A 54416-nucleotide genomic window follows, 5' to 3' on the forward strand; every position below is an offset into this window, starting at 1 on the left:
TCAGGAGAGTGTTGAGTTCGGGGTTCACATACCGGGTTTAACACTCTCCGCCTCACTTTAAAAGCGTCCCCACCGTCCCAACCAATAGGAATTACTCATCTAGAGTTAAAGCCATGTCGATGATCAAGAGTCCCGCCGAAATTGCCCTGATGCGTGAAGCCGGCCGGGTGGTGGCCAACACGCTGGAACGCGTCCGGGCGGCTGCCGACGTCGGCGTGTCCCTGAAGGAACTTGACGGGCTGGCCGCAGCGACGATAGCCGACGCCGGGGCGACGCCGGCCTTCCTGAACTACAAACCGCGGTGGGCATCGGTGCCGTTCCCCGGGGTCATCTGCACCTCCGTGAACGACGCCGTCGTGCACGGCATCCCCAACGACTACCGGCTTCAGGACGGCGACCTGCTCAGCGTGGACTGCGGCGCGTTCCTCCAAGGCTGGTGCGGCGACGCGGCGATCAGCTTCATCGTGGGCACGGCCGACCCGGTGGACCAGGCCCTGATCGACGCCACCGACGCTGCCCTGGCCCGCGGCATCGAGGCTGCCCGGACCGGCAACAAGATGGGGGACCTGGGCTACGCGATCGGCGGGGCATCACGCCGCGCAGGCTACGGGTTGCTGGCGGACCACGGCGGCCACGGGATCGGCAAGACCATGCATGCCGACCCGTCCGTTCCCAATGACGGCCGGCCCGGCCGCGGCATCAAGCTCACCGAGGGACTGGTCATCGCGATCGAGCCGATGCTCATCCTGGGCGGCAAGGACGACTACTTCCACGACGACGACGAATGGACCCTCCGCTCCAGCAACGGCCGCCGGGCGGCCCACAGCGAGCACACCGTGGCCATCACCAAGGACGGTCCGGTCATCCTGACGCTGCCCTGACGCTGCCCTGACGCCCGCGGCCGGCCCCGGCGGCAAGTCGCGGGACAGGCGGCGTGCCCGCCGGGAATGCCTCAGACGTGTGACTGGGGGGAATGCCTCAGACGGACGGTGGCGATGCGCCCGGCCCGGGTGCCGTCAGGCGGACGACGGCGCGTCCCGGGACCGCGTCGCTGACCACGCTGAAGCCGGCCCGCAGAAAGAGGCCGAGGGTGCCGTGGTAGAGGTCGGCGGGCCCGGCCTTGGGCCGTTGCGCGGGATCGACCGGATAACCCTCCAGCACCGTTGCGCCATGGGCGGCGGCGTGCCCGACGGCTGCCGCCAGCAGCGCCCGTGCGACGCCGGTCCGGCGCTCGCCGGGGGCGACGACAAAACAGCTCACGGACCAGATCTGGTCCCCGCCGGGATCCCGGGCCACCTCAGGTCCTGCCGCTGACAAAATCCTCGACCGCAGGATCCTGGGATAGCACGTGAGTGGTTCGACGGCGCACCAGCCCACGGGATTCCCACCGCGGAAGGCCATCACCCCGGGAGCGGGGCCGCCGCCGTCGAACTTGTCCCGTAACTGGTTTTTCCGCTGCTCCGGGGTCGTAGCGGACCACTGGGGTCCGGTCAGGGCGAAGAACCGGCACCAGCAGCTTGAGGGCTCGCCGCGGACGCCGAAGAGACGCTCGACGTCGGTCCAGTCCGCTGCGGCCGTGGTGACGGCTGCCTGCCCCCGGGGTTCTTCCTTGACCATGGGAAGAGGATATCGCCGGCCGGCGTCAGCGTCTGCGGGCATCAGCCCCGGCGGGGACCCTGGGTGGCCTTGCGGCCGACGCGCCGGCGATGGGCGGCGAGCCGCAGCTGGATGATGCGGGCGGCACCGGCGACGGCGACCAGCACCCCGCCTCCGACTGCCGCGATAAACAGAGCAACGCCGAGCGGCACCGACCCTGCAAGGCCGAAGAACTTTACCTGCACATATTCCTGGTTCTGCAGGATGAAGGCAATCAGCAGGCTCAGGACCACCAGCGCGCTGGCGACGGCGGCCCAAACCATTCCCGCCCGTGTGACCCGGGGAGTTTCCGGGGCCGGAACTTGCGGCGCCGCTGCCGGCAGCGTGTCCCCAACCGGCGCTGGCGCTGCGGTAGCCGGAGGCCCGGCCACCAGGTCGGTGCCTCCCGAGGGGGTCCCGGGGGAGTAGCCGTCACCGGCGGACCCGGACCCGGACGGGGCAGGCTCGCTCGGGTAATCGGTGGGCGATGCATTGCTGGGATCGCGGGGATCCTGGGAATCGAATCCGCGGGGTGTCTGGGTCATGGCGGGCGTACCTTTCGGTTGCGGGCAGGGCGCGCAGGCGTTCCCTGCCGTGCCATGCCTGTCCTCTCAATACTAAGAGTGCTGGTGGCCGACGGGGCCTAGGCTCGGGCTGCGGCACGGCGCGGGTTCCGGCAATGCCGTGGGTGCCGCCGGGGAGGCGCCCGCTGTTGGCCTAGTGCTGTTGGCCCAGTGCTGTTGGCACCGCGCGGGCGACGGTATAGCGTCGCAGCCAAGGGATGCCTGGTGGAGGAGGCGCTGCGGTGACCATCGTCGACAACGCGGTGTATGTGAACGGTTACCGAACCGCGGACCCGGAGAGCCTGGACGAGACCTACTTCATCCTGCGGCAGCGTCAGGGCATGGCCTGGATCGGGCTGTACCGGCCGGATGGGGACGAGCTGCGCTCCGTGGCCGAAGAATTCGATCTGAACCACCTGGCCGTGGAGGATGCGCTGGCCGGGCACCAGCGGGCCAAACTGGAACACTACGGCGAAACGCTCTTTATGGTCCTGCGTCCGGCCCGGTACCTCGACGATCAGGAAAAGGTTGAATTCGGCGAGATCCATGTCTTTGCCGGCGAGGATTTTGTGGTCACGGTCCGCCGGGCCGAGTCGCCGGATCTAGCCCGGGTCCGGCACCGGATGGAATCCCAGCCTGATTTCCTGGCCCTCGGTCCGGACGCCGTGCTCTACGCGATCCTGGACCAGGTTGTGGACGAGTATGAGCCGGTGGCCGCCGGCCTGGAAAACGACATCGACGAAATTGAGGACGAACTCTTCGCCGCGGACCCGGGCGTGTCCCGCCGGATCTATGAGCTCTCCCGGCAGGTCATTATGTTCCAACGGGCGACGGCGCCCCTGATCGTGATCCTGCAGACCTTGATGGCCGAGGCGCCGGACCGTCGGCCCCGACCCGAGCTGCAGGACCACTACCGGGACATCCTGGACCACGTACTCCGGCTCAGCGAACGGATCACGGCGTTCCGCGCGCTTCTGCAGAATGCGCTCGCAGTCAATACGGCGCTCGTGGCCCAGCGGCAGAACGACGAAATGCGCCTGCTGACGGAGTCGAGCTACGCCCAGAACGAACAGGTCAAGCGGATCTCCTCGTGGGCGGCCATCCTGTTTGCGCCGACGCTGATCGGCACGATCTATGGAATGAATTTCCGCAGCATGCCGGAACTGGACTGGGTCTTGGGCTACCCGATGGCGCTGGGCCTGATGGTGGCCATGGGACTGGCGCTGTATGCGACGTTCAAGCACAACAAGTGGATCTAGCAGCTGTTGCCCGACTGCCGGTTCTTCACGCCGCGGCCGGGATGGATCCGGCCCAGGGTCGCGCCATCTGCGGATACTTCCAATGCCGGACCTGGCGCTCTACGGTTGCCTCATGGCTCGAATGACACCGAAAGAAGCGGCGGCTGTGAACATATTGCTGGGCTACTTTGCGGGTATGCCCGAGCCGCCCCCTGAGGAAATTGTGCGATCTCTCGAAGTGCTCGCAAGTCGAGCGCACAATCGCCTGCAAGCCGGCTGGGACGAGTCGGCCGTTCGCCGGCAGTGGCCGTCCGCCTATGAAGGTGATTCGCATATAGGACCGGGCACAGCGCAGGCTCCGAAAACCGGTCTGAAGTCGTCAAGATCGGGGGCGACGAACGCCTGAGTCCTTCGGTGGAAGGACCCCCGCCTGAAGTTCTGAACGCCGAGGCCCCAAAGCATCCGAGTCCTCCATCCGCATGGGCTTGCTATGGACAACCAGGATCGCAAGGAAGTCTTGAGCAAGTAAGCGAGCACCTGTTGAGTAGCCCGAATGAGAAGCGGCCCTCACCCGCATATTCGCAGGTCAGAGCCGCTTCTTTGGTGCCCCAGGAGGGAATCGAACCCCCGACCGGCGGATTACAAGGTTGCAGGTTCACCCACTGATTCGAACGTCCTACCGCTGCGCCCGCTGCGGCGCATCGAAGGCCTCCCGCTGTGGATCGCCGCGTGAACGCCGCAAAGACGCGGCCGGCTGTCGGCAGCGTCCTGACCACCGTGGCGGAGATCGACGCACTCCCGCCCTATGCCGTCATCCTGGCCGACCCTGAAGGCCGCAGCCCATTCGAGAGAGACCGCTGCCTGGCCACGCAGAAGCGCCCCGGCGACGCCGGCTACACCGACTTCTGGTTCCCGGCATGGGACTCCGACATCTTCAACGCACTGGCATCGGAGGAGGTCGTACTCCGGTTCCACCTAGGCCCATTCCAAGTCGTTTGGCTTCCCCCGGTTGAGCCCGCCCTAGAAGAGCGCGGCCACCATCCCGTGACTTAAAAGTGAGTGCCGGCCCGGATGTATCAGCATCCGGCCGGCTCGGCAACCAGCTCCCGGCTACGGAACTCTGGTTACGGCATAAGTCTAACTTCTGCTGTCCAGAATCTCCATACCCCCAGCTGTGCTGCCCCCTTCATACCGAGGCGGTACGGCTACCCCGCCTGGCAGCAGCCACACAACACGCTAAGCCCGCGAATCCATGGGCTGCTTACTGGGTCAGAGCCAGTTCCAATGTCGCGTGTGCAGGCAGGGTGTTCACCCATGACGAGCAATCGCAGCAGGAGGAGCAATCCTCCCGGGAATCGAAGAAGTGCCAGCACCTACAGTGGGCCCAGCCGGGCCGCCAGATCTGCACACATACCGCCCGGCAGCCCTGCGCTGCCGGATGCCGCCACTGCCCAGGAGTAACGCCCTGAGCCTGATGACGATACGACCGACGACCGACGTGACCGACGCGGTGTCCTAAGTTCTGATTTCTGTCTGATAGTCCGCCCCACCCAGCACCACCGTGTGCTTGTGGGGCGGACCTTCAGGCAGAAGTCTCTCCTCTCCCAACTCCCTCTGCTCTCTCTGCGGTATCAGCAAAACCAAAGACAGGGCCTGCACAGCAGGCCCAAAAGCTCGAAAACATTCCAGCCTATCCACCGGCAGGAACCGCCGAACCCGTGTAAAAACAGAGCGACAAAGACGCCGAATCAGTGGGGGAGACAATGAAAACCGAGGACACACTCGAATACTGGACAGCCTGCATGAAAGCAGCCGATCTGACACCCAAGACCATCCGCGAGCGCCTGATCTTCATCCGGCAGCTGGCCCGCGGCGTCGGGGACCTGGGGGCGGTGACCAGGAAGGAGCTGATCGTGTGGACGGCTGAGCAGAACTGGTCGAATTCCACGCGGGTGCATCGACGGTCGGGGCTGCATACGTTCTTCGCCTGGTTGCAGGACGAGCAGCTGCGCTTGGACAACCCGGCGCACCGGCTGCCGAGAGTTGCCACCCGGAAGCGGGAGCCGAATCCGTTCACGATTGCGGAGATCAACACGCTGGTGGCCGGCGGGATCTACCGGAAGACCCGGGCCATGGTTGCGCTGCACTACTACCTCGGGTTGCGGGTCTCGGAGATCGCGGCCGTGAATGGCGCTGACGTGGACTGGGATGCCCGGATGCTATCCACGGTGGGGAAGGGCCGTAAGGACGCGACGTTGCCCGTCCCGGCGGCCGTGTGGCCGTTGTTCCTGGAGATGCCCCGGACCGGGTACTGGTTCCCCAACCGGACCGCCAACCGGATGTTCGCTGCGGGGGAGGGCCACATCATGGGCAACTCCGTCTCCGGGCTGATCGGGGAGGCGATCAAGCGCGCCGGACTCAAGCACCGCCCCCACGACCTCCGCGCTTCCCTGGCCACCGAGATGCACGAGGCCGGCGTCAGTGACTTCGTCGTCCAGCGCAGCATGCGGCACTCGAACATGGACACGACCACGGTCTACCTCAAGCTCCGGCCCGAGGGCATCCGGCACGGATTCGACCTGCTGCCGGCCATCACCCTGCCCGAACGCTCCGGCCGCCGCCGTCTGCCCGCGGCGGCATGACACCCTGCACCCGTCATATTCAACAAAGCGACGTCATGTGCTAGGTCTACCAGCCCTGTCAATACCTATACTTCCAACCAGCACAAACCAGCCAGCGCGACGCCGCCAGCCAAGTGCGCCGTGGCGGGCATCCCCTGGCCAACGACAAAGGGCCGGCCACCCGAAGGTGACCGGCCCCGCTCGTGCCCCAGGAGGGAATCGAACCCCCGACCGGAGGATTAGAAAGCCTCTGCTCTATCCCCTGAGCTACTGGGGCCGGGCGGAACCCAGTGTATCGCCGAGCCCCGCCCACCCAAAATATAAGGAATCCCGTATACCGGCATATAACTTGTTATAACCACACACCCGTGGCCTGAAACGGCGGGTAACATCGTGAGCTTGCCTGCTGGCCGTGTTGGGCAGGGCACTGCGCTAATAGGCTCACGAGGCCATGACGAAAGGCCCCGGTCCCCTGGGTGGGGACCGGGGCCTTTCGCGCGCTGGGATCTAGCCGCAGACGCCAGCTGACTTCACTGCATCCACCAAGGCCTGGCCCTTGGCAGCATCGGTTCCAAACCTGGTCGCCACACCCCTGAGGAACCCTTCCCCATGGGCGCCGTCTGCGATCTGCAGGCATACTGCCTGGGCCTTATCAAACGAGCCCTCGGTGGCCGACGGGTCCACGGCCCGGAGGTTGCTTTGCAGCGTGCTGATCTGACCACTTGTCAGGGTGGGCAGCGACGGCTTGGCCGCAGGCGCAGTGGTAGTCGGAGCAGCAGTTGGAGTAGGTGAAGCACACCCTGCAAGGAGCAGGCCGGATGCGAGCAAGAGACCGAGTTTCTTCATGTCACAAACTTATGCCATCCGTTGGGGAACTTAACCGGTCTTATTTAGCCCTTGGCTACCGGGCGCCGACGTAGTTCTCTGCGGCTTGCGTGAGGACGTTTTCGAAGGCTTCGGCGGCGTCCTTCGCCGTGTAGGAGGACAACCGGGCGCAGCCTGCCTCTGCCAGCGCCGAACATCCGGCTTCTTCGGTGAGCAGTCGGGCGACGTGCGCCGTGAGCGCCGCGGCATCACCAGACGGGGCGAATGCTGCCACGCCTTCCGCATAGGCTTTCACACCGCCGATGTCCGTGGATACGACGGCGGCGCCGCTCATCATGGCCTCGGCAGGTGGAAGGTGCCACCCTTCGGCATCACTGGCGCAGAGGTAGACGCGGGCCTGCTGGTAGAGGCCTGACAGTTGTTCCGGGCTGGGCTGCTGCACGTGCGTAACCCATGCAGGGAGGGCCTCGGGGCGGGGGCCCACGCCGAACGTGGTCGCTTCCATGTTAGGAACCTGCGTTTTTGCCTGCGCCAGGACTTCGCAGATAAGGTCTGCCCGCTTCCATTCATGGTCTGACACCATCGCCGTAACGTTGAAGGGCCGTGCGGCAATCGGTGGGCCGGGCTGGAATCGGGTTGCGTCGATGGCGTTGGGCAACAGCACGGTCTGCGTGCCGAGCTTGACCCCAATTTCCTGCAGCCACGGGGCGATGACGATCTTGCGTAGGGGCAGCTTCCATGTGCGGTCCACGAAGCTCGCGTCCTTAGACCAGTCCTCGTAGTGCTGGATGAAGTACACGCCGCCGGCCTTGCCGCTCAGCGTGTACCGGTTGGCGAGGGGTGCGCTTTGGCAGGCGGTCGCCACGACCACGTCCGCGCCGCGCAGATCGGCGGCAGTGGCGCGGAATTTGTTGACCACCCTTACTCCTTGATGAAGGTCGAACCAGTTGGGCTTCTGGTTTTTCAGCACCTCTGGCGTGTACCGGACCCGCTTTGCCAGGGCGAGCGGCTGATCAATGCCAGCCTCATCGCCGCTGAACCGCCACGCCTGCACGAGCTTCACGACGTGGCCCTGCGCCGCGAGGTAGTTGGCGTATTCGTAGACGACCTTGTAGCCACCGATGGGGTTCGGTGCGTAGCCGGGCAGCAGGAACGTGATCTTCAAGGGGCGCTCATCTCAAGGTGGCGGACATGACGGGTGAGGTCATGTGCCCCCACCCGCCACAGTTTAGCCGCCTACGCGCTCTTGGGTACGACCGTGACCCGGCTGATGGTCGCGGCCTGGTTGCCGGAGCCGCGCAGTGTCAGCTTGGTCCCGGTGATTGCCGAAACGGTGAAGGCGTTTGTGACGACGCCGTTCGTCTCGATGGTCAGCCTTCCGTCGCGGCGCCGGAGCATGACCACGCCAGCCGTGAACGGTGACTTGCACAGCCGCGTCGCGAGAATTGACCCGCCGTTTCGGGTGTTGAGCACCCAGTTGGCACCGTCTTTGTAGACGGTAATGTTCAGTCCTGTAGCGTCCCCTACGGTGAAGCCGAACGGGTACGTCCCGCCCGATACTGCGTCGAAGACGATTTCTGCGTCGAACTCTGTGAGTCCGGTGTCGATGGTGCAGAACCCATCGGCGGTCCCGGACCACACGAGCTTGTTTGACGCGATAGCCCATCCGGCGTCGGCGGTCCATGCCTGCCCGGTGTTGGCGGTGCCGACTGCCCCGTTGGCGCGGGTGAAGGTGTCCAGCACGGTCGGCGTGGTGGCGTCCAGTCCCGCCCCGGAGCGGATCAGGGCGCGGGCGATACTGTTCGTTGCCCCGGTCGTGCCGGTGGTGTCGATCAGGACAGGTTCCCGCTGCCCCGATGAGGCAAGGGCGATGCGCCGGTAGCCACCTGACACGGCAGTGTAGTAGTGGTATTCCTCGCCGTTCAGTTCGATGATCCACGGTTTGTGGGCGTAGAGGTCATCGTAGGAGTTGGGCGTCGGCTTCAGGGTAGGACCCCGGTCGATCCATCCGCCGGGGAACTTCTCGGCAGTGGTGGTCGCATAAGCGTCGTATCCGGTGCCGCCGCCTGCCTTGAAGTAGTCCATGCGCCAGGAGCCATCCTTCTGCTGGCGGACAAACGGATCACCTGCGTAAATTTGCCAGGTGGATTCCGTGCCAGTGGGATCGAGTAGGAGCGAGCCAAGGTCATCGCGGAACGTCCAAGGACCGTAGAGGGACTTGGACTCCGCCACGCCGACACGCTCTTTACCGTTCGTGCCGGTGGCGTTGATAAAGCAATACCAAGTGTCTCCGGACTTCACGAAGTTGGGGTGCCACATGTGCACGGAACGCCAGGGCACAGCGGGGTTGTAGGTCATGACTACGCCGTGGCGGGTCCACGCTCCGGTCCCAATGGGGCGGGAGGCGTGGCACACTGTCTTATCGCCGCCCTCGTAGCCAACGGCTGAGAGCCCGATGTAGAAGAGATGCTGGGTGCCGTTCTCAAACAGCGTTACGGGGCCGGTGACTCCCGCCACGTCCGGGGTGCCCGCGACGCCAGAGCCGGTGAAGTACTGTGCGTTCCCGGTCCAGCGGATTCCATCGTCCGAATAGGCGATTCCGTGGGAGGCGACGGCAGTAGCGTCCCCGGCAGTGTAGGCGGTGTAGATCATGGCGAGCTTGCTGGTCACCGGGTCGCGGAACACGCACGGAGATTCAGTCATTTCCCTATCCCAAGCGCCGCCCGTCCGGGACTCATACACGACGATGCCGCGCTTATTCAGGGGCTTGTTCCCGCCCGCGACGAGCTGGGAGCGGTCGTCGGTGGCAAAGGTGGCATTAAGTGCCTCGGGTGCGAGCCGGCCCGGCAGGTCCGATTCCTGCAGCGTGACGAAGCCCGTCCGGCCGCCGAAGCCCAGCACCGCGGCCGACGGCGCGGTGACCGGGATGGAGACCGGGCCGTCCGGGACCAGGTCAAGATCGATTGGGTCCGTCTGTGCCATCAATGGCTTGAGGTTCTTGTTCCAGGTGATCGGGCGTTCGTTGGCGAACTCCCAGGAGGCGCTGATCTGGTATGCCCAGTCCGTCACTTCGTTGCCGGCCGAGTCGATGAACCCGGGCTGGTTGATGGACGGCAGCTGGAACTGGCCGAGCTGGCCGGCGTCGGCGGTGAAGGAGTCCGAGAACTCCGGCAGTGGCTGGCCGGTCGCTGCCCAGATCACGCGCGAGGTCGGCTTGACCGACACCTTCGTGACGACGTCCTTGCCGGTGACCGTGAACGGGATGCCAAACGCGATGGTGTTCAGCACCATGCCTGGGGGAAAGCCCATGGAAAGCTCCTACTCTGCCCGGTGCTCGGGCGCGTTGTACGTGGGGGTCCTTGCTGAGCCGAGGACGGCGCGGGTCAGCCAGTCCGGCAAACGGGGTTCAAGCCAGCGCCAGAACGCATACCACGCGGCGGCGATGACCGCGGTGAGCAGCGGCACTGCGATGTCGGCCAGGCCCATGAGTTGGTCCTGCAGAGGCGCCAGTACCGGGACCAGGCCGATCAGCCACAGCACGACCGCGCCCCAGAGCGCCGGAACCAGGGTGCGCAGGATGCTGGTCAGGAGCTGCATCTACTTGCCCTCCTTCTCAGCGGAAAGATTGACGACGGCGGACGCAATCGACGCGGCGAGCGCGGCCAGGTCCACGGCACCGCCCTCGCGCTTGAAGTTCTCCGGCAGCCAGGACAGCTCGGTGGCAAGGTTGGTAGTCCCGCCGGTGGCGACGTCAGGGACGGCGGCGGTCAGGACGCCGAGGACGGTTTCCTTGATCGCGTCGATCGTGAGCTTGCGGCCGTGGTAAAAGTTCGCCTCCTGCCACGCCACAGACTCAGCCAGGGTGGTGGTCCCAACCTCGTTACCGTGGATGTCGTACTTCGGGATGGGCGCGTAAAGCAGATCGTTGACGCTGGGCATGTCATCCTCCTCGGATGCTGGTGTGATGGTGCCTTGGGAGGCGATGTCCCCGCCGATGGCGTTGGCGTAGGTGGTGAGGAACAGGTTCCAGTCGAAGTTCTGGCCCGGGTCGTACCGGCGTCCGGGGTTCGTTTCGCCGTGGCCGTAGAAGCCTGCCCGGGAACCGGCGATCGCTTCGGCCGGGGTGATCCGGCGGGCCGGGGTGGGGGAGGCCAGCAGGCCCGCGGCGAGGGCGTCCCGGACCAGTTCGGCGGCGGCGTGGGCCATGTTCCGGGTGATCGCTGCGGCCCGTTCGGGGGTGAGTTCGCGCCAGCGGGCGGCCTGCATGGCGCCGGAGACACTCATGGCGTGGGTGTTGTTCTCCGTGTCCGCCCATGCCGCGTAGGACGGGTGCACGAGTTTGATCCGGGAATCCGCGTCGGCGAGGGCGTGGTAGCTGCCGTAGTCGGTGCGCCGGCCGATGAACCGGGCGACGTCTTCCGCGCCCGGGTCGGGCCCGTCGAAGTCGGTGTTGTTCTCCGCCGTGTGCACGCCGATCACGCCGGACACTTTGATCCGGCGCCAGCCGAACTGCGGGGTGTTCGGGTTCGGGTTGTCCTGCAGGTAGTAGCTCACTTGATCGGCCCCTCACTGGCGCACGTGTAGGTGGCGGACCCGGGCGGGTCCGGGGTGCAGGCGTAGGTCGTCCCGGTCTTGTCGGTGAAGGTGATCGAGGACGGGCTGGTCCCGTCCGCCCCGTCGGCGCCTGCGGGGCCCGTTTCGCCTCGCGGTCCTGCGGGTCCGGGGACGGTCGAGTCGGCGCCTGGTGCCCCGGGGGGGCCTTGTGGTCCGGGGATGAGGGAGTCGGCCCCGTTCGCGCCGTCAATTCCTGCGGGTCCGGGAGGGCCCGGGACGGTCGAGTCCTTGCGCGGGAGGCCTTCCTTACCGGGGATGCCCTGGATGCCCTGGACCCCTTGCGGCCCGGCCATCGGTGCGGACGGTTCCGCGGCGGCTGTGGCGAGGCTCTGGCAGAAGTTCGCCTCCGCCGGGGTCTTCGGATCGGCGGCCGGGGAACAAACCGCGTCGATCCCCTCGGTGGCGAGGTTCTGCTTCTGCTGCTGCTGCTCGACGCCGTAGGCCCGGTTCGCTTCGGCGAGGCGGGCGTTATCGTTCGCCAGCCACACCGCGACCCAAACCGCCCCGATCAGGATCAGGGACAGGAGCGCGAGGCCCAGCATCGTCCACTTCGCCGACCTTCGGGAACGGGCGGCTTCCTCCTGTGCTGCTTGAAGCTCAAGATCAAAGTCACTCATGTAGTTCCTCCGGCCATTCGGCGGGTAGTGGGTCGATGTCATGGGCAATGAGCTGTTCCCGCCATTTCGTGGCGGTCGCGTGCAGGCGGGCGTAGCGGCGTTCAGCCTTCGCGGCCTGGGCTTTCAGGAGCTCTTCCACTGCTGTCTCCCTTTTTTCGCGCTTTCGGTCCATCCGGTCGATGAGGTACTTCGTGCCCGTGCCGAGGACCGCGAGGGCGCCGACAATCGCGGTGATGAGTGCGGCGTCCACACGTTAGTCCTCCCTCGGTTATCCGGCCGCGCTGGTCGCGGTCATCTGCTCGGCGGTCCACCGAAGCTCACCGTTGCCCGTCGCCGAGGTTGTGACATTCTGCAGGTACAGGTTGAACCCGGCCGCAGTGACATCTGCGGCCACTGCTATGAGGCGGGTCTGGTCGCTGGTCACCGTGACAATAGGGGCCACACTGAAGCGGCCCGCCGGGAAAGTTTGCCCGAACGGTCCGGCGAGCGCTCCGGCCCCGACGATGCCGATTGCGGCTTTACCCATAGCCTTCGCGTAAACCGGGTGGGTCCTGACATAGGTGCTCCCGTCCCAGACTTCCAGTGGTGTGCCGGGGATATCCAGGCGTCGCACTGCGGAGCCTTTGGGCGGGTCGGTTATCTCTGCCCGTTCGGTGGTGTTCCGGACAGGGATGGGGGCCCCTCGTGCTGCGGTGTGGCGCCAGGCCTGGGCGATGGTGTTGGACCCGCCGGAGGTGCCGGTGGTGCCGGCGAAGATACGGGCCTCAGCCAGGACGTAGGCGCCGGCTGGAAGCGATCCCGTGGGCTTGGTCGGGGAGGCGGCCGCTGCGCCCTGCTGCACACCGATGACGGCCTGGTTGTCGGAGTCGCCCTTGGCCTGGTCGTTCTGCTTGATGTAGATCAGGTCCCACCGGGAGTTCGTCGCGGGTGCCGCGCCGGTGGGGACGTTCGTGGTCCCGGTCAGGGTCGGCGTGTAAACGCCTTCGCCTGCCGTCCGGCTGATTACCAGGGGGGCCGGGCCGACGTCATAGGACATGTCCGCGCGTCCGAGGACCAGCAGGTCGGTGGCCTGCGCCAGAACACCCGACCGGGGCACGCCGGGCGCGTTCTCCGCGTACAGCCCGGCGAGCTGGAGCCGGTGCTCCAGCGTGGTGGTGCCGACCCCGGCAATGGGTGTTACGCCTGGTCCTCGGTTAACTGTCATAGTGTTCCTCCCATAGCTTCGACCGCGGCCTGCAGCGCGGCGATGTCCTGTGCGTGTTGTTTGAGTTGGCGATCCTGGTCCTTGGCCACATCGAGCAGGGCCAGCGCCAGCAGGTCATACCGGATGCCGTCAATCTCGCCGTCGTACCAGACCACAATTTCGGGCACGAGCTCGTGGACTTCCTCAGCGATCAGCCCGTATTCGTCGGTTGCCCCGGTGACCATCTGGTCCGGGCCTTCCTGCCCCTCGGGGGTCGGGATGCGGACGGGCTTGCGGTCGAAGATTTTCGGCCCCAACTGCAGGACCTTGGCCGGGTCCACCGCATACGGTCTGACATTCTGCTTGTACCGCATCGAAGAGGTGTTCTTGCCCAGATGGTTACCGCCGTCATTGCCGACCCACACGGCGTAGAACGTCGTGCCTGCCACGTTGTTATTGAAGGCGTAGGACGAACCATCGGCGAGCGCCACGGGGCTGGTGACGTCGGACCCTGCGTGGGTGTGGGCTGCGGGGGTGAAGGTGGATGGTTTGCCGGTGACGGCTGCCCAGGACGTGGAGGCGCCGGTGACGAGCTTGACCCAGACGCTGTTCACGCCGTCCCAGATTTCGCCGCCGAAGTTGCCCGGGTCAGAGAGCAGTTCGCCGAAGCGGGCCATCGGGGTGCCGGCGGCGTCCTTGATGACGAATGTTCCGTCGGAGGTCTGGAAGATCCCGACGGTGTCACCGGCGGCGTTGACGGTCCGGAACCCGGTTTCGTCCACGCGGATGCCGCGGCCGGTGGTGTCTGAGATCGACATCGACCGTTGCGGGGCGCCGCGTTCCATCTCGGCGGTGCGGCGCCGGTGGTCCTTGTCGTTGTCGCTGATCCTCTTGCGGGGGTCCGGGTCGGGGACCGAGCGGGGCGCGTCGGTGGTCATTACACTCCTGCCGGCATGGGCGCTGGTGTCAGCGCCACAGTGTGGGTGTTGTCCCCGTCGATGGCCATGACCCGGACCCGGCGGACACCGGCCTCGATCATCGGGTTGCCCTGCGGGACGGTGATCTTCGCGAAGTCGCCGGGCGAGTACTGCCCCAGCATCGGGCTGGTGTCGGCCCGGACGGTGAGGTCCCACGTTTCAATGGGGCGGCGGGCCACGGCCATGGCATAGTCGGCGTGATCCTGGAGGATGCCCTGGTCTTCGACGTCCTTGGACGCGGCGTCCGCTTCGGTCCAGGGGTACTCCGCATACTGGATCAGGTCCAGGTCCTGGGAGGTCGCGAGTTTCATCTCCAGTTCGGAACCGGCGCCCGGCTGCCAGACCCTGTCGGCCATCCCGGAACCGTCTTCCTTTACACCGATGTCCGAGACGCCGGAGTCCTCCACGGTCCCATCCCAGATCCAGTCATCCCCGCCCTGGTACAGCAGCGGGGCGGACGGGGAACCATGAGTCATGACCCATTCAATGCGGGTCGGGTCCGCGGCGTTGTACCGGGGGCGGAACGCAATGTCCGGGCCGTTCTGCACTTCGGTGAGTTTCCGCAGGAGGTCCCCGACGTAGGGGAGCTCGTAGCCTTTGTAGTGGCGTTCGTTCCCTGCCTCTTCCAGGATGTCCGGGAGGACGATGGGCAGGCCCGGGTTGTAGGGGTTCCCGAAGATGGAGAGCCTGACGATTTCGCGGGCGATGCTGCCGAGGGAGATCCCGGACAGGTCCAGGCTGGACCGGGTGACGGGTGTGCCCGCGATGATCTGTGCCCAGTTCAACGCTTTGGTTCGGTCCAGGATGGACCAGAGTCCTTCCGCGCCGAGCTTCAGGACACCGGTCCGGGCGGAGTAGTCCCTTTTCCAGATCGGGCCCGCCTCCAGGATGGTGTTCCCGTAAGCCACCGCGAGGTAGTTCTTCTTCGATGCGGTGATGTTTCGCAGGTCCTTGGTCCGGAGTTCTTCGGACAGGGCCTTGGTGGTCAGATCGATGGGGCCGGCGCCATTGAGACGCTGGCCCCAGGACTGTGACGCTGCGGGAAGATCAGCGGTGATCCGGCCCGTGACCATGTTCCCGATGAACACCCGGAACTCGGGGGCTACCACCATGCCGGCCTCACTTCCGCTATCAGTTGCGCGCCGGTGGACCCTGCTGCCTCGAACAGCCACGTGCCGGCCGTGTTGCGGGCCAGCCGCGTCCACTCCCGGACGGTGAGCTTGGCCGAACGGTCCGCGTATCCCTCGAGCAGGACCGACCCGTCGGATGCATCCAGGCGGACGGTCTGCCCGGCGGGGACCTCGTCGCTGTAGACCAGCCGGTTGCCGGACTGCACATGGGTGATGGTGAAACCGTTCGGCGTCGGGCCGGTCACCGTGAAGGTCGGGGCGGTGTCAGCCGTCCCCGTGTTCGCCAGTGTCACCGTGCCCACGTCACCCGCAGCGCCGTAATCCAGGGGATCACCCAGCGGGTACTCCAGCCCGCCACCGGGAGTGGCCACGCCCGTCACTGCGTTGACCGCTGCGCCGTACTTGCGGGGCTTGGGACAGATGAACTGCAGCTGGAAGGTCAGCGTGGTGTCGTTCTTGTATTCGATCTTCGGTTCAGAGAACAGGTACGTCCCGCAGGACATCGGAACCGTTGCCGTGTCCGTGACCTCCAGAACGCCCGCCAGCCCGTCAGCGAGGACCGCCGCCAGCTGCTGTTCGGCGAGCGCCGTCACCTCCTCGGAAGGGCAGGTGGCGTCGCCCACGATGGTGACCAGGCGGGCGTCGCGCCAGCCGCGTTCGGAGAACTCGCCGTGTGCGTTCATGCGCGCGGCGCGTTCCCTGCGGACGCCCGGCCCGTCCTTCCAACCCGGGATGTCGTCCAGCCAGAGGGTGTACCCGTCCGGGCTGGTCCAGCCGTCCTCGCTGAAGGTCAGCCCGTCGACGGATACCGTGCGTGTTCTTGGCATGTCACCCTCTCCACAAGATCTGTTCGGCGGTGGCCCGGCCGACGAGCTCCTCGTCCATGCCGGGTGCCGCGTGGACGGCGATGGGGCGCTGGGTGCGGATCGCCTGGATCAGGTCCTCGATCGTGGACCCGCTGCCGGCCCGGGAGCCGCCAGCGGAGGAGGAGCGGCCGAACATGGGCACGTCCGGGACCGTGACGAGCCGGGACATGCGACTGTCGATTGAGCCCTGCATGTCTCCGACGCCGAGCAGGAGGCCTTGGCCGATGTTCTGGCCGAAGCCCTGGAAGACCCGTGATGGCGAATGGATATTGAGTGCGACCTTGAAGGGCTCCACGATCCATCCGGGCAGGAGGGACAGGAAGAAGTTTCCGATGGTCCCGGCCAGCGACTTGATCCCGTTGAATAGGCCCTCGACGATGTTCTTGCCGGCGCTGAAGAGCCACTGGCCTGCTCCGGCGAGCGCGCCGGTGATGGTACCCCAGAGTCCGGAGAAGAATCCGCCGACCTGGCCGATCATGCCGGAGACACCGTTGACGATGTTGCCCCAGATTCCGCCGAGGAACCCTGCGACCATGCCGAAGACGCTGGTGATCACTCCCCAGATCATGGAGACTGCGCCGGAGATGGCACCGAAGATGCCGTTCCAGACGCCTGCGATGAACCCTCCGACGGTGGTGAAGACGCCGACGATGAAGCCCCACACGGCGGTGAAGACGGTGGAGATCACCGCCCAGATCGCCATGAGGACGGTCGTGATGATCGAGACGTACCAGTTCCAGATCCCGGCGAAGAATGCTCCGATGGCTGTGAAGACCGCGACGATGTTGTTCCAGATGGCCATGATCTGCTCGCCGTGGGTCTGGACGAAGGCGATCAGGATGTTCCGGACGAGGTCAGCTACCCATGTCCAGGCGCCGCCGATGAAGTTCCCGATCGCGGTGAAGATGCCCGCGATGAAGTTCCAGATCCCGGTGATCTGTTCGACGATGGGGGCGACGAAGGCGGTCACTCCGGCGACCACGGCGCCGACGACGGCGGTCCAGATGCCGGAGATGAAGCCGACGAAGCCGCCCCAGACACCGTTCCACCAGCCGAAGAATCCATCCATCACGCCTTGGAGCCAGCCCATGAAGCCGCCCCACACCTGCGTGATGAATGACACGACGGCGTCCCAGTTGGCCACCAGGAGAACGATGATCGCGATCAGGGCCGCGACCGCCAGGACGATCCCGCCGATCATTGCGATCTGGGGAATCATGGCGATGTTCATGATGGTGATGGCGGCAGACAGCAGCCCAATCACGCCGGCCAGGATGCCGATGCCGATCGCGAGGCCGCTCACCAGCCCGGAGTTCTGACTGACCCACGTCGCCATGCCGGTGGCAATGGTGGACAGCTGCGTCATGGCCGGCAGCAGCACCTCGCCGAGCTTCGCGCCGGCGTCTGCCCAGGCCGCGGTCTGGCGTTCCTGTGCGCCGGCTGCGGTGTCCGCTTCCTTCGCGAAGTTCCCGGCCGACCCTGCGGACTGCTGCATGATCAGGTCCATGGTGGCCTGCTTCTTCGCAGCTTCCAGCGCGGCGCCGGTGAGCTTGTCCTGCCCGCGGGCCGCCAGCTCGGTGCTGACTGCGCTGGCGGTGAGGGTGAGCCCGTAGCGTTCGAGGCTGTCGAACTCGCCACGGAAGGCCGCGCCCATGGCGCCGACGGCCTCGGAGGTCGTGCCGCCAAACACCGAGGCGAGGTCCGCGCCGCGGGTGATCAGCTCGTCGTTCTTCTTCGCCAGCTGGTCGAAGGGAACGCCGGCGGACTTCAGCGCGGTGCCGGTGACAGCGGACAGCTCGTTGTAAGAGCTGGCCGACAGGCCGACGGCGTTGGCCGCGCGGGAGGCGAAGTCTTCGACGCCGCTGGCCGCGCTGCCGAAGACGGTCTCGACGGCGCCGCCGTTCTGCTCGGCGGCGGCCGCCATCTGCCCGAACTGGCTGCCCATGCCCACGACTGCGGCGCCGATCCCGGCAGCCGCGCCCAGGAGGATCGGGGAGGACAGGGCCTTCGCAGCCCGCTGGCCGGTCGGACCCAGCTTCGACTCCATCGAATCGGCACTGGAGACGATGGAATCGAACGTCTTCTCGACGCCCTGAGACCGGGCAAAGATGTCAAACAGCAGCTGCTGTGTAGCCACGGTTACCGCCCTTCAGCGCTAGTTGGTTTTCTGCCTCTCGGCTTCCCAGGCTTTGGCGTTGGCCACGAAGTGCAGCCACATGTCGTAGCGCATGTCCCAGACGTTCAGCGGGGTGATGCCGGGCCAGACGTGGGCGATGATCGGGATCCACCGGAACACCGACGCCTCGACGTCCTCGATGTGCTCTACTGCTGCGCCGGAGCTTCTACGCCCGGATCGGAATCCGTCCGGGCTACCGTAGGGTCAGCCGGCGCGGGCACCTCGTCGTCGGCCTCGAAGCCGATCTCATTGATCGGGCACGAGTTCGCTTCCTCGATCGAGAGGTTCTCGCCGCTGTGCCGGCGGCACAGCCAGATCATCGCCTGCAGGGCCATGATGTTGTCGGCGTCGTCGAGGAACTCCAGCGGGTCCGCGTAGGACTGCATGCGTTCCAGGTTGTCCTTCAGGGACTTGATGCCCATGCCGGAGCGGACCTTCAGGACATAGAGGTCATTCAGAGACGCCTTCTGCAAGGACTCTTCGAGCTCGTACTTCTTACCGCCTACGACCAGCTTCATTGGCTGCCTAGCCCTTTCCGTTGAGTGCGTCATCGATCGCGTCGAGCGCCTTCTGGCGCGCGCCGACCTGGCCGCGTTTGATGGGTTCCCACCAGTACGGTTGACCGAACTGCGAGACGAACTGTTCTTTGTTTCCGAACACGGGGTGCCGGAGTACTTTCTTGTTCCAGCCCTTGACCATCACACCGCCGACGGACTTGTCCGCCCGGATGCTGATCCCGGATCTGGTAGTGCCAGAGACGACGCGGGTCTTCAGCGAGGCCTTCACCCTATTGCGCATGCCGGTGGTCCGGGCCCGCGAGGCGGACTCGGCCTTGTAGACGTTGACCGCGCGCAGGTAGGACTTGCCCTTTTTGGTCTTGATCATCCGGATCCGCTGCCCGGTCTTCACCGCGTTGCCAGGCAGCGGACCCGAGAGGATGCTGCGCTGGTCCTTGATAATGTCGTCGCCGACCCCGCGCAGGTTCCGCCGCAGGTTGGTCGCCAGCTTCGGCGATATCTGCTTGACCTCCGCGAGAACCTGGCGCAGGTTCGGCGACGTGATGGTGATCTCCGGAAGATCCGGGCCACCACCACGCTGATGCGCTGGCCGGGCCACTAGATCGTGGCGTCGGTGGTGACCAGGGCGACGTAGATCGGGGACCCGGCCGCGAGCCCGTCCAGGACCGTGAAGTCGATGGACTGCTTGACCGGGGCCCCGGCCGCCGACTTCGGCAGTTCGCCCTCGAGGCGGATGTCCGGGAAGTGGAACTGCAGCGCGTACTTCGCCGAGGTCCCGATGACCGTCTGTGACTGGAAGGTCAGGGTCAGGCCCAGCGGCGTCTGGTTCAGGTAGGCATCGCGGAGGACGGTGTCGGCGTACTCTGCCGTGACCTTGCCCTTCACATCCGCGAGCCCGACGACGGGCTTACGGTTGCGTTTGCCCGAGCCGCCGAACGTGAAGCCGCCCTCATCGATCTTGTTGTCGAACGTGACCGAGAAATCCTCGATCGTCGCGGCTACGGTCCCGCCGGTCGCGAGCGCCGTCGATGTCGGCGGGGTCTGCGATCCGCCAATGGTGATGGCGCCGAGCGCGAAGTGGAACAGCTCGCCGCCGACGACGTAGGACGGGGCGGCGTAGGCGACGTCGGTCTTGACTTCCTTCGCGTCCCACGTGGTCTTCAGCTTCACGATGTCAGCGTTCGACGCGGAGAACTCGCCGGAGGTGCAGACCGCGCCGAGGAACGTCATGGCCGTAGCCGCGCCGCCGCCCAGGGTGGGGATGCCCTTCTGGATGGTGTAGGAGTTCAGCGGGTCCGTGGTCGTCGGCGTGTAGAGCTGCTGGAACACACCGGCCTGCCCGGGCACGGCCGTTGAGACTCCGGCGCCGAACAGTGCTTCGAGGAGGACGCCGAGGCCCTTGCTGACCAGCTCGACGTTCAGGTCACCGCCGGCGGACTGCTTGGCGAGGACGCGGCGGGCAGACCGTGCGAGGCGGGACCCGACGCGCATGCCGGCGCCCTGGACGAACGTCGGGTTCCAGGCGAAGGACTCGTCAATGAACTCGGGGAAACGGTCCACGGTCACCGCCGTGCCGTACGTGGTTTCCTTCTTCAGGCCCACGGAGCAATCAAGCTGGGTCGTCACTGGTCTTCACCCTCTCCTTCGCCGCTGGCCGGGTCGCCTGCGTCCTCGTTGTCGCCGTCGTGGCTCTCTACCCCGTCGTCGTCCTGCTGGGCCGTCAGCGAGGCGGCCAACGTCCTGGCTGCCTTGTCTGCCGGTTCGTAGTTGCCGGGCTGCAGTAGCAGGACGCGGGCGTGGTCAGCGGTCACGTCGAACACCTCGCCGTCTTCTACAACTCTGCGGATCAGCGGCACATCCAGTGCGCCGAGCGGGGACACGTTCTTCAGTTTTGGCATTGCTTGCTCCTAGGCGTAGATGCGGGCTTTTGCGGTGAAGGTCCCGATGACTTCCGTGACCCGGCCCTGTTCGGTCAGGTCCTCGGGGGTGGCGCCCTCGGACTCGTGGGCTGTCAGTGCACATTCGCGGACGGTGCCGCCGACCGTGGTGTCAGTCATGCGCACCTGGTGTTCAATGCGGCGGAGCAGTTCGTAGGCCCGCTCGGCCGTGGCGATCTCCGCTTCCTCGTCGCCGCCCATGAAGCAGGACACCATCACCTCAAGGGTGAGGGTCTCCTCGCGGCTGCGGTTGGTGCCGAGCGTCGCGGCAGCCTGGCCGGAGGACAGCCGCCCGAAAGAGACGATGTCCTCCGGGACGTAGGTGGCCGGCTGGCCGAAGACCACGTACACGTGTTCGGTGTCGTAGGCCTCAGCCATGAGCGTCTTGACGGCGGTGTAGAAGGCCTTCTTGAAAGCGAGGCCCAGCGTCGCCTGGGTGAGAGTGAGATCCATCAGGCGAAGCCTCCGACCTGCTCGTGCGGGGCACACAGTTCGATGACGCGGCGGGGGACCGCGTAACCGGATGGGGTGAAAGCATCTGCTTCCGGAGCCGAGCCCCGGACGCCGCCGCCGCCAACGCCTTGCATGCCGCCCTGCCACCAGAACCGGACCAGCTCACGAGCGGCCAGCCTGATGTTGGGCGTGATCTCCTGATTGCCGATCCGGTACGTGATGACCAGCTCACCGGCGGGGAAGGCGGTCACCGCCGTGCGGGTGCCGGCGTAGATGATGCCGGAGGCCAGATCCGGGACGTAGCCCACCACCGGGACGCTGTCTGCCGTGATGCCAAGGATCTGGTTCGGTAGATGCGGAAGGACCACGGCCGAACCGCCGCCCCAGGTTGCGAAGGTCTTGGTGGCTGCGAGCATTGGCCCGGTGATGTCTTCGATCACCGGGGTGGCCGCCGCCAGATACAGGCGCAGGTCCTGTGCTTTGGCCGGGTCAGCGTTGGCCGGCAGCCGCAGACCCGCGAGCACTTCATCCAGAGGGATAAGGAACTGCGGGTCAGCGGGCCACACGTCCAGCACATCGGTGTAGGCACCGGCGCCGCCCGCCGTCCAGGACAGCAGGTGCCTGCCGGCCATGGACGGGACGAACTGCGCCTGGGTGGTTTCCTTGTAGCCGGTCACTTCAGGTGCCGGGTCCAAGGTGGTGCCGTCCGGCCGCTTGACCGCGAGCGCGTAGGGTCCGGTACCCGGCGCGGTGGGCCACCTCACCGTAGCCTGTGCGCCGAGGTCAAGGGATGCCATTACTTCTTAGCCGCGGCTTCCTTGGCTTTGGCATCCGCAGCGGCTTTCGCCTCGGCGGTAGCCTTTGCTTCTGCTTCGGCTTTGGCCTGCGCTTCAGCCTCGGCTGCTGCGGTTTCCTGCTTGGCAGGAAGGCGGCCCTGCGGGGGCTCGGAACGCTGCTCCTGCTCGGTGCCCGGCTGCTCGCCCTTGGACTGTGCACGGAGCCAAGAGGCCAGCTCCTTGTCGTCCTGGCTCGCTGCGCGTCTGGCGATCGACTCGTAGGATTCGCCGGTGGATTCGTGGAGGTCGATGTAGTTCTGCTTGATGGCGGGATCGATCGGTGCCATGGTGCTGCTCCTTTGGAATGTGGGAATTGCAGGGGGCACCGCGGGGCAGGAGGTGTCTCCTGCCCCGCGGGGATTGTCCGGACCTAGAAGGTCGGGGCCACCAGACCGAAGGTGGCCGTGGAGTCCAGGCCGCCGATCTTGGCGCTGGCTGTCGGGTACCGCTCGGCGGTGAAGGCCGCGTAGCTGTAGACCACGACATCGACGGTTAGCTGCGTGCCCTGCCGCTGTTCGAAGTTCAGCTGGCGGGGCAGCCCGTCGCCTTCCTCCCACAGGTGCAGCTCGGAGGTATCAAGCGAAAGCGTGATGTCCTCCAGGTTGGTACCGACGTTGATCGGGATGTTGACGTCGGACAGGACCGGCAGCCCGGAGGAGTGGACGCCTACGAAGTACGGGGCGCTGGACCCGTTGTCGGAAGTCTCGCCCGGCTTGTTGATGATCCCGGCTGCGTTGAAGTTCGGAACCGTGTTGGCGGTGACGATCGGGCGGCCGGCGGAATCGTATTCGCCGGTGAGCCAGCCCCAGCGGCGGGGGTGCATGACCAGCACCTTCGCGAAGATGCCGCCGCCGCTGGTTGCGACTGCCGTGTTGGCGCCTGCGATTTTGCGGCCGTAGTTGGCAGCGGACGGTGCCGCTCCGAACGCGGTCGCTGCGCCAATCCCTGCCGTGTTGAGGATGCCCTTCATCTGGCCGGAGTTGCCCGTGCCGTTGATGATCTGGGAATCGACCTGCGCGGCATGGGCGCGGGCGAGGTCCAGGTAGAGGATCTCGTCCGTCTTGCTGCCGCGCTCCAGGGACTGGCGGGATACTTCCTGCCGACCCATGAGCGTCCGGACGGGGACGGTCAGGTCAGCCCAAACGACGTCGGTGTTTGAACCGGCCGTGTTCTCGGCGGTCTGGGCTGCAACCGTCGCCCCGGTCGTCCCTCGGGGGATGACCAGGTTCATGCCTTCGGCGGGCAGTTCGTGGCGGTTGACGATGTCCGCCAGAGGGCGGCCGGCTCGCAGCACCGGTGCGGTCAGATCGATCAGGTACTGAGGAGTGACCAGGCCTGCGAAGCTGCCCGTGGTGACGGCGCGTTCGGAGAGCTCGCCCTCCACCTCGACTTCGCGGGCGTGACGCTCGAGACGCTCGGATGCGTTGCGGTCGCTCTTGAACTGGGAGCGGTACGCGTCAGCGAACCAGGAACGGCCGTCTCGGGCGGTCTCGCGGGTGTAGGTCCGCGGTTCCTGCCCGACGCGGGCAACGCCGTCGTAGGCGGGGCGGGCAGCCGCGGGGGCTACTTCCCGGGCAAGACGGTCAGCGGCGGCGTCGCGCTCGGCTTCGCCGTCGAGATCGGTGACGCGCTGGCGCAGTGCGTCGATCTCGTTGTCGAGTCCGTCCTTTGCAGTGCGGAGTTCAGTGATGCGGGCGCGCTGTTCGTCGGTGACGGCGTCGATCCCGCGCAGGGTCTCCAGTTCGGTGGCGTGGGCGTTGCGGACATTCAGCTTGTCGGCGATCTGCGAACGAAGCTGAGCAATGAGCTGGGCAATCGTCATTGTGACATGCCCCTTTCTCCCGCTGGTGGGCGGGCTCAGGTGGGTTGTGTTAATCGCTCTGTCAGCAGCAGGCAGTGCCACACAGGCCGGGCGAACGCGGCGCGAGGGTCTTTACGCGAGGTGCAGAGTAGGTGCGCCTACAGGAGGCGCAGGGCTGTTTCCCCATCGGCTATGAGGTCACGCCCGGCCATGGGGAACCGGGCGCGCAGTTCGGCCAGTGCCTGCCGCGCTTCCGTGTCGTCCATGTCCCGGATTAGATCCGGAAGTTTTGAGGAGCGGAGACCGGCGCCGGCGGTGTGGGGGCTGGCCCCGTACCCGACAATGGCTACGTCTCCACGGTGGATGTCGAAGGACTGAATCCGGTACTCGGTGTAGTCGGGAGACCACACACCGGAGGTGATCCGGAACTTGAAGCTCATCTCGTCAATCAGCCCAGACCGAAGCTTGGGAAGGATGTACTGGACATCGAGATCCGCGGCGTCGAGTTCCGGGGCGTTCACATGCAGGCCTTCGTCCGTCTCGGTGAGGATCAAGGATCCGTTCGTGGTCCGAGCGATCCGGCGAAGGTCCTGGTGTTGCAGGACAAGGGGTACGTCCAGGTCTGCCCGGGACAGTGAATCGGTTGCCGCGCCGGCGGATACGACTTCGTTGTACGGGCCGAAGTAGTCGTACATTTCATAGGCGCGCTCATAGACCGAGGCGAGGCCTTCGAACTGCAGGGCGCCGTCGCCGGCCGCCTGCCGGATCTGGATGCCATGGGCGCGGGCGCTGACCCTTGCAGGAGACCCGGTCTCCTCCGAGCTTCGACGCTGGGACGGCCGGTCAGCGCGGGCGCTGACCGCGGCGGCCCGCTCCTGGGCGGCCTTCAGTGGATCGGGGATCATGGGGTGACTCCGTTCGGTAGCGGCGCGGCGGCATTGGAGGGGAACAAGGTAGAGAACTCCTGCAGCTGGTCTGCGGTGAAGGGCGCCCTGTTGTCCAGTGCCCGCGCTTCTGAGGGCGTAAGCGTGCGGGAATCGATCTGAACCTTGAACACTTCCTGGCGGGTCTGCGGGTCCATGCGCAGTATCGCGTCGGTATTGAGTTTCACCCTGCGGGGCTCCGGCGTGAGCCGGGTCAGTGCGCGTTCTCTGCGCATGACGGCCGGTCCCAGGTTCATGATGAGCAGCTGGAGGTTCCGCTGGGAGACATTCGCATAGGTGACTGAAGCGCCGGAGACCGGAGCGTCGATCATGTCTCCGGGTACGCCGAAGAACCGGGCCAGGTCGGAGATGGAGAACTCCATCTCCGCGATGAACTCCGACTCGCTGGCCTTCGCCTGGAGCATGGAGTACTCCCAGTCGCTGCCCGTGACGAACGGTTCGCCGATGCTTACGGAGGCCAGGAACCGCTGCTTGGCAACGGCTGATTCTGTCGCGTCCAGTTTCTTCCCGGTGTTCTTCAGGATGGCACCGGGGACGGCGCCGTTGCTGAACCAGTCCATGGCGAACTGCTGCGCGGACAACGCGCCGGCAATCGAAGCCGCCGCATAGGCAATGGGGGAGAGCCCGACGTGGGACCCGGCTGTCGTAAACTGCCGTTCGTGCCAAATTTCAGCCGTGGTGTATTTCGTGCCGGACACCCGGTAGTGGTCGATCTGGCCTTTCTTCACCACCACGGTGACCTGGTCAGATGGCAGCAGTTCGATCTGGCTGGGGAACCCCAGAGCGTCACGCTCGGTGATCAGTCCGAAAGCATTCCCGAGCTTGTCCAGATCGGTCTGTGTGGAGTACATCCACTCGTTGATGTCGACTGGCTGGCCGTCGCCGTGGGACGACGGTGTGATCAGAACCTTGGGTTTCTGCACCTCGATGTCCACTGCCTCGCCCGGCAACCGGCGGAAAACATCAATAGGCATGGAGGAAACCAGGTCTGCACGGAGCCTGATGGATGCCCAGACGGCGGAATGCTTGAGCGCCGACGTCGAGGTGACCGCGACTGATGAGCTCTTCTTGTTCAACCGCGGGGGAAGTAGCGAGCCGACATCCGCCGACCGTTGCCTTAGAAGACTCACTGCGGGGACCTCCCTCGATCAATGAGCCAGGACGCGAGCAGCAACCCGGCCCCGGCAGCGGCCACACCGCCGGGGATATACCAACTGCCGACAGCGAGTGCTACGGCCAAGACCACCAGCAGAATGCCGATAAGGTCCAGCCAAGAAGTCATGCGCTGCACAGGTCCTGCCTTTCATCCGAGGGAGTCCCCGATGTCGTAGTCGTCGCCGACCTTTTCCTTGAAAAGCCAGCGGGCGAAAGTGACGGCGTACAGTGCCGAGATATCCGCCAAGGTCTTGTTCCTCGCGAAGATCCAAGCGCGTCCGCCCACCGACTGCTTGATGGCGTTTGCCATTGCTTCGTTGAGCAGCTGGTCATTTTCGAATCGCAGCTTCCCTGCCAGTGCGTCGTCATAGAGTCCGCCGCAGGCATCGACCCGGCTGGGGCCGGATACCTTGATGACGTCGAAGCCTTCGTCCTCCAGATCGCGGACGAGCGACTTGGCGGCGCCGTTTCCGTCAACTGCGACGGTGTTCCCGCCGAAGTCGTTGCGGAGCTGGACCAGGGTGTTGACCACTCCAGCCGTGCCGACCATGCGTTCGTACACTTCGAGGTAGCAAGCGGCCTCCGGGTCGGTGGGCCTGGCGGCCATGCCGATCGATGTCCACTCCCTGTCAGGGGATGTGTCGATCGTCCAGAACGGCGTGCCGGTCCATGCCTCAGTGTCGGGCGGAAGATAGCAGCCTTCCCAGGCTGCCGTCGGGATAACCCGCGGCGCTGCCTTTGCTGTCGGCCACCATCCGAGATAGGCGCGTTCGAATTCGCCTGGCTCCGTCATGCTGTCCCGCTCGGCCATCACATCTGCCAGTGAGATTGTGTGGCCGATTGCGGGGTGGCAGTTCAGGACCGTTTGCGGGTCGTTGGGGTCGTCGTCCCTTGAGGCCGAGTATTCGAAGTAGGCCACGCGTGAGTCGCGGCCGGACTCCACCAGCGCCTGGCCCATCTCGACCTTGGGAGCCAGATAGGTTGACGCTGTTGTGCCGGCGGCCGAGAGAATCCATTTCTGGGAACCCTTGACCGTGATCATGGTCGGCGAAATGCCCTGCTCAATTTCTCCGTCCACGTGCGCGTAGGCCTCATCGATGTGGGCCTCATGGTTGGTATCTCCATGCCCGGAGTTCTTACCCACGGCGTCGATGCCCAGCTTGGAGCCAGTTGACCAGCGCAGCGTCTCTGATCCCGTGGTCCAGTGGGGCTTGCCCATGAACTGCTTCAGCGGTGACTCCATGATCGGTTCATGGAAGTCCTCATGCAGACGCTTTAGCGCTTTGATGCGGTTCTGTGCGGTGTAGATCATGCGGGCGTTGCGCGTGGTCAGCGCACGGTGGGTGAGTTTCCCGCGGCTGATCGAGGTCTTGCCGATCTGCCGGAGCCCGATCAGGATGATTGTCTTGTACCAGTACAGCCCTGTCGCCGGGTCGATCTCGCAGGCGACGTCCAGCACGTGCTGCTGCCACGGCATGGGGTCGTTGTTGAGGGCCTTCATGACCTTGCCAACAGCTCGCCCGCGGGTCTTGCGGGCGAGGTTGCGCGGCGTGCCATATCTCGGTTCAGGGTTGCGGGGAGCCTCAGTCATCCTGCGTCAGTGAAGCAAGGAAGGCGTCCGCTGCGTCTGCCCCGTTACTGGCCGGCCCTGAGGTCTTGCGCAGGCGGTCAAACACGTTGAACAGCCGGGACTGCATGCCCGAGATCAGATCCAATCGCTGAATGCGGGGGATCTGATCGAGGACGCGGGCGTCGTACTTGGCCAGGACAATGAGGGTGCTCGCGAACGGCGGGTCCGCGAACTCCATTTCCTCAATCTCTTCGGTGAGTGTGGACTCGATCAATCCAGCAGGGCCGGACCAGTCCAAGTCCAGCGAACGATCTACGGCGATGTCATCTTCCGGCAGCAGCTCTGCAAGCGTGTCCGCAGCCTCAGTCGTTTTCTTCTTGGCCCGGTAGTCGGCCATGTACTTCCTTTGGCCGGCGCGGCACAGGTTGCACTTGCAACCCTTCCGGTATCCCTTCCGACCAGGCGTCGAACCATGCTTCGGTTCGGGCGGTGTCGATGCCATGGAAACCTCCTCGGGATACAGGGTGCGGCTACCTCTGTAGCTCGCTACCCGGGAATTTTCGCAGACACAAAAAATGGAACACGAGCGGGTCGCCCACACGCCGGATTCCTAAAAAATCACCGTGTTCTAGGGGAAGTTCAGTGCGGTCGGAGCCTCGTGCGGGGTCTTTCGACACGCTGGGCATTGGCCTTCATCTTCCGGCGGTGCTCGTTCTCTTTCCTCACGTTGCATCCCAAGTGCATGGGCTGAAGGTTCCAGGGTGCGGTCGGGTGGCCGCCGTCTTCCAGCTTGATGATGTGGTCGAGCGACGGGCCCCGCGGGTGGCGAGGTCTCAAACCGAAGACGATCTCCTCGTTGCACCAGGCGCAGACCGAACCGGGCACGCAGTACGTCTCGACCAGCCGGCGCCATGGCCGGCCCGTCCTTCCACGCTTCGGGTCCCACTCATCGAGCGCCGGCATGACCACCACCTGCACACATGGGAAGAGCCCCGCCGGCTAACCGGTCGAGGCTCTGATAGTGGCTGGGTGCGAAACACCAGCTCACCCCATAATTTAGATCCTTAAGTCAAGGATGTGTGGGAGGTCGCGTGTCGGGCGTGGCGGCGTCGTCCAACGGAGTGGTGTTATACCTGATCGTTGCTCCGCAGGAGTCACAGCTCCAGAGGATCGGCCACCTGCCCAGGGTCAGCACTGGGCCTTCGGCGCCGCTCATGCTGACGTGCTCGCAGAGGACGGCAATTTCTTTACTCACTACTGCCTCGCTTTCGTGTACCTCTTCTTGAGCGCGCTGCTGGCCCGACCGGGCCGGCTGTTCGCGTGGGTGTAGAACCACTGGTCTGCTGCGACCCGGTGGGTGATGTCCTCGCTGCATCGGACCACCTTCCTGCCTGCTGGCGTCTGGATGGCCACCACTTCTCCCGCGCAACCTTTGTGGGGGCAGGCGATGTCGAGTGAGACTTCAACAGGCGGCGACTGATAGGCGGCGGACTTCACTGCCGGGACGACTTTGGCGAGGTCGGTTCCTACGGCGGTGAGGTGCGCGGCGGACGGATGCGATGCCAGATAGCCGACGTGCCAGCGGGCCAGCCAGTCGGCGAGGACACCGGTGCCGTGGTCCGCCGGCATGCGGAGGTCGGGCCGGTCCTGCACGAGCTGGCCGACGGTGGACCAGACAGCGTTCCGGGTATCGCGCATGACATCGGATACTTCACCGTTGATGGGCAGGGGCGGGAACAGTTCCCCGGTCCCGGATACCCGTTCGGATGAGGCGGCCCGGCAGCCAGCTGGTGCCAGTGCGTCTTCAAGGTCGGACCAGTGTTCGCCGATGGTGGCCAGGGATTCGCGCAGCCACTCGGTGCACCGCCAGCAAAGGTGCGTCCGGTCCACGGTGGCGGCCGGCTCTTCGTGGTCGAAGATGCAGTGCGCCGGGTAGGTGGTGTTCTTCTTCGCCAGGGTGAACGGCATCATCACGATGTCGCCGGCGGGCAGCTCGACCCGGTACTTGTATTCGAGATCCAGAGTCGTGGTCATGCTTCACCCTTCAGGTCTTTGATGATGCGGCCGGACTTCAGGTCGGCCGGGCGCCAGACCCCGATGTTGAGCTTGGCGAGGAGCATGCCGGAGATCCAGGAGAACTGTGCCGGGGAGACCCTGCCGGTATCGGTCTTGAGCTCACGGAACAACGCGCGGCCGCGGTGCTCGGAGACCAGGACCAGGTCAGGGAAGCCCGGCTGAGAGCGCCGGCTGTTGTGCGTGTGGTAGATCAGGGTGTAGCCGTGCAACTTGGCGAGATCGATGACCTGCTGCTGGAACTGTTCTTCGGTGAGTTTCGGGATGAAAGCAGTTGGGTTGGGCATGTCTAGTTCCGTCCTCGGTTACGCGGGCGTCTGCGGCGGGGTTTGGATTGCGCTGGCGGGCTGGGCTTGGCGGGTGGCTGGGCTGGCCTCCCTGCACTGCCCGACCCATGACCCGGCCCAAGTCCCGACCCGACAAATCCAGATCCGTCGGGCTTGTGACCTGCCGGATCAGGCTGATCCGTGGTCGCGGGGGTGGCGGCGCTTCCGTTGCCCGGTGTGCCGTCAGTGCTGCTGGCCTGGCCGGATGGTGCTTCCGTTGCCTGGATACTTCCCGGAGCGGCCTGGGAGGGCTGCTCTACGGGGCGCGGCGCTGACGGCGTGCCGTCGGCTTTGGTGGCCTTCTTCTTGAGTGCGGGGTGTTTGGCGCTGGGGGTTACTGTGTGGCCGTGCTTGGCCAGCCACGCTGCGGTCGAGGGTGAGTAGAACGGTTCGGACGGTGCCGGCTGCAGGTCCAGGGCGTCGTCGTTGTCCTTCTTCTTCGAGTTGCATTCGCCGCACGCGACGACGAGCGTCTCAATGGTGGCAGCCTCGCCGCTGATGACATGGTCGTAGCTGCCGGCCCGGGTGTAGCTACCGGCCCGGGCGGACTTCCGGTCAGCGCCGAAGTAGACGATCTTGAGGCAGTACCGGCAGGAGTCGCCGTCGCGGAGACGGACGGCCGAGGTGAGCTTCGTATCGCGGGAGTCCCGCTTCTGCTGGTTCATCCATTCCTGCTCGGCCTTCGTGATCAGGTGGAGGAAGTCAGGGTCTTCAATGATCTTCCATGACGGTGCACCGTCGGACTCCAACTGCTCAAGGAGCCCGCACTTCTCGGCAATGTCGATCAGCTGCTTGTAGTTGGGTCCGCCCATCATCATGGCCACCCCGAACTCCACGACATAGTCCGTCCGGTGAGCCGCAGACTCGAAACCACAGCGCAGAACGAACCCGAACAGCTCGTTGACACTGATCTGGCCCTGGCTGAAGTGCGGGGCATTCAACGCCTTCGGAAAGGTCGCTGCCTTGTCGCCTATCTTTGCCCAGGACACTTGGCTCCTTCAGTGGTTCGAGATCGGCGAGCGCCGGGGGATCTGGTGGGTCGGTGGCTGGTGGTGGGCTCATAGGCCGCAGCTCGGGCACTTAGCTGGATCGGTGGCCGCTGGATCGGGGGCGGTGTGGTTTCCCATTACCCGACACTTGATCCGGCGGCGAGTGAGGATCGCTTGGGCATATGCCTCGGCTTCCGCGTGGGTAGCCGAAGCAGGCTTGTCCCCGTCGCCGCCGGCCATACTGACCTGGTACTCGTCGGCGCTCATCAGTCCTCCCCGGGGGTGCACATCAGGGCGCCGCTGAAGTCGATGACCGGCTTCCGGTAGGGGTTATCCTTCAGCTCCGGACGTGACGGCCATCCGGCGCAGTTGTCCCAGCCGGTCGCGAGCAGGTCACGGCGGCCCGCTTCGAGCCTCATCCCCATTGCGAGGACCTGCCGGGACAGGCCATCGTTGAGGGTAAGGAGGCGTTCGTTCTCCGCTTCCAATTCCTGGGTGCTCTTGCTCATGCTGCGTACCTTGGCGCTTTCGTGTAGGTGGCGCGGGCGTCGGCCCGTTCCTGGTCGGTGAGTGCAGCCCATGAAAGTTCGGTGTGCCCGTGGGCGGCGATGACGCGGGCCTCCTGCGGGTCCAGCCTCGGCGGGGGAGTGGGCCGGGTCCGACGGAAGATGCGGATCATGGTGCGACCACGCTGAGCCCGCGGTTCGCGAGGCGGTCGCTCAGCTTCTGGAGGTCGGCGACTTCGAGGACGACGCCGGTGCCGTGCTTGAGGAAGTCGGAGGCGGAGGGCGGTTGCTCTTCGGGTTTCTTTCCGCCGCCAGCGTGGGTGATTTCGGGGAGGCGGCTCATCCAGCCTTCGCGCCAGGCGTTCAGCTCGTTGGCGATGGTCGAACCGTCCTCCGAGCGGATGGGCATCAGCAGACCGAGGAAGGATTCCCCGCAGCTGATGAGGATGCGACGGGCGTCTTCAGTGGGTTCGATGACCAGCGGCTCGCCGTAGGCTGCGGAAGCGGTGGCGAACAGCCGGACCAGTCGCCCGGCGGCGACGAGCCGTTCAGGCATGACTCGTTCGGAGAGGGCTGCCTGGATGAGGAGGCGCCCGAAGGCGATCGGGTACTCGTGGTCATCCTCGTGCGGGATCTTGAACTCTTTGCCGGGGAAGAGGCCCGAGACGTCCAGGAAGGTGATGGCGTCATGCCGGACCGTGATGCGGAGAGTGTCGCCGATCTCGTCCTCCGGCTGCTTGCCGTTGGCCTTGAAGATCTGGAGCAGCTCCTTCGCGACGTCGGTCGGCAGGTTGAATGCGTCGTCGTTAACGTCGCCGGTCAGCCCCTCGGCATCCCACACGGACGCCACGGCGTGGCCGAGGGTCACCGTGTTGCTGGCGGTCACGTGCACCATGCCGTCCGTTGCGGTGAAGTGGACAACGGCGAGCGCCGATGAGAGTTTGGCGTCGGCTGCGTGGGGGATGACGGACATGAGGGCCTGTCTGAGGTCCAGGGTATTGACGGTGAGTATCATCGGTTCCTCTTTTAGTTGCTTGGTGGGCCGGAGCATGCGCAGCGGCGGGCGCCGCCGGTTTCGGTATGGGTTACTGCCAGGCACTTGACCCAGCCGTCGCCTTGGCCGTGGTGGTGGCCGCAGATGGTGCAGTAGTGCATGCTCTGGCTCCTTTGCCGTCGATGGTCTGTTCGTGGACCCGCCGCGATTCGAACGCGGCCCGGGTGCTTACTTCCGCAGGGGGACTTGGTTTCAGCTGTCGGTTGCCTATCGGGCCCGGGTGGTGCCGGTGGTTACCGGCACCTGGTGTTACTGACCTTCGGGTAGGACGCCGCGGGCCAATCTGTCGGCCCGGAACTTGGTCATCCCGAAGTCATTGGCTGGCTTGACGTCGGCGGCCGGCGGAACAGGGGCCGCACGGCGCGGCGCGGCCGGCGGCGGCGTGAGTGCGGTCCCGGTCTGGATGGCTTGGCGGACCTTGGCCTTCTCCTCATTCGCCTGGGTGGCAGGGGCGGGCTGGGTCTTCGGGCGGGGGAACCGGGCGTAGACGCTCCAGCTCTTCGACCCTGCGTTCCGCCTGGCCGTGGCCTCGCACCCCTGCTGCTTGAAAGCTGACGGCGGGGCCGTGGTCTTCCACTCAGCACTGATGAGTGCCCACTTGCCGGGATTCTGCTTCAGTACCTCGATTACTGCGTCGTAGTCTCGGGCCGTGCCGCCGCGCCTGCTGGGCGGGTCCTGCCATTTGAGTTCAACCATCGTTGTGCCTTTCCTTTCAGCTGCAGCGGCAATCGCCGTTGTGGGGGTCCATGACGGCGTTGCATGAGTTGCAGCGCTCGAGCTTTTCCGGGCGGTCGGTGATCTTCTTCTCTGGTGTCTCGGTCACGCGTTGGCCCATCCGTTCAGGTTTGTGCCGGACTCGCGGCAGGCGCCGATCGTGAGGAATCCGTAGTCGAAGGCGGTCAGTCGGTCATCGAAGATCGGCTCGTCGATGACGTGCACGATCTTGTCGGCGTCCCAGCAGGAGAGGAGCCAGCGGCCATCCCCGGTCTGCCGGACGCCAGCCCTCGGGTACTTCGCCCGTTCGGGTACCTTGAACGGGCGATCCGGCGAGCGCAGTGCTTGTCTCAGGACTTGTTCCTGCCAGGGGGCGAGCTTGATGCCCAGGACGTCTTCTGCGAAGTGGACGACGTTGCCGGCCATTGCGCTGGCGTGGTCGAGGACGGCGGCTTTGGCTTTCCACTGGACGCCGACGATGGCCGCGCCGAAGTCGTCCAGGATGTCGGGGCGGTAGCCGCAGAGGCAGACGGGTTCGTTCTCAGGGTTGCGGGTGAGTCCGTGGTTACTCATCGTCGGTGCCATCCTTTGCCTGGTGGTAGTCGAGGGCTGCTTGTTCGGCTTCGGTCCACTGGTACCCGTAGATCGCGCCGAGGCGGTCGCGCCATGTCTTGGTGGTCTGCCAGCCGGGGCCGTCATGCCATCCGCCGAGGGCGTCCATGTGCATTTCGCGTTCGAAGGTGTCGACGTGCATGAGGGCGACGAGCTGGGGGACGTTCAGCTTGCCGATGGCGTCGGTGACTTCCTGCTCATCGATGTCCTCGTGGTCGATGTCCAGCCAGGGGGCAAGGTCGCCGAGGCGCCGCCGATCGACGATGTAGTCAACGAGCATCTCTCGGGTCTTGTCCGCGGCTGGCTTCTGGATGGCTTCCTTGATGAACGCCGTCCGCACCTCGGCGGCCGTGGCGAGGCCTCTGGTCAGCTCCTGCTGGCGGATCTCAGCGGCTATCTGCTCCGGCGTCCGGTGCGGGACGACGTGGGCCGTTCCCTTGGGTCGTTCCCGGATCCAGGTGATCTCGTCCTTTGTTTCGTCGCAGATCGCGGACCAGCCGTCCGCTACGGCTTCGGCTACGGTCATCACCTGGTAGGCGACTCGCCAGTCCGTCCATTCCCATGTCTGCCCGGCGGGGCGTTCCACGATGTCTACGCCGGCGCCTTGCAGCTCGGCGGTCAGCTGGGGGAGGTTCTCCAGCCATGCCTTCGCCTTCGTCTCCTTGGCGAGCTGGAAAGCCCACTCGTTGGGCACGCTAGCCACCTTGAGGAGCCGCTTCGTAGCGGCGTCATTGTCGGTGAAGCCTGCCAGGACGATGGCCTGGTCAATGTTCAGGGTGTTGTCCTCGATGCGGCTCTTCGCCTCGTCCGCGAGCTTGTTCAGGACGAGCCGCTTCCGGATGTGGCTCTGCGAGCGCCCGAGGGCTTTGGCGATGGATGCCACGCTGTGTCCCTCGAAGTCGAGGACGGACTGGATGCCGGCTGCTTCTTCGACCGGGGTCAGGTCGGTGCGCTGGGTGTTCTCGACCAGCATCGCCTCGAGCTGCTTGGCTTCGGTGTTGAGGTCCTCGCGGATGACGCAGGGCAGGATGTCGAGGTTGGCGAGCTGCGCGGCGGCGTGCCGGCGGTGCCCGGCGATGATGACGTAGGTGATGCCGGTGCTTCTGCTGGTTAGGGGGGCGACGACGAGCGGCTGCATTATGCCCTGGGCGGTGATGCTGTTCGCGAGGTCGGTGACGATCCCGACGTCGTTGCGGACGTTCTTCGGGTGGATGGCCAGCTGGCCGATCGGGAGTTCCTGGAAGCGGGTGCTCACTGGCCGGCTTCCTTTCGGACGTATTCGAGGAGCTGGCGGTCTGCTTCGACGGAGTCGATGTCGGCGAGGTTCTCAACGGCGAGCGCATCAGAGAGCGCGTCTTCTGCTTGTTTGGATAGGGCGCGTGCGTGGAGGAGCTTGGCGGCGGCGGCGACGGACTTGTTGAAGAGGATCACGACTGTGGTGTTGTCCCGTGCCGGCGGCGTGAGCCTCTGCATGGGGAGGCGGTGGGCGTTGGGGGCGTAGTGCTGGGCCGGGACTTCGGGGAGCGGGCCCGGGTCGTTCTGGAGCCACTCCTGCTCGGTCTGCGGCTCTGCTGGCTGTTCGGTCATTTCTGGTTTCCTGTCTCAAGTACGAACCCGGCAGCGCCGGTGAGGAGTAAGAGGACGCCGGCCAGATAGCCGGCGTTGAAAAGCGGGAAGGTAGCGAGCATCAGGAGCGTGCCGAGGGCGAGCGCCGGGGTGTAGAGGTAGGTGCGGCGGCGGTTCCTGCCGACCCGCACTGATGGGGCCCTCACAGTGCGGCCCCTGCGGCGGCCGCGTTCCATTCGGGGGTGCCGCGGTGGATGTGTAGTGAGTAGTTCGCCCAGATGGTGCCGTTGAGCAGGATCTGCCCTTCGGTTTTGCTCTTCACAGACACATCGATGCGTTGTGCGTCGACGTCGACGTCTACCTTTGATCTGTTCTGCCAGAACCACTTCAGCCACGTTGTCATCCCCTCGGCCAGTTCACGGGCGTCGCGGAACTCAAGGTCGGGGTACTCCTTGAACGGGCGGTGACCGATGGGCTGCACGACGGCGAACCGCCGGATCCGGGCCTTCATGCCTGAGCCTGACGGAGGACGGCTTCGCGGCGGAGCCGGAGCGTCGCTTCATCCGTAAGCCACGGGTGGGGCGGGACTGCAAGCGGTGTGGGGACGGGCGCGGGCAGGTGGTTGATGACCGGGCCGGGAGTGGGGATCTGCGCCGCGGTGGCTTCCCTGGCGGCGGCGATGTCGCGGAAGGCCAGCTTCTCGGCCTCGTCGGCGTGGCGGTCCACGGCCTTCTCTACCTCGCTGATGAGGTTGTCCAGCTTCTTGTTCAGATCCTGACGAACGGCGTGAAGATGATCGATCGCCTGGTCAGCGTTGCCGGTCAGGTCGAACGCCTCCAGTGTCCGGACGCCGGAGATGATCTGGTTGGCCGAGCTCTTGACGTGCTCCGCGAGTTGTCGTCGGCGGGTCTTCTCCATCACCAGGTACTTCTCATCCAGCCCGGCCCGTCCACCGAGGCGGCGGTCCTCGGCGCCGAAGAACAAATGCCGGGGCGGATCAACTACCGGGCTTTCCTGTGCAGCTTGAGCGTCCATTGCTAGACTCGATTCTGATTCGAGAGCCAGGTGTACCCGTGACAAGGGCCTGGCTCTTGGGTTCGGAATGGGCGGTCCAGTGAGTTCTTGGCGGAAGGAACTGGACCGCCCTATTTACTGCCCGCTGGCGGTTGGCCTGACGGGACAACTATGGGATCAGGCGGACTGCGGCTTATCCCGGCTCGGAGTCGAGGCTGCGACGAGCTTGTCTACGGCTTCACGAGTGAATTTGTGGTGGCCACCTGGCGTGGATAGGGCGGGCCGGATCGTGCCAGCCGAGACCCAACGGCGAACCGTCGACCCATCAACCCCGAAGGTGCGTGCCACTTCGGAAGTTGATATATACGTCACTTGCTGTGTCATGCGTGAAGCTAACCACACGCGTGCAAGTAGCGTCAAGTGCGTATTACGAGTACATGCTGAAAGGTGGCAGGTAGGAGTACTTGGCGCGTCATGAACGGGCAACCGGCGGATAATTACAAGAAATTTACTTTGTGAACGTATTGCACGTTATTCACAACAGGTGCAATGATTCACTTATGAGCACCCAACCGACGCAAGAAGAAAGCTGGATCCCTAGCACCGATACATTCGGTGCCCGACTCGCACTCGTACGCTGGCGGATGGGATGGAATCAGAAGGAAGCCGCTCTTGCCTGCGGACTGTCCCAGGCGTCATGGCGCGGATGGGAACTGGACGGCCGAGGCCCCCGCGATCTCGCGGACGTTGCCGCTCGCATCTCGGCCAGGACCGGTGTCGATGACTACTGGATCCTCACCGGCAAATCGCACGGCATTCATCCCACGGGACCCGAAGGCGGCGAGGAAAACCCAAAAGCTAGCCCGGTCTCAAACCGCCGGCCTTTGGATTAGAAGGCCGCTGCTCTATCCCCTGAGCTACTGGGGCACGTCGACGTGCCGCCCGGCTGCTGCCGGGGGACGCCTCAAAAAGTTTACCGCGCCCCGCGGGTGTCCGCCGTCAGGGACACCCGGGCGCGCTGGGCCACAAATACCCGGGCAGCAGCCCAGCGCGCGGCGGGTGTCCTGCCCGGGTTATCCACATGGCGTGCGGTGCCTCTCGCGAAGGGTAGTTGCGGGCGCGAAGCTGAAAGAGCCTGCTAAGGCACGACATTTCGAGACAGGACATGAGAATGAGTGACAACATCACGATCCGTGGCTTCGTCGCCACGGAGCCCAAGAGTTCGACGACTCCCGGTGGGGTGGCAACGGTTTCCTTCCGGCTGGGTTCCACCGACCGGCATTATGACCGTGCCACCAACGCCTGGGTTGAGGGGACCATCGACTTCTTTACAGTCCAGGGCTACCGGCAATTGGCCGGCAACATCGGCTGTAGCGTCAAGAAGGGCCAGCGGGTCATCGTCGTGGGACGAATCAAGTTGAGGAGCTGGGAAACGGACGGCCAGATCCACCACGTGGCGCAAATCGACGCTGACGCTGTCGGCCACGACCTGAAGTGGGGTTCGGCCAACTACATCCGCACGTCCGGCAACGGGCCGCAGCCCGCTACCGATCCCTTCGCGTCGCAGACCTCATCCCCGGATGCAGACGGCCGCGAGGGGACCCCCGGCGATGACGGCCGCGATCATGACGAATACGACGGCGGAGACCAGGCGGCCCGCACTGTTTTCATCAATGACGAGAGCGGCGACGTGGAGGAGCTCGACGAGGAAACGGGCGAGCTGAAAGGGGCGGCCGCCTGAAGGGCAGCTGGTTCCGCGCGCCCAGCCCCGGCGTCCCGCCACGTCGGGCTGGGCCCGGACCGCACGAAGGCGTCGCCTGCGGAACGGCATCGATGTGAGTTATCCCGGCCGACCCACTAGATTTGTAGGCATGGCGGAATTTATCTACACAATGACCAAGGCCCGCAAGGCCGTTGGCGAAAAACTTATCCTCGACGACGTAAGCATGTCCTTCTTTCCGGGGGCCAAGATTGGCGTTGTCGGCCCGAATGGTGCCGGTAAGTCCACCATTCTCAAGATCATGGCCGGACTGGACACACCGTCAAACGGTGAGGCCCGGCTCAGCCCCGGCTACACGGTGGGCATCCTGCTGCAGGAACCGCCGCTGAACGAGGAAAAGACCGTTCTGGGCAACGTCCAGGAAGGTGTCGGCGAGATCATCGAAAAGATCCAGCGTTTCAACGACATTTCCGAAGAGATGGCCAGCCCCGACGCTGACTACGATGTCCTCCTCGAGGAAATGGGCCAACTGCAGGAAGCGATCGACGCCGCCGATGCCTGGGATCTCGATTCCCAGCTCGAGCAGGCCATGGACGCCCTCCGCTGCCCACCGGCCGACGCCGACGTCACCCTGCTCTCCGGTGGTGAGCGCCGCCGCGTCGCCCTCTGCAAGCTCCTGCTCCAGAAGCCGGACCTGCTGCTCCTGGACGAGCCCACGAACCACCTCGACGCCGAGAGTGTGCTCTGGCTTGAACAGCACCTCTCCGCCTACCCCGGCGCCGTTCTCGCCGTCACCCACGACCGGTACTTCCTCGACCACGTGGCCGAGTGGATCGCCGAAGTTGACCGCGGCCACCTGTACCCCTACGAGGGCAACTACTCCACGTACCTCGAAAAGAAGCGCGCCCGCCTGGAAGTCCAGGGCAAGAAGGACGCCAAGCAGGCCAAGCGTCTCACCGAGGAACTGGAATGGGTCCGATCCAACGCCAAGGGGCGCCAGACCAAGTCCAAGGCCCGTCTGGCCCGCTACGAGGAAATGGCTGCCGAAGCCGACCGGACCCGCAAGCTGGACTTCGAAGAGATCCAGATTCCGCCGGGACCGCGGCTGGGCGGCCTTGTCCTGGAGGCGAAGAACCTGCAGAAGGGCTTCGAGGACCGGACCCTCATTGACGGACTCTCGTTCACCTTGCCGCGCAACGGCATCGTCGGTGTCATCGGCCCGAACGGCGTCGGCAAGACCACCCTGTTCAAGACCATTGTCGGGCTCGAGCCCCTCGACGGCGGCGAGCTGAAGATCGGTGACTCCGTCAAGATCTCCTATGCAGACCAGAGCCGCGGCGGCATCGACCCTAACAAGACTCTGTGGGAGGTCGTCTCCGACGGCCTCGACTACATCCAGGTCGGGCACGTCGAAATGCCGTCCCGCGCCTACGTCGCCGCCTTCGGCTTCAAGGGCCCGGACCAGCAGAAGAAGGCCGGGGTGCTCTCCGGTGGTGAGCGCAACCGCCTGAACCTGGCCCTGACCCTGAAGCAGGGCGGAAACCTTCTGCTCCTCGATGAGCCGACTAACGACCTCGACGTCGAAACGCTCAGCAGCCTGGAAAATGCCCTGCTCGAATTCCCGGGCTGCGCCGTCGTGGTTTCGCACGACCGCTGGTTCCTGGACCGGGTGGCCACCCACATCCTCGCCTACGAAGGCGACGAGGAGAACCCCTCGAAGTGGTACTGGTTCGAAGGCAACTTCGAATCCTACGAGGAGAACAAGGTCGAACGACTGGGACCGGACGCGGCCAAGCCGCACCGCGTGACCCACCGCCGCCTCACCCGCGACTAAGCCACTGGCGGAGGCCACCAGGCGCGACGCGGACCGATAAACGCGGAACAGTAAAGCCGGCTCCCCTATGGGGAGCCGGCCTTACGCATGTCCCCGCAACCGGGGTCCGCAACGCGCAGGGTCAGCCGCGGTCAGCCTTGCGCATCTGGTGCTGCAGGACCTTGGACTGGACCGCGCCCTTGAGCTTGTTCTTGAGGTCCGTGGGAACCCTGATCATGCCTTCCTGCGCCACCGTGGCAACGTGCCGGCCGTCGCGGCTGAAGATCTTGCCGGTCGCCAGGCCGCGGGCGCCCTGGGCGCTGGGGGACTCCTGCACGTAGAGCAGCCACTCGTCCACCCGGACGGGCCGGTGCCACCACATGGCGTGGTCCAGGCTGGCCACGGACATGCCCGGGGTAATCCAGCTCATCCCGTGTTTGCGGAGGATGGATTCCAGCAGGGTGTAATCGCTGGCATAGGCCAGGGCCGCCCGGTGCAGGTCCGGATCCGCCGGCATCGGCCCAAACGTCTTCATCCAGACGGCGTTCCGAGGCTCCTTGTTGCCCTTGGCCGAGACGTACAGCGCCGGGTCGACATGCCGGATGTCGAAGGGCCGCTCGTAGGCCCAGTGGCGTGCCACCGGATGGTCGAACTTGCCCAGCAGGTCGGCGGTGCTGGGCAGCGATTCCGGGTCGGGGATGCCGGCCGGCATCTCGGACTGGTGCTCGATGCCCTCGTCCTCGTCCTGGAACGAGGCGATCATGGAGAGGATGGGCATGCCCTCCTGGTACGCGTGGACGCGCCGCGCCGAGAACGAGCGGCCGTCCCGGAGCCGCTGGACGCCGAAGGTGATCGGCTTGTTGGCATCCCCGGGGCGCAGGAAGTATCCGTGCATGGAATGCACGCCGCGGCCCTCGGGAACAGTCCGGCTTCCGGCGATCAGCGACTGCGCCAGCACCTGGCCGCCAAACACGCGGTGCCGGGGCTGCTGCTGGGAGGGGCCCATGAAGATGTCTTCGTCCGTCCGGGCGCCCTCCAGCTCACCGAGGTTCAGCAGTTGGAGCAGCGAGGAGGTGGGGTCCTGTGTTGGCGGCGCCTGTAATCCGGCTTCGGCTTCAGTCATGGTTCGACTTTAGACGTCCTCCGGGCGCCGTCCCAACGAGGCACAGCCGGTAGAGTCGATATTGTGTCTGACGTCCTTACCCAGTCCCTGCAGTTCACCGATCCACGAGACCTGGCGGATTTGCGTACCTTCGCCACCCGCGCCCGGTCGATCGACGACGGCGCCATCCGGCTCCAGGCATCCGGCCCGGTGCTCGCCGCCTACGTCTGTGTGCTGAGGCCGCGGCTGCTGGGGGAGTCGACCCCGACGATCCTCGGCCTGCGGACCATGGCCCTGGCACACCCGGCGGACACTGACGTCACCGTTCCACTCTCGGCAGTGCTGGACCGGCTGGCACGGGCGGGGGAGAACGACGTCGAACTTCCGTTGCCGCCGGTCACAGTGACCGAATCGTGGGCGGGGGTCGGTGCACCCCGCACCGGATGGGAAGCCGTGGCCACTTTGCGGGACGCCGAGCTGCGCCGGTCCGCCGAGGCCGGGATCACCGAGATCGCCGCGATCATTCCGGACAAACCCGGAGCCTTGATCGTCAACAACGCACGCGCCACGGTCTGGGGCAGGGAACTGCCGGGCGGCGGGGGGCTTCCGCTGGGCGCGGCGTTCGCAGCACTCACCTTGGGCTTCCTGGCCGATGGTGAACAGCAGCTCTACCGGGCCGGGCGCTGGTTCCGGCTCAGCGGAGCCAGGGGGCATGTGCTGGCCAGATCCGGTGCGGGCCTCCAAATCCCCTCGCCAGCGGCTGCCGGCTCGCCGACCCTCTGACCAGCTTGGGGAAAGCCGGGGCGCCTTTCCCCCGCCTCCATTCGAAGGACAGCTCAGAAACCGGCGATGGCGGTTCCGGCCAGAAGTGGATCAGGTGCGGTTCGACCTGCGAGTCCACGACCGGGCCAAAGGCCGCATCCCGTCCGGTGGCGTGGCCGGTCGCCGACGCGATCACGGGCACTGCCTCTCAGTCGCTCTCGACCGGGCAGCCGCCCGCCTCCATTACCGCGGCGCCGCACCACCTGGCAAGAGGGCGGCAGGCCCTCTGACAGTCCTGACCGGGCTGGCATACTGGGCGGATGAGCGGCATGTCTGTGCTGGATCCCCCGGTCGAGCGACACCTTGGCTTCAACGATGCGTTGCATCCGGACCGCCTGTGGGTCCGCGCGCTGCGTTTCGCAGTCGGCGCCTTCGTGCTCATCGCCCTCGCCCGGAAGACTTATGACGCGACGGTCCCAGGCAATGACGTGGACATCGCCCAGCTCTACTCGGAATTCACGGTCCAGTCGAACCTTGTCCTCGGGCTTGTGCTGGTCGCATCAGCCGCCCTGCCGCGGACCCGGCTCCCGGAGTGGCGGGACCACCTTTTCGGTGCGCTGGTCTTCTATCTGGTGATGACCGGCATCATCTATGTTGTCCTGGTAGCCCCGCCGGGCGAGCCGTGGTGGAGCCTGGACATGTACTGGCCCCAGCTCGCACACCACCGCGTCGCTCCGCTGTTCGCGGCGCTCGACTGGCTCCTCGTCACGAGGACCGTGCGCGGCAAGTGGTGGCGGCCGCTGGTGTGGCTCAGCTACCCCGCCGCTTTCCTTGTGTTCTCGTGGGTGCGCGGGGCTATCGACGGCTGGTACGTCTACGACTTCCTGGATCCGACGCTCGACGGCGGTTGGCCGGCGGCGCTCGCTACGACGGCGCAGGTGCTCGTCGCGTTCCTCGTCGTCTCACTACTTCTGCATTTCGCGGGCAATGCCCGTGCCGGGCTCGCAGCGCGGCACGGGCGGCGCTGACCACCGGTCCGCCGACTTGATCACGGGTCCGACAAAGGGTCCACTCGATCGAGGCCACGCGGGACCGCCCGGGGCTAAAGTCACGCTGCGGTGAACGGCGTCAGGCTCCGGAGGGGCTGTTCACCATGGAGAGGGCCGCCCGTTCCATGTAGTCCCACAGTGTCCCCTCGTGGAGCGGCGGGAGCTCCAGGGAGTCGACCGCGGTGCGCATGTGATGCAGCCAGCGTTCCCTGGCTTCCGGCGTCACCCGGAAGGGCTGGTGCCGCATCCTCAGCCGGGGATGCCCGCGCTCCTCGCCGTACGTCGTCGGGCCGCCCCAGTACTGCTCGAGGAACATCAGAAACCGCCGCTTTGCGGGGCCGAGATCCTCTTCCGGATACATCGGCCGCAGCAGCGGATCCGTCGCCACGCCGTCGTAGAACACATCGATGAGCTTCACGAAGGTCTCATGGCCGCCCACGGCGTCGTAGAAGTTGTCCGTGTAGCCGGGCTTGCTGAACGGATCGTTCTGCAACAGCTGCTTAGGCTGGCGGGGTTCGCCGGCGCTGGGAATCGTCATGGTTCTATTCTCCGGCTATCTGCTGGGGTGCGTCGTCGGCCTCGGCCGCCGCCGCGGCCTCCGGCGAAATGTATGTGCCCTGGGAGCGGTTTCCCACCCGCAGGATTTCGCCGTTGCGCAGGTACCAGATGGTGCCGTCGTCCGCCCGGACCCGGGTGATCCGCAGGTTCATGGCTTCCACCGTGCCCACCACCTCGGACGTTTCGATGATGTCGCCAATCCCGTACTGGTCCTCCATGGTGATGAAGATGCCGGCGAGGAAGTCGCGGATCAGTTGCTGGGCGCCGAAGCCGATCGCGATTCCGAGGATTCCGACGCTGGTCAGGATCGGAGCGACGTCCACGTTCAGGTTCTTGAGCACGTACACGGTGGTGAGGATGGACACCAGGACGCCGACCACACTGTTGAGCAGTGCGCCGATGGTGTGGGCGCGCTGGACCCGGCGTTCCTGTTCGAGGGCGCGGAAGGCCGGAGCCACCCAGCGGAAGAGCGGCTTCCTGAAGAGTGAGGTGCCTGCGGCGACGCGTTTTGTGATTCCGACGATCACGAACGACGCCACCAGCCAAATGGTGACGCCGACCCCCAAGCTGATGACGATGCCCGGCAGGTTGATGGCAGAGATGTCCGCAGGGGTGATTGGTTCGATGGTGGTCGGGCTGATCATCGGTGGGCAAACTCCTTGTTGCTGCGCGTTGTTTCTGCGTCTTGGTGCTGTGTCTATTTGCTGCGTCCCGGCTGCCGGCGGGCAGCATTTGGGCTGGGCGCTGGGCCGGGTGTCCGGGCAGGCGGCCGGCGGCCGCCGGGCGCCGAAGACCCTGGCCTCCTTCAACACTAGCGCCGCCGGGTTCGCCCGGGCGCATCCGCGTCCCGCGGGACCCGGCGGGGACGGTCAGCCCGGCTGGTCCCCGACCAGCGCGCTCGGCTCGTGCAGCACCGGGAAATTGACGCTCCGGGCGATGAAGCAGACCCTGTTCGCCGCGGCGTGCAGTTCCGCCAGAAGTTCCTCCGTCACCGGAGCAGCCAGTGTCACCCGGGGCCTGAGCGTGGCAGATTCAAACTGGCCACTGCCGTCACGGTTGGTCCGCATCAGGGCCTCGGCGCGGTCCTCGTAGGCTGTCACCACCACGCCGCTCTTCACGGCGACGTGCAGGAACGACAGCATGTGGCATTGGGACAGCGCCGCCAGCAGCAGCTGTTCCGGGTTGTAGCGGTCCCGGTCACCGTGGAAGGTCGGGTCCGCGGAGCCCCGCAGAACGGGCACCCCCGGGATCTCGATGTCGTGGTCCCGCGAATAGCCGCGGTACGACGCCGTCCCCTCGCCCAGGTTCCCGGTCCAACGGACTGTCAGCGCATAGCGGTGCTCGTCGAGGCTCATGGCTCCAGCCTAGGTCACCTCCCGGCCCCGCTGACCCGCAGCAGGGCCGTTCTGGGTGTCCAAAACGGCCGCTGCTGCGAGCTACCTGGGCGGGGTTACCCGACGTCGGCCTGGCGGGCACGCAGCGCGCGGGCCACGCCGTCGCGGTTCTCCAGCATCATCCGCCGCAGCGCCGAGCTGTCCTCGGGGAGCGAGGCGAGGAACTCATCGGTGCGGTCCACGGTTGCCTGGGTGGTCAGCTGCGCCGGGTACAGCCCGACGACGATCTGCAGGGCCAGCGCATGCGTCCGGTCCCTGACGATGCCCGGGACGGCGTCGAAATATTTCTCGGCGTACGGCTCCAGCAGGGAGGTGTCGAGCACCCGGGTGAAGCCGCTGACGGCCGAACCCTGCAGCGCGTTGGAGAACTCGCCCTTGACCACAATCGATTCCCACGCCGCGGCCTTGGCCTCCGGCGTCGGAATCGCGGCCTTGGCCAGGGCAGCCGCGTTCTGCCCGGTGGCGGTGTTGTCGCGCGCCAGCTCGGCGTCGATCGTCTCGTCGCCCGCGCGGCTGCCGGCGACGAGGGAGGTGATCAGTTCCCAGCGCAGGTCCTGGTCCACGGTGAGCCCCGCCAGCGTCAGGCTGCCGTCCAGGAGTCCGGACACGGTGTCCAGCTGGCCGGAGCTGCGTGCCAGCAGGGCGTAGGACTTTACGAACTGCAGCTGCGCGTCGGAGCCGGCCGGGACGCCGGAGGCGAGTTCCCAAAGCCGGTCGGCGGCGGCAACCGCGGTGGCTTCCTTGTGGTCCGCGGCCACGTAGAAGTTCAGCGTGGTGGCCAGCTGGCGCAGCTGGACCTGGATCACGGACGAATCGGATTCCTCGGCGATGTTAGCCAGGATCAGCTTCACGTAGCCGCGGGCGGGGGTTTCGCCGTCGCGGGCCGCATCCCAGGCCGAGCCCCACACGAGGGTCCGGGGCAGGCTCTGGCTGAAGTCCTTGAGGTGGGCCGTGGCGGTGGCCAGGGACGCCGGGTCGAGCCGGACCTTGGCGTAGGCGAGGTCGTCGTCGTTGAGCAGAATCAGGTCGGGCCGGGCGACTCCGGCCAGCGAGGGCACCTCGGTGCGTCCGCCGTCGACGTCGAGCTCCTCGCGGTGCACGCGTTCCAGCTTCCCGGCGCGGTTGAGGTTGTAGAAGCCGACGGCGAGCCGGTGCGGCCGGATGGTCGGCTGGGCCTCGGTGGCGGACTGCAGGATCGCGAACGACCTGATTGTGCCGTCCTCGCCGACGGACAGCTCGGGCTTGAGCGTGTTGACGCCGGCGGTCTCCAGCCAGAGCCGGCCCCACTGGTCCAGGTCGCGGCCGCTGGCCTTTTCAAGTTCCGCCATCAGGTCGCTGAGTTCGGTGTTCTGCCAGGCGTGTTTGCGGAAGTACTCGCGGACACCGGCCATAAACTCCTCCGGACCCACCCAGGCGACGAGCTGGCGGAGCACCGAGGCGCCCTTGGCGTAGGTGATGCCGTCAAAGTTGACCTCGACGTCCTCCAGATCGTTGATTTCCGCGAATATCGGGTGGGTCGTGGGGAGCTGGTCCTGGCGGTACGCCCAGGACTTCTCCACCGAGGCGAACGTGGTCCAGGCGCGGTCAAACTTGGTGTTTTCCACGGCGGCCAGGTGGGACATGTACTCGGCGAAGGACTCATTGAGCCAGAGGTCGTTCCACCAGCGCATGGTCACGAGGTCCCCGAACCACATGTGGGCCAGCTCGTGGAGCACGGTGATGGCGCGCCGCTCGACCTGGGCGTCGGTGACCTTGCTGCGGAAGATGTAGCCCTCCAGGATCGTCACCGCCCCGGCGTTCTCCATCGCGCCGGCGTTGAATTCCGGCACAAAGAGCTGGTCGTACTTCTCGAACGGGTAGGGGCAGCCGAACTGCGCCTCGAAGAACTCGAAGCCCTGCCGGGTCAGGGCGAAGATGTTGTCCGCGTCGAGGTACTGCATCAGCGACTTGCGGGCGAAGATTCCCAGCGGGGTGACTTTCCCGTCGGCGGAGACCACTTCGCTGCGGACCGACTGGTAGGGCCCCGCGATCAGCGCCGTGACGTAGGAGGAGAGCCGCGGTGTGGGCGCGAATTCCCAGACGGAGCGGGCGGCGCCATCGGTGCCCGGGATGGTCTCGACCCGCACCGGGGTGGGGGAGTTGGACACCACATCCCAGTGCGACGGGCCAATGACCGTGAAGGTGAAGCTGGCCTTGAGGTCAGGCTGCTCAAACACGGCGAACATCCGCCGGGAATCCGGAACCTCGAACTGGGTGTACAGATAGACCTCCTGGTCCACCGGGTCCACGAAACGGTGCAGCCCCTCGCCGGTGTTCATGTACGGGGCCTCGGCGACGACCAGCAGGTCGTTCTCCGCCGCCAGTTCCGGAAGCTGGATGCGGACGCCGTCGGAAACCTCCGCCGGGTCAAGCTCGAGCCCGTTCAGGGTGACACTGAGCACCGCGGCGGTGACCGCGTCGATGAAGGTCGAGGACCCCGGCGTGGCCGAGAACTTCACGGCGGTGGTGGTGCCGAAGACTTTGTCCCCACGGGTCAGGTCGAGTTCGACCTCGTAGGAGTCGACGGCGATCAGCTCGGCGCGCTCGCGCGCTTCGGTGCGCGTCAGGTTCATTCCAGGCAAAATTGGGCCTCCGGGGATGCTTAGGGACGGGGAAAACTCGATACTGTGAAATCATTCTTTCACTTCTGCGGCCCTTGGCAAGTTGCCTTAGGTCACCCCAACATATCGAACCCCGAACCGCCGGGGTAGCGTGGGGGATATGGGAAAGCTGCGGGAATCGGTCGACGCAAGAGCCCTGCGGTTCGCCGTGGGGTTCCCACTGATGCTCGCCGCGGCTTTTGTGGTCTGCGCGTTCCTGATCCGCGCCGATCTGCCCGAGCCGCTGGCGATCCGCTGGACCGGGGACGGTGCAGCGGACTTCGCCCCGTTCGGGGCCGTCGTCGGAGCCGGCGCCGCCATGATTGTGCTGATCGGCTGGGCCGTGCTGGTCCAGGCGGTGCCGCTGTCCCGCCCGGCCATCATGCGCCGGATCATGATGGGCACCGGACTGTTCGTCAGCCTCTTCGTCACCACCGTTCTCGCCGCAGTGCTGGTCGGACAGCTCGGCCTGGAGAATGCGCGGCAGGCACAGGTGGACGTCGCCGTGCTCGCCATGGGCAGCGGCGCCGCCCTGGGCCTGGGCTTCGTGATGGGTTTCGTCTTCAAAGCCGACGAACGCTGGTCCACGGACGACGATCGGGCCATCGAGGCGGCCCTCGCCCGCGAACTTGATCCGGACCTGGCCCGGGATTCGGTGACGCTGTGGGTCCACGCCCGCAGTTCCGTTTTCGTGATGCTCGGGATCGCCACCCTTCTCCCCGCCGCGCTCCTCACCATCGCCGTGCCCTGGCTCGCCGCCCTCCTCGCCGCCCTGGCCCTGTTCGCCGCCGCGTGCCTGTTTGCCCGGCTCCGGGTGGACCGCAGCGGCCTCCGGGTCTTCGCCGCCGGATTCGTCCGGGTCATGGACGTGCCGGCCGCTGCCATCGAGGCGGCGACGCCGAAGGAGGTCCGGGCGGCCACCTACGGCGGCTGGGGCTACCGGAGCCACGGCACCTCGACGGCGCTGCTGGTCAGCAGCGGACCCGCCGTCGTCGTCGACCGGGTGGACGGACGTACCCTGACCGTCAGCGCCGGAAGTGCCACCACGGCGGACAATCTCGCGCAGGTGATTTCGCGGGTGGCGGCACGGGCGCGCCGGGGCGGCGGCGCCACCGGTTCGTGAAGTCCCGCTGGCGCCTGCGGGACCGGCCTGCCGGACCCTGCCACCGCGTGTCCCGGAGGCCCCTGCCCCGGTAGGCTGGGAACAGCCCCCAACCAGCCCCGCAAGCCCCGATGACAGGCCTGCCCCACCGAACGGATACGCCGTGACCCCTTCTGACTTCCCGCGCGTGCACATCGCCACCGACCACGCGGGCATGGAACTCAGCGCCCACCTCGTCAAGCACCTCAGCGCCAAGGGCTACGAGGTCCTCGACCACGGACCCCAGGAATATGACGCCCAGGACGACTACCCCTCGTTCTGCATCAACGCCGCGCGCGCCGTGGTGGCGGACCAGGAGGCCGGCATCAACGCCCTCGGGATCGTCCTCGGCGGCTCCGGCAACGGCGAGCAAATTGCCGCCAACAAGGTCAAGGGCGTCCGCGCCGCGTTGGCCTGGAACCTGTCCACCGCGAAGCTGGCCCGGGAGCACAACGACGCCAACGTGGTCGCCGTCGGCGGCCGCCAGCACAGCGTCGACGAGGCCACCGAAATCATCGAAGCGTTCCTGGCCGAACCCTTCAGCAACGACGAGCGCCACGTCCGCCGGATCGGCAAAATTGGCGCCTACGAGCGCACCGGCGAGGTCATCGACTAGTGCCGGAGGGACACTCCGTCCGGCGGCTGGCGCGCCAGTTCGGCGACGTCTTCACGGGGGAGCGGCTCGCGGTGTCCAGTCCGCAGGGGCGTTTCGTCCAGGGCGCAGCCCTGCTGGACGGCCACACCGTTACCGGCGCCGACGCGCACGGGAAGCACCTATTCCTGGCGTTCGAGCACGGGCTGCTGCTGCATGTCCACCTGGGCCTCTACGGCGCCTGGGACTTCGGCGGCGACGGGACTTTCCGGGGCGCGTCCAGTATCGGGGCGCCCCGCAAGGTGGGGGAGCGGGAGCTCTACGACGACGGCGGAGCGCCCGAGCCGGCCGGGTACGAAGGCCCGCCCGCGCCGGTCGGTGCCGTCCGCGTCAGGCTCGCCAGCGCCCACGGCTGGGCCGACCTCCGCGGCGCGACCACCTGCCAGGCGGTCACCGAAGAGGAAGCGGAGGCTGTCCTGGCCCGCCTCGGTCCCGACCCGCTGCGCAATCTCCCCGGCGACCGCGGGTCCTTCATCGCCGCGGTCCGGGCCAGGCGCACGCCGCTCGCCGCCCTGCTGATGGACCAGAAGGTCATTGCCGGCGTCGGCAACGTGTACCGCGCCGAACTGCTGTTCCGGCAGCGGCTGGACCCGTGGCTGCCCGGGAAGGGGTTGACCGGGGACGATGCCGGACGGCTCTGGGACGACACCGTCGCAGTGATGTCCGACGGCGTCCGCGACGGCCGGATCATCACCACACCCCCGCGCTACTGGGGCGGGACCGGGGGCATCGCCGGGGGAACTCCCGGAGGCGGCTCCCGGAGCGGCCTGCCCGCGGCGGAGGATTCACACTTCGTCTACCGGCGGCAGGGACTGGACTGCAGGGACTGCGGCACGCCGGTGGCCCTGACCGAGCTCGGAGCCCGGAAGCTGTACTGGTGCCCGGCCTGCCAGGCGCCCTGAGGCGGAGGCGAAGACGACCGGCCGCCCGGCGGCAGCCGCACGAGGCAGCAAAACCGGCCGCCCGCCGGCAGCCGCACGAGACAACAAAAAAGCCCCTCCGCACGGAGGGGCTTCTTCATCAGATATCTGAGGGGACGACGGGAATCGAACCCGCGTAATCAGTTTGGAAGACTGAGGCTTTACCATTAAGCTACGTCCCCGGGAACTTGCCTGAACATTCCTGCAAACTTCCGGGCGGCTGTTGAAGCCGGATACAACTAAACCCAATTCAGGGCCCCGGTGTCAAATGTGCAAACCGGCACAAAATGACCGTAGACTGTTCTGTGCACTTACGGGGTGTAGCTCAGCTTGGCTAGAGCACCTGCTTTGGGAGCAGGAAGTCGCAGGTTCAAATCCTGTCACCCCGACTCTGCAAGTACCGCCAGACCCTTGGCGGCGCAGAACCCCACCCCCTAAAACCAGGAGTACTTAGACTGTGAAGAGCGCTGTCGAGAACCTCACCCCCACGCGGGTCAAGCTCAATGTTGAGGTCCCCTTTGAGGAATTGAAGCCCAGCATCGCAGAGGCATACAAGACTGTTGCTTCGCAGATCCAGGTCCCCGGTTTCCGCAAGGGCAAGGTCCCCTCCAAGCTCATTGACCAGCGCGTCGGCCGTGGCTACGTGCTGGAGACCGCCATCAACGACGGCCTCAACGGCTGGTACCAGGCAGCCGTTCAGGAAACCGGCATCCGCCCGCTGAACCGTCCCGAGGTCGAGATCACCGAGGTTCCGGACCCGTCCGCCACCGACGGTGAACTCAAGTTCCACGCCGAGGTTGACGTCCGCCCGGAGATCGAACTGCCCGACTACGCCGGCATCAAGGTTGAAGTTGCCGCCGCCGAGTCCAGCGACGCCGACGTCGACAAGGCCCTGGACGAACTCCGCGGCCGCTTCGGCACGCTGAAGTCCGTGGACCGTCCCGCCGCGGACAAGGACTTCCTGACCATCGACATCACCGCCACCATCGACGGCGCCGAGGTCGATTCCGCCACCGGTCTGTCCTACCAGGTCGGCGCCGGCACCATGCTCGAGGGCCTCGACGAAGCCGTCACCGGCCTCAGCGCCGACGAGGACGCCATCTTCGACACCACCCTCGTGGGCGGCGAGCACGCCGGCGAGTCCGCCCAGGTCAAGGTCGTCGTCAAGTCCGTCAAGGAGCGCGAGCTTCCCGAAGCTGACGACGACTTCGCCCAGCTGGCCTCCGAATTCGACACGCTGGACGAACTGCGCGAGGACCTCGCCAAGCAGGCTAAAGAGTCCAAGGTCGTCGAGCAGGGCGTCGAGGCCCGCGACAAGGTCCTCGACAAGCTTGTTGAACTCGTTGCGGTCCCCGTCCCGGAATCCGTCGTCGAAGAGCAGCTCGAGCAGCACTTCAACGCCGAGAACGCCCACGGCGAAGGCGATCACGACACCGAGGAGCACCGCGCCGAGGTCAAGGCCAACACCGAGCGTGCCTTCCAGAACGAGATCATCCTCGACGCCATCGCGGAAAAGGAAGAAGTCAACGTCAGCCAGAACGAGCTGATCGACTACATCGTCACCACCGCCGGCCAGTACGGCATGGACCCGAACCAGTTCGCGCAGATCATCGATCAGAGCGGCCAGGTCCCGATGATGGTCTCCGAGGTCCGCCGCCGCAAGGCCCTGGCCGTTGTGCTGGGCCAGGCCGAGGTCACCGACACCGAGGGCAACAAGGTTGACCTCAGCGACTTCGTCCGCCCCGGCGGCGAAGAGGCGCCGGTCGAGGCAGCAGCCGAGACCGACGTCGAGGAGGCCGCTTCCGAAGAAGCAGCACCGGAGACCGCCAAGAACGATGACCCGGCAGCAGTAAAGTTCTAACACTTTCTGTTCCCGCAGTTTCCCGCGGCACCCCTGGATCTCTGATCCGGGGGTGCCGCTTTTTAAGCCCGTGATGAACCCTCCGGGGCAATCGTGCGCCGTCAGCGAACAGCCCCGCGCCTGAGCACAAAGCGGACTGGAAAACCGTTAGTGTCCATGTAGGAAAGTTCAGTGATGTCGTCCAGTGGCGTCACCGTCGCCAGCGAGAGGTAAGTACATATGTCACAGCAAGCAGGGGCACCCCGGATGGCTACTGTCGATCCGGCAGCCCAGGATAACTACATTTACAACCGCCTGCTGAAAGAGCGCATCATCTGGCTCGGCTCCGAGGTCCGCGACGAGAACGCCAACGCGATCTGCTCGCAGCTGCTGCTGCTCTCGGCCGAGAACCCCGAGAAGGATATCTACCTCTACATCAACTCACCGGGCGGCTCCGTCACCGCCGGCATGGCCATCTACGACACCATGCAGTTCATCCCCAACGACGTCGTTACCGTCGCCACCGGCCTCGCCGCCTCGATGGGGCAGTTCCTGCTCTCCTCCGGCACCAAGGGCAAGCGTTACGCCACCCCCAACGCCCGCATCCTGATGCACCAGCCTTCCGGCGGCATCGGCGGCACGGCCTCGGACATCAAGATCCAGGCCGAGCTCATCCTGCACATGAAGAAGGTCATGGCCGAACTGACGGCTACTCAGACCGGACAGAGCGTCGACACCATCCTCAAGGACAACGACCGCGACAAGTGGTTCACGGCCAAGGAAGCCCTCGAGTACGGCTTCTTCGACAAGATCGCGGCCCACGCCGGTTCCGTGGCAGGCGGCGGCGGAACCAACGCCAACGGCGCTAACGCAGCCGACGGCGACGGTGCAGTTGACGGCACCGTAACCGGATCCACCGAGAACTGACCGGCACGCAGACAGCAATGAATTCAGGAGCAATGAACATGAACTACAACTTCGGTTCGACTGCCGGTAACCTGCCGAGCAGCCGCTACGTGCTGCCGCAGTTCGAGGAGCGCACCCCCTACGGCTTCAAGCGCCAGGACCCGTACACCAAGCTCTTCGAGGACCGCATCATCTTCCTCGGTGTCCAGATCGACGATGCCTCGGCCGACGACGTGATGGCGCAGCTGCTGGTGCTCGAGTCCACCGACCCGGACCGCGACATAACGCTGTACATCAACTCCCCGGGTGGCTCCTTCACTGCCATGACGGCGATCTACGACACGATGACGTACATCCGACCGGAAATCCAGACCGTCTGCCTCGGCCAGGCGGCCAGTGCCGCCGCCGTGATCCTGGCGGCCGGCACCCCGGGCAAGCGCCTCGCGCTGCCGAACGCCCGCGTCCTGATCCACCAGCCGTCGCTGTCCGGCGGCCAGGGCGGACAGGCCTCCGACCTTGAGATCCAGGCAGCCGAGGTCATGCGCATGCGGGAATGGCTGGAGAACACCCTGGCCAAGCACTCCGGCCGGACCGCGGAGCAGGTCAACTATGACATCGAGCGTGACAAGATCCTCACCGCGGCCGACGCCCTGGACTATGGTCTGATCGACCAGGTGCTGGATTCCCGCAAGATGAAGCCACAGGCAATCACCCGGTAACGGATCATAACGTAATAAGCAGTACCCGACGCCGATGCGGCCCCCATAATGTGGCCGCACCGGCGTCGGCTTTCCACCCATCAGGCCCAAAGTGACCTAGAGTGGAACATGTCACGGCTTGCGTCCCCAGGGGGACGTCCGTGATTCCAGTAACGGGTGCAGCGCTGCGCAGGAGTTCCACAGAGCCGGCAGCACGATACTAAAGGGGTTCACATATGGCTCGGATTGGCGAGAGCACGGATCTGCTGAAGTGTTCTTTCTGCGGAAAGAGCCAGAAGCAGGTTCGGAAGCTCATTGCCGGGCCTGGCGTCTACATCTGCGACGAGTGCATTGAACTCTGCAACGAGATCATTGAAGAAGAACTCGCCGAAGTAGCCGACCTGGGCAGTTTCGAACTGCCCAAGCCCCGCGAAATCTTTGACTTCCTGCAGGAATACGTGATCGGGCAGGAGCCCGCCAAACGCTCTCTCGCCGTCGCGGTCTACAACCACTACAAGCGCATCCAGGCCGGCCATGCCCCCAAGAGCGGCAGCCTCGCCGAAGGTGTCCACCACGACGACGTCGAGATCGCCAAGTCCAACATCCTGCTGATCGGTCCTACCGGTTGCGGCAAGACCTACCTCGCGCAGACCCTGGCCCGCCGGCTCAACGTCCCCTTCGCCGTCGCCGATGCCACCGCGCTGACCGA

General features: G+C 65.8%; 62 protein-coding genes and 3 tRNA genes (1 of these 65 running past the window's edge). 17 read left to right on the top strand and 48 right to left on the bottom strand.

All coding sequences use genetic code 11. From position 1 onward, the window contains the following. Window positions 1-113: 113 nt before the first annotated feature. Window positions 114-881, top strand: a complete 768-nt coding sequence (gene map, locus AC50X9_RS12900; protein ID WP_494894162.1) for a type I methionyl aminopeptidase — start codon at window positions 114-116, stop codon at window positions 879-881. A 97-nt stretch (window positions 882-978) separates the two neighbouring features. On the opposite strand, the gene AC50X9_RS12905 is transcribed toward map, so the two are convergent. Next, window positions 979-1617 (bottom strand): GNAT family N-acetyltransferase, encoded by a 639-nt coding sequence (locus AC50X9_RS12905; RefSeq protein ID WP_494894163.1) that lies wholly within the window; start codon window positions 1615-1617, stop codon window positions 979-981. A gap of 41 nt (window positions 1618-1658) precedes the next feature. Further along, the gene (locus tag AC50X9_RS12910; protein ID WP_494894164.1) at window positions 1659-2180 is read right to left on the bottom strand and encodes a LapA family protein; all 522 of its coding nucleotides are present in this window, start codon (window positions 2178-2180) and stop codon (window positions 1659-1661) included. A 260-nt stretch (window positions 2181-2440) separates the two neighbouring features. Here AC50X9_RS12910 and AC50X9_RS12915 point away from each other — a divergent pair, with 260 nt between their 5' ends. From AC50X9_RS12915 to AC50X9_RS12925, 3 genes are all read left to right on the top strand, one after another. Then, complete coding sequence (locus AC50X9_RS12915; RefSeq protein ID WP_494894165.1) at window positions 2441-3457, top strand: magnesium and cobalt transport protein CorA; 1017 nt, start codon at window positions 2441-2443, stop codon at window positions 3455-3457. A 708-nt stretch (window positions 3458-4165) separates the two neighbouring features. Then, window positions 4166-4489 carry a hypothetical protein gene (locus tag AC50X9_RS12920; protein WP_494894166.1) on the top strand — a complete coding sequence of 108 codons (324 nt, stop codon included), beginning with the start codon at window positions 4166-4168 and terminating at the stop codon, window positions 4487-4489. A 749-nt stretch (window positions 4490-5238) separates the two neighbouring features. Beyond that, entirely contained in the window at window positions 5239-6078 is an 840-nt protein-coding gene (locus AC50X9_RS12925) for a tyrosine-type recombinase/integrase (RefSeq protein ID WP_494894167.1), read from the top strand. 183 nt (window positions 6079-6261) lie between these two features. Here the strand turns inward: AC50X9_RS12925 and AC50X9_RS12930 are convergent. From AC50X9_RS12930 to AC50X9_RS13125, 40 genes are all read right to left on the bottom strand, one after another. Continuing rightward, window positions 6262-6334 (bottom strand) — tRNA-Arg (locus AC50X9_RS12930). A gap of 624 nt (window positions 6335-6958) precedes the next feature. Beyond that, a complete protein-coding gene (locus tag AC50X9_RS12935) occupies window positions 6959-8047 on the bottom strand; it encodes a glycosyltransferase family 4 protein (RefSeq protein WP_494894168.1) in 1089 nt (362 codons plus the stop codon). A 71-nt stretch (window positions 8048-8118) separates the two neighbouring features. After that, window positions 8119-10191 carry a glycoside hydrolase family protein gene (locus AC50X9_RS12940; protein WP_494894169.1) on the bottom strand — a complete coding sequence of 691 codons (2073 nt, stop codon included), beginning with the start codon at window positions 10189-10191 and terminating at the stop codon, window positions 8119-8121. 9 nt (window positions 10192-10200) lie between these two features. Then, a complete protein-coding gene (locus AC50X9_RS12945) occupies window positions 10201-10479 on the bottom strand; it encodes a hypothetical protein (protein ID WP_494894170.1) in 279 nt (92 codons plus the stop codon). After that, complete coding sequence (locus AC50X9_RS12950) at window positions 10480-11436, bottom strand: peptidoglycan recognition protein family protein (protein WP_494894171.1); 957 nt, start codon at window positions 11434-11436, stop codon at window positions 10480-10482. Further along, complete coding sequence (locus AC50X9_RS12955; RefSeq protein WP_494894172.1) at window positions 11433-12113, bottom strand: hypothetical protein; 681 nt, start codon at window positions 12111-12113, stop codon at window positions 11433-11435. The genes AC50X9_RS12950 and AC50X9_RS12955 overlap by 4 nt, the downstream gene beginning before the upstream one ends. After that, window positions 12106-12363: a hypothetical protein gene (locus AC50X9_RS12960; protein ID WP_494894173.1), complete on the bottom strand. Its 258-nt coding sequence runs from the start codon at window positions 12361-12363 to the stop codon at window positions 12106-12108. The genes AC50X9_RS12955 and AC50X9_RS12960 overlap by 8 nt, the downstream gene beginning before the upstream one ends. An 18-nt stretch (window positions 12364-12381) precedes the next feature. Then, complete coding sequence (locus AC50X9_RS12965) at window positions 12382-13317, bottom strand: hypothetical protein (protein ID WP_494894174.1); 936 nt, start codon at window positions 13315-13317, stop codon at window positions 12382-12384. Then, window positions 13314-14234 (bottom strand): tail fiber domain-containing protein, encoded by a 921-nt coding sequence (locus AC50X9_RS12970; protein ID WP_494894175.1) that lies wholly within the window; start codon window positions 14232-14234, stop codon window positions 13314-13316. The genes AC50X9_RS12965 and AC50X9_RS12970 overlap by 4 nt, the downstream gene beginning before the upstream one ends. Continuing rightward, window positions 14234-15385, bottom strand: a complete 1152-nt coding sequence (locus AC50X9_RS12975) for a hypothetical protein (protein ID WP_494894176.1) — start codon at window positions 15383-15385, stop codon at window positions 14234-14236. The genes AC50X9_RS12970 and AC50X9_RS12975 overlap by 1 nt, the downstream gene beginning before the upstream one ends. Then, window positions 15376-16230, bottom strand: a complete 855-nt coding sequence (locus AC50X9_RS12980; protein WP_494894177.1) for a phage distal tail protein — start codon at window positions 16228-16230, stop codon at window positions 15376-15378. Before AC50X9_RS12980 ends, AC50X9_RS12975 begins: the two co-directional genes overlap by 10 nt. A gap of 1 nt (window position 16231) precedes the next feature. Continuing rightward, entirely contained in the window at window positions 16232-18406 is a 2175-nt protein-coding gene (locus AC50X9_RS12985; RefSeq protein ID WP_494894178.1) for a phage tail protein, read from the bottom strand. Between the two features lie 18 nt (window positions 18407-18424). After that, complete coding sequence (locus AC50X9_RS12990) at window positions 18425-18565, bottom strand: hypothetical protein (RefSeq protein WP_494894179.1); 141 nt, start codon at window positions 18563-18565, stop codon at window positions 18425-18427. Window positions 18566-18591: 26 nt separating this feature from the next. Further along, window positions 18592-18963, bottom strand: a complete 372-nt coding sequence (locus AC50X9_RS12995) for a hypothetical protein (protein WP_494894180.1) — start codon at window positions 18961-18963, stop codon at window positions 18592-18594. A 7-nt stretch (window positions 18964-18970) separates the two neighbouring features. Then, window positions 18971-19561 carry a hypothetical protein gene (locus tag AC50X9_RS13000; protein ID WP_494894181.1) on the bottom strand — a complete coding sequence of 197 codons (591 nt, stop codon included), beginning with the start codon at window positions 19559-19561 and terminating at the stop codon, window positions 18971-18973. Then, window positions 19561-20589: a phage tail tube protein gene (locus tag AC50X9_RS13005; RefSeq protein ID WP_494894182.1), complete on the bottom strand. Its 1029-nt coding sequence runs from the start codon at window positions 20587-20589 to the stop codon at window positions 19561-19563. The genes AC50X9_RS13000 and AC50X9_RS13005 overlap by 1 nt, the downstream gene beginning before the upstream one ends. After that, window positions 20586-20861, bottom strand: coding sequence for a hypothetical protein (locus tag AC50X9_RS13010; RefSeq protein WP_494894183.1), 276 nt, complete (start codon window positions 20859-20861; stop codon window positions 20586-20588). The genes AC50X9_RS13005 and AC50X9_RS13010 overlap by 4 nt, the downstream gene beginning before the upstream one ends. Window positions 20862-20870: 9 nt before the next feature. Continuing rightward, on the bottom strand, window positions 20871-21353 hold the full coding sequence (locus AC50X9_RS13015; protein ID WP_494894184.1) for a hypothetical protein: 483 nt from the start codon (window positions 21351-21353) through the stop codon (window positions 20871-20873). After that, window positions 21353-22150 (bottom strand): hypothetical protein, encoded by a 798-nt coding sequence (locus AC50X9_RS13020; protein WP_494894185.1) that lies wholly within the window; start codon window positions 22148-22150, stop codon window positions 21353-21355. Before AC50X9_RS13020 ends, AC50X9_RS13015 begins: the two co-directional genes overlap by 1 nt. Beyond that, the gene (locus tag AC50X9_RS13025; RefSeq protein WP_494894186.1) at window positions 22150-22476 is read right to left on the bottom strand and encodes a hypothetical protein; all 327 of its coding nucleotides are present in this window, start codon (window positions 22474-22476) and stop codon (window positions 22150-22152) included. The genes AC50X9_RS13020 and AC50X9_RS13025 overlap by 1 nt, the downstream gene beginning before the upstream one ends. 83 nt (window positions 22477-22559) lie before the next feature. After that, window positions 22560-24011 carry a phage major capsid protein gene (locus AC50X9_RS13030; protein ID WP_494894187.1) on the bottom strand — a complete coding sequence of 484 codons (1452 nt, stop codon included), beginning with the start codon at window positions 24009-24011 and terminating at the stop codon, window positions 22560-22562. A 137-nt stretch (window positions 24012-24148) separates the two neighbouring features. Continuing rightward, window positions 24149-24895, bottom strand: coding sequence for an HK97 family phage prohead protease (locus tag AC50X9_RS13035; RefSeq protein ID WP_494894188.1), 747 nt, complete (start codon window positions 24893-24895; stop codon window positions 24149-24151). Then, window positions 24892-26064, bottom strand: coding sequence for a phage portal protein (locus AC50X9_RS13040; RefSeq protein WP_494894189.1), 1173 nt, complete (start codon window positions 26062-26064; stop codon window positions 24892-24894). The genes AC50X9_RS13035 and AC50X9_RS13040 overlap by 4 nt, the downstream gene beginning before the upstream one ends. Then, a complete protein-coding gene (locus tag AC50X9_RS13045; protein ID WP_494894190.1) occupies window positions 26061-26216 on the bottom strand; it encodes a hypothetical protein in 156 nt (51 codons plus the stop codon). The genes AC50X9_RS13040 and AC50X9_RS13045 overlap by 4 nt, the downstream gene beginning before the upstream one ends. Before the next feature lie 21 nt (window positions 26217-26237). After that, window positions 26238-27680, bottom strand: a complete 1443-nt coding sequence (locus AC50X9_RS13050; protein WP_494894191.1) for a terminase large subunit domain-containing protein — start codon at window positions 27678-27680, stop codon at window positions 26238-26240. After that, a complete protein-coding gene (locus tag AC50X9_RS13055; RefSeq protein WP_494894192.1) occupies window positions 27673-28056 on the bottom strand; it encodes a hypothetical protein in 384 nt (127 codons plus the stop codon). Before AC50X9_RS13055 ends, AC50X9_RS13050 begins: the two co-directional genes overlap by 8 nt. An 857-nt stretch (window positions 28057-28913) precedes the next feature. Continuing rightward, the gene (locus AC50X9_RS13060; RefSeq protein WP_494894193.1) at window positions 28914-29693 is read right to left on the bottom strand and encodes a hypothetical protein; all 780 of its coding nucleotides are present in this window, start codon (window positions 29691-29693) and stop codon (window positions 28914-28916) included. After that, the gene (locus AC50X9_RS13065) at window positions 29690-30019 is read right to left on the bottom strand and encodes a VRR-NUC domain-containing protein (protein ID WP_494894194.1); all 330 of its coding nucleotides are present in this window, start codon (window positions 30017-30019) and stop codon (window positions 29690-29692) included. Before AC50X9_RS13065 ends, AC50X9_RS13060 begins: the two co-directional genes overlap by 4 nt. Window positions 30020-30021: 2 nt before the next feature. Continuing rightward, complete coding sequence (locus AC50X9_RS13070) at window positions 30022-31047, bottom strand: HNH endonuclease (RefSeq protein ID WP_494894195.1); 1026 nt, start codon at window positions 31045-31047, stop codon at window positions 30022-30024. A 266-nt stretch (window positions 31048-31313) separates the two neighbouring features. Continuing rightward, window positions 31314-31556: a hypothetical protein gene (locus AC50X9_RS13075; protein WP_494894196.1), complete on the bottom strand. Its 243-nt coding sequence runs from the start codon at window positions 31554-31556 to the stop codon at window positions 31314-31316. Then, on the bottom strand, window positions 31553-31726 hold the full coding sequence (locus tag AC50X9_RS13080; RefSeq protein ID WP_494894197.1) for a hypothetical protein: 174 nt from the start codon (window positions 31724-31726) through the stop codon (window positions 31553-31555). Before AC50X9_RS13080 ends, AC50X9_RS13075 begins: the two co-directional genes overlap by 4 nt. After that, on the bottom strand, window positions 31723-32568 hold the full coding sequence (locus AC50X9_RS13085) for a hypothetical protein (RefSeq protein WP_494894198.1): 846 nt from the start codon (window positions 32566-32568) through the stop codon (window positions 31723-31725). Before AC50X9_RS13085 ends, AC50X9_RS13080 begins: the two co-directional genes overlap by 4 nt. 288 nt (window positions 32569-32856) lie before the next feature. Next, window positions 32857-33303 carry a hypothetical protein gene (locus AC50X9_RS13090; protein ID WP_494894199.1) on the bottom strand — a complete coding sequence of 149 codons (447 nt, stop codon included), beginning with the start codon at window positions 33301-33303 and terminating at the stop codon, window positions 32857-32859. 123 nt (window positions 33304-33426) lie between these two features. Further along, a complete protein-coding gene (locus AC50X9_RS13095; RefSeq protein ID WP_494894200.1) occupies window positions 33427-33894 on the bottom strand; it encodes a hypothetical protein in 468 nt (155 codons plus the stop codon). Then, a complete protein-coding gene (locus AC50X9_RS13100) occupies window positions 33887-35188 on the bottom strand; it encodes a ParB/RepB/Spo0J family partition protein (protein ID WP_494894201.1) in 1302 nt (433 codons plus the stop codon). The genes AC50X9_RS13095 and AC50X9_RS13100 overlap by 8 nt, the downstream gene beginning before the upstream one ends. Next, entirely contained in the window at window positions 35185-35520 is a 336-nt protein-coding gene (locus tag AC50X9_RS13105) for a hypothetical protein (RefSeq protein ID WP_494894202.1), read from the bottom strand. The genes AC50X9_RS13100 and AC50X9_RS13105 overlap by 4 nt, the downstream gene beginning before the upstream one ends. Then, window positions 35517-35705: a hypothetical protein gene (locus AC50X9_RS13110; RefSeq protein ID WP_494894203.1), complete on the bottom strand. Its 189-nt coding sequence runs from the start codon at window positions 35703-35705 to the stop codon at window positions 35517-35519. The genes AC50X9_RS13105 and AC50X9_RS13110 overlap by 4 nt, the downstream gene beginning before the upstream one ends. After that, window positions 35702-36010 (bottom strand): hypothetical protein, encoded by a 309-nt coding sequence (locus tag AC50X9_RS13115; RefSeq protein WP_494894204.1) that lies wholly within the window; start codon window positions 36008-36010, stop codon window positions 35702-35704. The genes AC50X9_RS13110 and AC50X9_RS13115 overlap by 4 nt, the downstream gene beginning before the upstream one ends. Beyond that, on the bottom strand, window positions 36007-36534 hold the full coding sequence (locus AC50X9_RS13120) for a hypothetical protein (protein WP_494894205.1): 528 nt from the start codon (window positions 36532-36534) through the stop codon (window positions 36007-36009). The genes AC50X9_RS13115 and AC50X9_RS13120 overlap by 4 nt, the downstream gene beginning before the upstream one ends. A gap of 156 nt (window positions 36535-36690) precedes the next feature. Then, window positions 36691-36897: a helix-turn-helix domain-containing protein gene (locus AC50X9_RS13125; protein ID WP_494894206.1), complete on the bottom strand. Its 207-nt coding sequence runs from the start codon at window positions 36895-36897 to the stop codon at window positions 36691-36693. A 176-nt stretch (window positions 36898-37073) separates the two neighbouring features. On the opposite strand from AC50X9_RS13125, the gene AC50X9_RS13130 reads away from it, so the two are divergent. The 3 genes from AC50X9_RS13130 to ettA all read left to right on the top strand — a co-directional run bounded on the left by AC50X9_RS13130 (window position 37074) and on the right by ettA (window position 40067). After that, window positions 37074-37406: a helix-turn-helix domain-containing protein gene (locus tag AC50X9_RS13130; RefSeq protein WP_494894207.1), complete on the top strand. Its 333-nt coding sequence runs from the start codon at window positions 37074-37076 to the stop codon at window positions 37404-37406. A gap of 278 nt (window positions 37407-37684) precedes the next feature. Next, on the top strand, window positions 37685-38254 hold the full coding sequence (locus AC50X9_RS13135; RefSeq protein WP_494894208.1) for a single-stranded DNA-binding protein: 570 nt from the start codon (window positions 37685-37687) through the stop codon (window positions 38252-38254). A gap of 130 nt (window positions 38255-38384) precedes the next feature. Next, window positions 38385-40067 (top strand): energy-dependent translational throttle protein EttA, encoded by a 1683-nt coding sequence (ettA, locus tag AC50X9_RS13140; RefSeq protein ID WP_494894209.1) that lies wholly within the window; start codon window positions 38385-38387, stop codon window positions 40065-40067. Window positions 40068-40188: 121 nt separating this feature from the next. Here the strand turns inward: ettA and tesB are convergent, their stop codons facing one another. Continuing rightward, window positions 40189-41169 carry an acyl-CoA thioesterase II gene (gene tesB, locus AC50X9_RS13145; protein WP_494894210.1) on the bottom strand — a complete coding sequence of 327 codons (981 nt, stop codon included), beginning with the start codon at window positions 41167-41169 and terminating at the stop codon, window positions 40189-40191. Between the two features lie 63 nt (window positions 41170-41232). Between tesB and AC50X9_RS13150 the strand changes: the two genes are divergently transcribed. Continuing rightward, window positions 41233-41931, top strand: coding sequence for a DUF8185 domain-containing protein (locus tag AC50X9_RS13150; protein WP_494894211.1), 699 nt, complete (start codon window positions 41233-41235; stop codon window positions 41929-41931). A gap of 299 nt (window positions 41932-42230) precedes the next feature. Continuing rightward, window positions 42231-42938, top strand: coding sequence for a Pr6Pr family membrane protein (locus AC50X9_RS13155; protein WP_494894212.1), 708 nt, complete (start codon window positions 42231-42233; stop codon window positions 42936-42938). A 100-nt stretch (window positions 42939-43038) separates the two neighbouring features. On the opposite strand, the gene AC50X9_RS13160 is transcribed toward AC50X9_RS13155, so the two are convergent. The 4 genes from AC50X9_RS13160 to pepN form a co-directional block, all read right to left on the bottom strand. Further along, on the bottom strand, window positions 43039-43497 hold the full coding sequence (locus AC50X9_RS13160; protein WP_494894213.1) for a globin: 459 nt from the start codon (window positions 43495-43497) through the stop codon (window positions 43039-43041). A gap of 4 nt (window positions 43498-43501) precedes the next feature. After that, window positions 43502-44161, bottom strand: a complete 660-nt coding sequence (locus AC50X9_RS13165) for a mechanosensitive ion channel family protein (RefSeq protein WP_494894214.1) — start codon at window positions 44159-44161, stop codon at window positions 43502-43504. Window positions 44162-44386: 225 nt separating this feature from the next. Then, the gene (locus AC50X9_RS13170; protein WP_494894215.1) at window positions 44387-44872 is read right to left on the bottom strand and encodes an OsmC family protein; all 486 of its coding nucleotides are present in this window, start codon (window positions 44870-44872) and stop codon (window positions 44387-44389) included. Window positions 44873-44967: 95 nt separating this feature from the next. Next, window positions 44968-47523: an aminopeptidase N gene (pepN, locus tag AC50X9_RS13175; RefSeq protein ID WP_494894216.1), complete on the bottom strand. Its 2556-nt coding sequence runs from the start codon at window positions 47521-47523 to the stop codon at window positions 44968-44970. A 148-nt stretch (window positions 47524-47671) separates the two neighbouring features. Here pepN and AC50X9_RS13180 point away from each other — a divergent pair, with 148 nt between their 5' ends. The 3 genes from AC50X9_RS13180 (at window position 47672) to AC50X9_RS13190 (ending at window position 50245) form a co-directional block, all read left to right on the top strand. Further along, entirely contained in the window at window positions 47672-48673 is a 1002-nt protein-coding gene (locus AC50X9_RS13180) for a hypothetical protein (RefSeq protein ID WP_494894217.1), read from the top strand. A 142-nt stretch (window positions 48674-48815) separates the two neighbouring features. Continuing rightward, window positions 48816-49307: a ribose-5-phosphate isomerase gene (locus tag AC50X9_RS13185; protein WP_494894218.1), complete on the top strand. Its 492-nt coding sequence runs from the start codon at window positions 48816-48818 to the stop codon at window positions 49305-49307. Beyond that, a complete protein-coding gene (locus AC50X9_RS13190) occupies window positions 49307-50245 on the top strand; it encodes an Fpg/Nei family DNA glycosylase (protein ID WP_494894219.1) in 939 nt (312 codons plus the stop codon). The genes AC50X9_RS13185 and AC50X9_RS13190 overlap by 1 nt, the downstream gene beginning before the upstream one ends. Window positions 50246-50374: 129 nt before the next feature. Here the strand turns inward: AC50X9_RS13190 and AC50X9_RS13195 are convergent. Further along, a tRNA-Gly gene (locus AC50X9_RS13195) sits at window positions 50375-50445 on the bottom strand. Window positions 50446-50577: 132 nt separating this feature from the next. On the opposite strand from AC50X9_RS13195, the gene AC50X9_RS13200 reads away from it, so the two are divergent. The 5 genes from AC50X9_RS13200 to clpX all read left to right on the top strand — a co-directional run. Continuing rightward, window positions 50578-50652: transfer RNA gene (locus tag AC50X9_RS13200), tRNA-Pro, on the top strand. A 68-nt stretch (window positions 50653-50720) separates the two neighbouring features. Next, window positions 50721-52124, top strand: a complete 1404-nt coding sequence (tig, locus tag AC50X9_RS13205; protein WP_494894220.1) for a trigger factor — start codon at window positions 50721-50723, stop codon at window positions 52122-52124. 246 nt (window positions 52125-52370) lie between these two features. After that, entirely contained in the window at window positions 52371-53030 is a 660-nt protein-coding gene (locus AC50X9_RS13210) for an ATP-dependent Clp protease proteolytic subunit (RefSeq protein WP_494894221.1), read from the top strand. Between the two features lie 38 nt (window positions 53031-53068). Then, the gene (locus AC50X9_RS13215) at window positions 53069-53728 is read left to right on the top strand and encodes an ATP-dependent Clp protease proteolytic subunit (protein WP_494894222.1); all 660 of its coding nucleotides are present in this window, start codon (window positions 53069-53071) and stop codon (window positions 53726-53728) included. Window positions 53729-53943: 215 nt separating this feature from the next. Then, window positions 53944-54416, top strand: the 5' end (the start) of a protein-coding gene (gene clpX / locus AC50X9_RS13220) for an ATP-dependent Clp protease ATP-binding subunit ClpX (protein WP_494894223.1). It continues 808 nt past the right edge of the window; 473 of the gene's 1281 nt are visible here — the first part of the coding sequence; its start codon is at window positions 53944-53946; its stop codon lies beyond the right edge, outside the window.

The sequence above is a fragment of the Pseudarthrobacter sp. HLT1-3 genome, assembly GCF_059383535.1.

What these genes read in the sequence shown, in the direction of transcription:
- AC50X9_RS12970 (WP_494894175.1), bottom strand. Translation starts at nt 14,234, where the DNA reads ATGACCACCGACGCGCCCCGCTCGGTCCCCGACCCGGACCCCCGCAAG.
- map (WP_494894162.1), top strand. Translation starts at nt 114, where the DNA reads ATGTCGATGATCAAGAGTCCCGCCGAAATTGCCCTGATGCGTGAAGCC.
- AC50X9_RS13050 (WP_494894191.1), bottom strand. Translation starts at nt 27,680, where the DNA reads ATGACTGAGGCTCCCCGCAACCCTGAACCGAGATATGGCACGCCGCGC.
- AC50X9_RS13115 (WP_494894204.1), bottom strand. Translation starts at nt 36,010, where the DNA reads ATGAAGGCCCGGATCCGGCGGTTCGCCGTCGTGCAGCCCATCGGTCAC.
- AC50X9_RS12995 (WP_494894180.1), bottom strand. Translation starts at nt 18,963, where the DNA reads ATGAAGCTGGTCGTAGGCGGTAAGAAGTACGAGCTCGAAGAGTCCTTG.
- tesB (WP_494894210.1), bottom strand. Translation starts at nt 41,169, where the DNA reads ATGACTGAAGCCGAAGCCGGATTACAGGCGCCGCCAACACAGGACCCC.
- AC50X9_RS13025 (WP_494894186.1), bottom strand. Translation starts at nt 22,476, where the DNA reads ATGGCACCGATCGATCCCGCCATCAAGCAGAACTACATCGACCTCCAC.
- AC50X9_RS13095 (WP_494894200.1), bottom strand. Translation starts at nt 33,894, where the DNA reads ATGAGTAACCACGGACTCACCCGCAACCCTGAGAACGAACCCGTCTGC.
- AC50X9_RS13020 (WP_494894185.1), bottom strand. Translation starts at nt 22,150, where the DNA reads ATGGCATCCCTTGACCTCGGCGCACAGGCTACGGTGAGGTGGCCCACC.
- AC50X9_RS13085 (WP_494894198.1), bottom strand. Translation starts at nt 32,568, where the DNA reads ATGATACTCACCGTCAATACCCTGGACCTCAGACAGGCCCTCATGTCC.
- AC50X9_RS13210 (WP_494894221.1), top strand. Translation starts at nt 52,371, where the DNA reads ATGGCTACTGTCGATCCGGCAGCCCAGGATAACTACATTTACAACCGC.
- AC50X9_RS13180 (WP_494894217.1), top strand. Translation starts at nt 47,672, where the DNA reads ATGGGAAAGCTGCGGGAATCGGTCGACGCAAGAGCCCTGCGGTTCGCC.
- AC50X9_RS13015 (WP_494894184.1), bottom strand. Translation starts at nt 21,353, where the DNA reads ATGGATCTCACTCTCACCCAGGCGACGCTGGGCCTCGCTTTCAAGAAG.
- AC50X9_RS12955 (WP_494894172.1), bottom strand. Translation starts at nt 12,113, where the DNA reads ATGAGTGACTTTGATCTTGAGCTTCAAGCAGCACAGGAGGAAGCCGCC.
- AC50X9_RS13065 (WP_494894194.1), bottom strand. Translation starts at nt 30,019, where the DNA reads ATGCCCAACCCAACTGCTTTCATCCCGAAACTCACCGAAGAACAGTTC.
- AC50X9_RS13165 (WP_494894214.1), bottom strand. Translation starts at nt 44,161, where the DNA reads ATGATCAGCCCGACCACCATCGAACCAATCACCCCTGCGGACATCTCT.
- AC50X9_RS12965 (WP_494894174.1), bottom strand. Translation starts at nt 13,317, where the DNA reads ATGACAGTTAACCGAGGACCAGGCGTAACACCCATTGCCGGGGTCGGC.
- AC50X9_RS13160 (WP_494894213.1), bottom strand. Translation starts at nt 43,497, where the DNA reads ATGACGATTCCCAGCGCCGGCGAACCCCGCCAGCCTAAGCAGCTGTTG.
- AC50X9_RS13215 (WP_494894222.1), top strand. Translation starts at nt 53,069, where the DNA reads ATGAACTACAACTTCGGTTCGACTGCCGGTAACCTGCCGAGCAGCCGC.
- AC50X9_RS12910 (WP_494894164.1), bottom strand. Translation starts at nt 2,180, where the DNA reads ATGACCCAGACACCCCGCGGATTCGATTCCCAGGATCCCCGCGATCCC.
- AC50X9_RS13135 (WP_494894208.1), top strand. Translation starts at nt 37,685, where the DNA reads ATGAGTGACAACATCACGATCCGTGGCTTCGTCGCCACGGAGCCCAAG.
- AC50X9_RS13055 (WP_494894192.1), bottom strand. Translation starts at nt 28,056, where the DNA reads ATGGCCGACTACCGGGCCAAGAAGAAAACGACTGAGGCTGCGGACACG.
- AC50X9_RS13080 (WP_494894197.1), bottom strand. Translation starts at nt 31,726, where the DNA reads ATGATCCGCATCTTCCGTCGGACCCGGCCCACTCCCCCGCCGAGGCTG.
- AC50X9_RS13075 (WP_494894196.1), bottom strand. Translation starts at nt 31,556, where the DNA reads ATGAGCAAGAGCACCCAGGAATTGGAAGCGGAGAACGAACGCCTCCTT.
- AC50X9_RS13130 (WP_494894207.1), top strand. Translation starts at nt 37,074, where the DNA reads ATGAGCACCCAACCGACGCAAGAAGAAAGCTGGATCCCTAGCACCGAT.
- AC50X9_RS12975 (WP_494894176.1), bottom strand. Translation starts at nt 15,385, where the DNA reads ATGGTGGTAGCCCCCGAGTTCCGGGTGTTCATCGGGAACATGGTCACG.
- AC50X9_RS12940 (WP_494894169.1), bottom strand. Translation starts at nt 10,191, where the DNA reads ATGGGCTTTCCCCCAGGCATGGTGCTGAACACCATCGCGTTTGGCATC.
- AC50X9_RS13030 (WP_494894187.1), bottom strand. Translation starts at nt 24,011, where the DNA reads ATGACGATTGCCCAGCTCATTGCTCAGCTTCGTTCGCAGATCGCCGAC.
- AC50X9_RS12905 (WP_494894163.1), bottom strand. Translation starts at nt 1,617, where the DNA reads ATGGTCAAGGAAGAACCCCGGGGGCAGGCAGCCGTCACCACGGCCGCA.
- AC50X9_RS13010 (WP_494894183.1), bottom strand. Translation starts at nt 20,861, where the DNA reads ATGCCAAAACTGAAGAACGTGTCCCCGCTCGGCGCACTGGATGTGCCG.
- AC50X9_RS13125 (WP_494894206.1), bottom strand. Translation starts at nt 36,897, where the DNA reads ATGACACAGCAAGTGACGTATATATCAACTTCCGAAGTGGCACGCACC.
- AC50X9_RS12945 (WP_494894170.1), bottom strand. Translation starts at nt 10,479, where the DNA reads ATGCAGCTCCTGACCAGCATCCTGCGCACCCTGGTTCCGGCGCTCTGG.
- AC50X9_RS13035 (WP_494894188.1), bottom strand. Translation starts at nt 24,895, where the DNA reads ATGATCCCCGATCCACTGAAGGCCGCCCAGGAGCGGGCCGCCGCGGTC.
- pepN (WP_494894216.1), bottom strand. Translation starts at nt 47,523, where the DNA reads ATGAACCTGACGCGCACCGAAGCGCGCGAGCGCGCCGAGCTGATCGCC.
- ettA (WP_494894209.1), top strand. Translation starts at nt 38,385, where the DNA reads ATGGCGGAATTTATCTACACAATGACCAAGGCCCGCAAGGCCGTTGGC.
- AC50X9_RS13155 (WP_494894212.1), top strand. Translation starts at nt 42,231, where the DNA reads ATGAGCGGCATGTCTGTGCTGGATCCCCCGGTCGAGCGACACCTTGGC.
- AC50X9_RS13105 (WP_494894202.1), bottom strand. Translation starts at nt 35,520, where the DNA reads ATGACCGAACAGCCAGCAGAGCCGCAGACCGAGCAGGAGTGGCTCCAG.
- AC50X9_RS13060 (WP_494894193.1), bottom strand. Translation starts at nt 29,693, where the DNA reads ATGACCACGACTCTGGATCTCGAATACAAGTACCGGGTCGAGCTGCCC.
- AC50X9_RS13170 (WP_494894215.1), bottom strand. Translation starts at nt 44,872, where the DNA reads ATGAGCCTCGACGAGCACCGCTATGCGCTGACAGTCCGTTGGACCGGG.
- AC50X9_RS12925 (WP_494894167.1), top strand. Translation starts at nt 5,239, where the DNA reads ATGAAAGCAGCCGATCTGACACCCAAGACCATCCGCGAGCGCCTGATC.
- AC50X9_RS13120 (WP_494894205.1), bottom strand. Translation starts at nt 36,534, where the DNA reads ATGGACGCTCAAGCTGCACAGGAAAGCCCGGTAGTTGATCCGCCCCGG.
- AC50X9_RS13090 (WP_494894199.1), bottom strand. Translation starts at nt 33,303, where the DNA reads ATGGTTGAACTCAAATGGCAGGACCCGCCCAGCAGGCGCGGCGGCACG.
- AC50X9_RS13045 (WP_494894190.1), bottom strand. Translation starts at nt 26,216, where the DNA reads ATGACTTCTTGGCTGGACCTTATCGGCATTCTGCTGGTGGTCTTGGCC.
- AC50X9_RS12980 (WP_494894177.1), bottom strand. Translation starts at nt 16,230, where the DNA reads ATGCCAAGAACACGCACGGTATCCGTCGACGGGCTGACCTTCAGCGAG.